Below are 57,671 nucleotides of genomic sequence, written 5' to 3' on the forward strand. Positions count from 1 at the left end.
GGTGGCGAGAGCAGACGCGGAGCAGGCGAAGGCAGAGACGTAAGCTTCCGTGGTGGCCAAGCTGAAGGCGGACGCTCACGTGGTGAAGGTGGAGCACGCAGCAGCGAAGCGCGTGCTGGCCGTAGCGGCGTACGAAGCGAAGGCGGATTCAGCCGGAGCAACAGTGGTAGCTCACGCGGCGGCAACAGCGGTAGTTCACGCGGTGGCAACAGCTCGCGTGGTGGATCTTCTAGCCGTAGCGGCGGCAGAGGCGATTCAAGGCGCAAATAAGCGGTGACGGGCGGGATAGCCTCTACATCGGTAATACAAAGAGCAGGGACCGGAATATCGGTTCCTGCTCTTTTTGTCATACCAGCTATATGTGTTTCTAGTACAGTTATGTTTGACCGCCGTTTTTATGAAAATGAAGTAGCCCATGATATAATTTAGGAGAACATTCTATATATAGAAAGGTCTTGAAGGCTGATGATAAAGTTAAGCATTTTGGATCAATCGACCATCTCGGAAGGGAGTACACCTGCTGAGGCTCTAGCCCAGACGGCAAAGATGGCGCAGGAAGCTGAGAAGTTAGGTTATCATCGCTTCTGGGTATCAGAGCATCACTTTGCTTCTTCGCTCGCAGGTTCTAGTCCCGAGGTTCTGATTTCTCATCTAGCTGCGAGGACCTCTACCCTTCGTGTAGGGTCCGGAGGAGTTATGTTGCCTCATTACAGTTCATATAAAGTGGCGGAGAATTTCCGCGTTCTAGAAGGTTTGTATCCAGGTCGTATCGACCTTGGACTTGGACGTGCGCCAGGCGGCATGCCATTAGCGACCAGAGCGCTTCAAGAAGGCAAAATGCGTACGGGAGATCGCTATGCAGAGCAAATCGATGACCTTATTGCGTACCTTACGGATAGCCTAAGCCCAGAGCATCCTTTCGCAGGACTTGAAGCTACGCCTCTCATCGATACCATTCCTGAAATGTGGATGCTAGGCTCAAGCGGTGGAAGTGCAGGTATTGCTGCGCAGCGTGGAACAGGGTTCGCTTTTGCCCAGTTTATTAATGGCTCGGGTGGCAGTGACGTGATGCGTTGGTATCAACAGAACTTCAAGCCTTCTGCCATTCATCCCACACCGCAGTCACTTGTAGCTGTGTTTGCTGTTTGTGCCGAAACCGAGGAGGAAGCGAGCCGACTTGCATCTAGTATGGATCTATCTCTAGTACTGCTGGAGAAGGGTGGTAAATCTCTGGGAACACCTTCTGTAGAGAAGGCGCTGGCTTATCCATACAGTCCCTATGACCATATTCGGATTCAAGAGAATCGCAAACGAGTGATCGTTGGATCACCCGAACAGATTAAACAGTATATTGAGCGGCTGTGTAATGAATACAATACGGAAGAAATCATGGTATCCAGCATTATTCATAATTTTGATGATAAGGTTAAATCATTCCGCCTCATTGCTGAAGCTATGGGTGTGAAGCCTATATAAAATCATTTGTATACGATCCATTATGCTGAAACTTGCACTCTTCAATCTTTGGCGTATGATAAAGAGAGAACATAAAAGCACAGTCCAGTCGGTAGTCCGGGCACATGTGACCCTATTTCATCATGAAGCATGTCAGTAACCTTGCCTTGGCAGAGCGCAAGCGGGAACTTGGCGAAGGACAAACATCGCGGTAGATAGCATATGAACGTAGAATATATTTGAAAAAGTGGAGGTAATTAGGATGACAGTTTATCAATTTTCAGCTGAAAACACAGCAGGTAAAGAGGTTTCACTTGATCAATTCGAAGGTAAAGTACTCGTGATTGCCAACACAGCCAGCAAATGTGGACTTACACCGCAGTATGGGGATTTGCAAAAGTTGTATGAACAATACCATGACCAAGGCTTAGAAATCATCGGTTTTCCATGTAATCAGTTTGGCGCGCAAGAGCAGGAAGCAGTGAAGAAGCAGAATCATTTTGCCAGATTAATTATGGCGTATCCTTCCCTGTCTTTGCAAAAATAGAAGTAAACGGTGCTGAGGAACATCCATTGTTTACGTATTTGAAAGAACAGCAGCCGGGCAATACAGAGGACAGCGCTATTCAATGGAACTTTACGAAGTTCTTGGTGAATCGCAGCGGTGAGGTAGTCGGACGCTTTGAGCCTAAAGAAACTCCTGAAGTTATGACGAGTGCAATCGAAGAATTGCTGTAGTCATTTGAAATTTAATATTCAGAAAGTCTGCCCTTGTGGGCAGACTCTTTTTACAGATATATAATGCAGATTGAGTAAAGATCTAAATAGAAGACATCGTAAAAGCAGCTCATTCTTAGAAGAGGAATGAGCTGCTTTTTTGATTGGAATGTAATCGGTTATTCTGTATGCTCCTGAGTCCGTGCATGAAGGCCAGTAAGAGCATCCTTGACCTCATGTTCGCCTTCAACCAGATCAAAGGACTTGCGGTCCGTTTGAGGAATACTCAAAGCATGCACTGCAGCTAAGGCAACATCATCACGAGATACGAGGCCTGACTGTCCATAGGCGATGGAAGCTTTTACTTTGCCGGTTCCGGGTGCATTGGTCAGCCCACCTGGACGAATAATCGTATAATTCATCCCGCTTTCTTCTAGCACCTGCTCGGCTTTGCGTTTTGCAATTAAATAGGGTTTAAGAAAATCAGGCATTTCATTAGGGTTCTGCGTTCCCATTGAGCTAATCAGCACAAACCGTGAGATATGATCTAGTACACTCTGCTCAATTAATCGTACGGTTCCCACATGATCAACATGTTCGGGAACACCGGATATTCCAGCTCCTACTGCGCAAATGACTACATCTGCACCTTTAAGGCCATCAGAGAAGGAAGTCGTCAGATCACCGATATAGCACGTAGCTCCTGCCTGTTCAAGGTCGTGTTGATGCTCAGGCTCACGTACGAGTCCGCGCACATCATATCCTGCTTCGACTAAGCGAGCAACAATACGTCGACCTGTCTGTCCGTTTGCACCTGCTACAAAAACCGTTGTCATTCTCAAGGCACCTCCAGATAATGATTTTCGTTTGAGGTAAGCATAGAGGATGCCTTGGTAAAAGGCAAGAAACGGGATGTATGCATCGATGTATCGCTATGGTTTAACTCCTTCAAAGAAAAATATATCTAATTTAAAATGTGAAAAATTTCACTGTTTGCAGACTTTTGTGAGATACCTCACATGTAAGGGTAAAAAGAGTGAGATACAATAGATGTAAATCAACAGAATATTTGGATTTGAAGGGGATTGAAACCATGGCTTACTATAAACCTCAACAAATTGCTGAACTGACTGTAGAAACTGGAACCAAGAAAACACATCATCCACTGATGGCGGTACTCGTTCTCGGATTTCTAGCGGGTGCATTTATTGCGCTTGGCTTTTTGCTAGATATTCGTGTCATAGCAGGTGCACCGAAAGCATGGGGTTCTTTTGCTAATTTTATTGGGGCAGCACTCTTTCCAGCAGGTCTTATTCTTGTATTATTGGCTGGTGGAGAACTGCTGACAGGCAATATGATGGCTGTATCTATTGCAAGAATGGCGAAGAGAATAACGACGATTGACGTAGTGAAGAATTTGACATTAGTCACGATAGCCAACTTCGCTGGCGCTCTGTTCGTTGCCTATTTCTTCGGACATGTGGTTGGACTTACGGAAAGTGGCGTCTACTTAACCAAGCTGGTAGATATGGCAGGGCATAAGCTGGATGACAGCTTCCTCCAAGCTTTCATTTCAGGGATTGGCTGTAACTGGTTAGTGGCGCTCGCGGTATGGCTCTCGTATGGTTCTGATAGTATGAGTGGTAAAATTCTTGGGATTTGGTTCCCGACGATGTCTTTTGTAGCGATTGGATTCCAGCACGTAGTTGCTAATATGTTCTTGATTCCAGCGGCAATTTTTGCAGGCCATTTTACATGGGGAGATTATATAATGAATTTCATTCCCGTTTTCCTTGGTAACCTCGTGGGTGGTACGGTCTTTGTGGCTGCTGCATACTATTTGGCTTATCTGAAGAATGGTAACCTGACACCTGTACCTACCCAAGTAGCGACGAATTCAGCGAATAAGAATCGTAAACAGGCTTAGTATGGATGAGTAGATGTGAGCTATTTAATTTATTATAGATAAAAGAAACCGGAAGCTCTGTTTATAGAGCTTCCGGTTTTTTGTATATACAAAAAACTAAATTCGCCATGCTAAAGCTCGGGGGAACGAAACTTTAGCATGGCGAATTATTTGGGAGTGGTCCATAGTGTGGCAAAAAGGCGGAATATGTATTCACGTCTTATGCTCTTGTTTTAAAGTTACCCGCACATTTCAGAAATGAATCAATTTTCGCCAAATTTTTTTTGCGCATTTGTGGTTGTCGATTTAAGATATGAATAGAAGTATTTACGGATCAGAAGCAAGAGGGGATTGAAGTGGATATGGTCGAACAAGAGAACGGTATTTTCCCAGCGGTGTGTCCGCTAGATTGCCCAGATACATGTGGCTTATTGCTGCATAAAAAGGATGGCAAGATTGTAAAGGTAGAGGGTAATCCAGAACATCCAATTACTCAAGGAGCCATTTGTAATAAGGTTCGTAATATGGCAGAACGGATTTACCATCCTGAACGTGTGTTGTATCCGCTGAAACGGAGTGGCCCCAAAGGAAGCGGAGAGTTTGTTCGTATTACTTGGGATGAGGCCATTCAGGAAATAACGGAGCGTTATTCTGATCTGATCGAGCAATATGGACCGGAATCTATCTTACCTTATAGTTTCTATGGCAATATGGGTGTGCTAAGTGTGGATGGAATGGACCGCCGTTTCTTTAATGCACTTGGTTCAAGTCAGCTAAAGCAGACGATATGTAACAGCGCAGGGAGTGTAGGTTGGAAGCATACGATGGGCTTTGGGGGTGGAACCACGCCAGAGGGAATAGTCAATGCAGATCTGATTATCGTCTGGGGCGGTAATATCATCAGTACGAATATGCATCAAGTGATGCTGATCGAGAAAGCACGCAAATCTGGTGCCAAGGTGGTCGTCATCGACGTTCATCGTAACCGGACTGCGCAATGGGCAGATTGGTTTATCCCCTTGTATCCAGGGACAGACTCTGCGCTGGCCCTAGGCATCATGCACATTCTGTTCCGTGAACGTTTGGTCAATGAATCGTTTATGGAACAATATACACTTGGGCATGAGGAATTGCGAGAACATGTGAAATCATACAATCCGGAGCGAGTATCCCGTATTACAGGTATTCCCGTTGAGGATATTGAGCAGCTTGCAATGATGTATGGTCAAGCTAAGACCTCTTACATTCAGATTGGAAATGGACTCCAGCATCATGATAACGGGGGTATGAATGTGCGAAGTATAGCATGTTTACCTGCATTGACTGGTGCTTGGCTTCAAGATGGGGGAGGCGCTACTAAATCTAATAGTGGTTACCAATCCATGAATAGTGACAAGTTAGAGCGACCTGATCTACGACTAAATTCGGATACACGTACGATTAATATGAACCAAATTGGCGAAGCGCTTGCGATGCAGGAGCAGCCGATCAAGGCGTTATTCGTCTATTGCAGCAACCCCGTTGTTGTTGCACCCGATTCAAAGCGGGTACAAGCTGGATTTGCACGTGAGGATTTGTATACGGTTGTACATGATCTATTCTTGACCGATACAGCGCGCTACGCCGATTTGGTATTGCCAGCGGCATCCTCTTTTGAAAGCACGGATTTATTCGGATCTTATTGGCATCAATATATTCAGCTACAAGAGCCCGTTATTTCACCCTTAGGGGAGAGCAAAAGTAATGTGCAGCTATTCTCGTTACTTGGTAGAGCCATGGGTATGGATGAGGAAGCATTTAGCCAGAGCGAAGAGTCCATGATAGAGGAGGCGCTGAATTATCCGTCTAATCCGTATTTGAACGGTGTTACACTTGAGGCGCTTCAAACTCAGCGGTTCGTGAAGCTAGACATGACGCCGCAGCAATTCTATTTGGAACAGTTGTCAACGCCCTCAGGCAAAATTGAGCTATATTCCAATGCTCTGGAACAAGCGGGGCTGCCGCCAATGCCGGAGTATGTTCCGCTCAAAGAAGGATATGATGGCGAGCGCAGACCTACAAGGGAGGATAACTATCCCCTGATGTTCATCTCTCCACCGAATCATAACTTCCTTAACTCCACGTTTTCAAATGTGGCGAAGCTTCAAAAGATGGAACAGCAGGAGCCCGTGCTCCAAATTCATCCACAAGATGCGGAAGCCCTTGGTATCTCAGATGGTGAGCATGTGGAAGCCTTTAACGACCGAGGTAGTTATGAGTTGAAGGCTTCTGTAACGGATAAAATGCTTCCTGGTACGGTGATTAGCCAGGGACTCTGGTGGGATAAGGATGGACGCACGCGCCGGGCTAATGTGCTTACCCCAGATCGGCTGGCGGATATGGGAGAAGGGGCAACCTTCTTCTCGGCGACTGTACAGGTACGACGTAAGTAGAACATGATTCTTACAATTTATGTTATGATGTGAACACAGATTCAGGGTCAAACCTGCTTTAATTGGCAGCTATGAATGCCTCATTTAGCCTTGGAGCGTGCTCCGGGGGCTAAATGCGTGTTTAATTTCGGGATGCTTCCCTAATTCAACTAGATTCTTAATTACAAATCAGGAGAAACATTCTATGAAATTTTTACAGAAATATCCCAAAGAAGTACAAGTATTCTTGGCAGCGAGTTTGATTAATTCGGCAGGCGGCTCCTTGATGTGGCCGCTAATTACAATGTATGTATTTGATGAGCTGGGTCGCAATATGGCGGATGCGGGACTTGTCGTTATGGTACAGGCCATGGGTGGTATTGTTGGTCAGCTGCTGGGCGGCGCTCTTTATCACCGAATCGGCGTGAAGAAGCTCATCGTAGGAGCTCTTGGGCTGAACGCTTTAGGATTATTCACGCTTCCTTTTATTAGTGATCATTGGTACATCTTTATGGCCATGATGGGCTTCATCGGCTTCTGTAATGCCTTATCTATGCCTGCCATTCAGGCGTTTATTGGTTATCGATTTGCAGATCGGCGCGGGGAGCTGTTTAATGTCGTTTATGTAGCAAATAATATCGGTGTAGCCGTCGGAACAGGATTAAGTGGATTTCTCGCGGACCTATCATACCATCTAACCTTTATGATGAACGGATTGACTTCGGCTTTATTCGCACTTTTTTTCTTGCGTTATTTGAATGGCTTAGACAAGCAGCAGGGAGAAGTTCATCTGCATAAGAAAACCAAGAGTGAGCCTGCTGGCAGTATCTGGTCGTTACTGGGCAATACACGTATTTATTTATTTCTCGGTTTAGGCGCACTATTCCTGTGGCTAGGTAATTCCATCTGGAATTCAGGCGTCGCTCCCTTCATCATTTCGGAGGGGTTACCGAAACGATCATACGGTTTCTTGTGGACATTAAACGGTATACTCATATTTGTTGCTCAGCCGTTTACAAATTGGATTAAACGTTGGATTGCCCAAAGTGATTCGGCTCAGATGACGGCAAGTGCTATCTTTTATTTGAGCGCCTATGTCGTTATCATTGGCATTCAAAGTTACCCAGGAATGGTGCTTGCAATGGTACTTGCTACTTTTGGGGAAATGCTCATTTCCCCAGCGATACCTTCGTTTATATCCGAGCATGCTTTCAGGGCAGCGCCATTTTATATCGGATTAACGGGCGGTATGGGGGCATTGGGACGAATGGTAGGTCCTTACGCGATGGGGATCCTGTATGATTCCGGGGGACTTTCGCCAGTGACTTGGCTTGCAATCGGAACGGCAATCATTTCAGTCGCGTTCTTCGTGGTTCATGCTCTAAAGAATCGCAAAGCGTTAGAAACACTGCCTGATTAAATCATATCAAGCTATTTATTCAGCTCCTATGATAAAGAGGTGTAAAAGAATGAGTTATAATCAACAAACCCTGACGATACGACCGTCTGAAATGAAGGATGCACAGTTTCTGATGGACCTGGATGCAATCGTTTGGAATGATCTTACGGCTCCAGAGCCGCTGCACTGGACGTCTCGTGAAGATTTTTTGCAGCATTGCCTGCCGGGATCTCAGTTAGTAGCTGTCGTAGATGGTGAGTTATGCGGTTATGTTGGCTTCCGCTCTCCTACAAGTATGCTCAGTAATGGACATGTATATGAGATTAGCATTGCTGTGCATCCTGACTTTCAGCATGCTGGAATTGGAATGAGACTGATGGAAGCAGCCAAGTCTTGGGCTCTGGAGCGGGGCAGACTGAAGCTGAGACTACGTGTCTTGTCCTCTAACCCAGGTGCGGTGAGCTTCTATCGCAAATGTGGTTTTGTGGAAGAGGGACGTCTACAGAATGAATTTTATATTGGCGATCAATATGTTGATGATATCCTAATGGGTTATCTAATGATGTAGGATTTGAAACACATCGGCTCTGCTAAAAAAGTGAAATCATTCTAAAATATTAACAAAAGGAACTTTCGATAGCGAAAGTTCCTTTTTGGTGTATCAACATACAAAGCTATTATTGAATGGTAACCGGGATTTCAATGGTATAATCCTTACTTTCGCCAGATGTATCTATGATATATTTTGCTTGAACACCAATGAGGTATTCCCCTTTAGGCAAAACGGCAATCCGATTATTGCGTAAAAAATCATCCGTTGGGGGTTGATTCGTATGCTGTTTCTGCCATTGCCGTAAGTTGTATGTTTGAATTAAGGCCACAGGTAACGTGCTGGAGTATTCATCTTCTGCTTCGTAGATCTCCTTCTTCATAATCAGGGGTGAGTCTAACTCGCTCTGAAATTCAGTCTTTGTATCCTTGATGTAAAAGCTGATAGGTGCTATACCATGAGATATAGTGATTTCAGAGCCACCAGTGTATTCCAGCCGGGCGCTGATATTTAGAGGCTGTCCATAAGCATAGGAAGGACTGGAGGAGTGTATTGATAACTTGAAGCTCCCCTCATGTTTGGATGCGTGAAGCTTTGTTTTCTGCGGAATACTCTCGGTGTGGTCAATATATAAGGTATTAAATTCTGCATCATAGGCAGTGGCAGCAGATAATTGATGGGATAGGAACCGCAGTGGAACGTAAGTCGTGTTGTGATATGTAAAGAGTGGTTCTTTATTGAAATCAGCGTCTTTTCCATTAATCTGAATCAGGGGATTAAATAAGGTCACATTCACTTGATTGGAGGAATTAGCCTCCTGAGTAGTGGGTACGATCATAAGCGAGAGCAACATAACTACGGTAACAATTTTAACTGAATTATTCGTGACTCGTCACCTCAACATTCTTAGATTGGTATATATATACATTAATAATGACGTTTTAGTTTTAGATTTGTTACGGATTTTTAAAAGGAAGGTTATATCGATGTCTTACCATCTGCTATGATGATGGCAGGCAATATACCTTGGGAGGGATTGGTCTTGAGTACAAATACATATCGTTTGTTATCCATCAATGTTGGTAAACCCGTGACGGTGGAGTATCTAGGTAAGCCTCTGACAACGGGCATTCATAAAAAGCCAGTACAAGAGTCTATACAGGTCGGATTCACGCAAATGGACGGAGATGCACAGGCAGATTTAAGGTTCCATGGCGGACCCGATAAAGCGATATGTGTATATCCTTATGAACACTATGCTTATTGGGAGCAGGAGCTTGGCTTGAAGCTGGACTATGCAGCTTTTGGTGAAAATCTAACGGTTACAGGTTTTCTTGAGCCAGAGGTCTACATCGGTGATGAGTTTGAAATCGGAGATGTAGTGGTACAGGTAAGTCAGCCTCGATTCCCTTGTTATAAAATATCGAGTAAGCATGGTGTGAAAAACTTCCCAATGCTTATTCTGAATAATGGATTTAGCGGCTTCTATCTGCGTGTGCTGCAAGAAGGCAGCATGGATATGGCATCACCTATCGTCAGACGTAAGTCTGATCCACAACAGGTAAGCGTGAGAGCTGTGCTGGAGCAGCTAGCGCTAGGAAGTAAGCAAGCTGATCATGACCAACTAAGACGGATGTTGGCTGTGGATGCTTTGGCAGACAGCGTCCGGGAAAAGTTTGAGGGCTGGCTCTCGGAGAGTGCCAGCGTATAGCAAAAGGGCCGCCTGATGAGGGCGGCCCTTTGTGATGTATGTATTGATATCGATGATAGCATCGCTGATCAGCGCATGAGCTTCCATTCGCTCTGTACCATACCATAGATGGCATGATTAACATAACCCTGTGGAAGCAGTTCTGCTTCACGAACAATCCCTTCAAGGACAAACCCAAGTCGTTCAGGAATGGCTCGGCTGCGAACATTGCCTGTAGCGCAGCGAATCTCTACACGGTTGAGATCCATCTCCATGAAAGCGTAATCCACGAGTGCCCGGCAGGCACTACTCATAATGCCTTTGCCATCAAAGCCTTTACCCAGCCAATATCCGATGCTGACGCAGCGGTTACGCCAGTCTATTTCGTGAAGACTTATGATACCAGCCATCTCTTCCTGCACCCAAATTCCAGCTGTGATACAGCCATTCTCGGCACCCGTTTTTATAGCGTTCGTTATGAAGCGTGTCGTATGGTCTATTTCCTTCATGGAGTCAACCCAAGGCAACCATTCACGCAGAATGTCTCTGGAACGATCCGTCAAATGGAATAGAGGACGTGCATGATGAAGCGCTATGGGTCTAAGCTGAATTTGATCGTCAAGTGCGTAACTGAACATGATAGAATGTCACCTCTATTATCTTGATAGTTTAACTTTTTGTTCCAAAGCATAGATGTCATCTTCCAAGGAACCCATTTGGCGGTTTACGAGGTGGCGGCAATCGTCTAGTGCTTGATTATACACGTATGGAGCGAGCTGTGTCATGAAGAAATGCATAACACCATCTGCGGCAAGTTCGCCGAAATCCTCTCCATGCTCTTCTTTAAAATAATGTTGAATCAGTTGGATCACCTGACCCTGCTGCTCTTTAGGTAATTTCATCGTCTTCATAAGTTAGCCCTTCCCTTCCTGTGATGCCGTTTCTTTCCATGCTACCTTATTTTGTCAAGGTACGTCAAAATGAAGTGTTTTTTGTCTCTGCATTGAATTTAAACACCATATATTACCTTTAACCAAAGGCCCATAGTAGGCGGAATCATTGAACTATGTAGCCATTAAAGGTATATTAATATGAAACACGTGGATACCAATGTATGTAGGCACCCATGATTACAGAAGATATTTTATGGACGAAAGGTTGATTACTGTGGAGAAACCAAGCACTCCCTCCAATTTTATTAAAAATGTGATTATCGATGACCTGGAATCCGGAAAAGTCCAGCGTATTGTCACTCGCTTTCCTCCGGAGCCGAACGGGTATTTACATATCGGACATGCCAAAGCCATTTGGATTAATTTCACACTAGCTGATGAGTTTGGTGGACGTACTAACCTTCGCTTTGATGATACGAATCCGCTCAAGGAAGATATGGAATATGTGAATTCCATTGAAGAAGATGTGAAATGGCTCGGGTACGAGTGGGAAGAGAAGCGTTTTGCATCAGATTATTTCGATGAAATGTACAAGCGTGCAGAACTCCTTATTCAAAAGGGGAAAGCTTATGTTGATGATCAAACACCTGATCAAATTCGCGAAACTCGTGGTACGCTAACTGAGCCTGGACAAAACAGTCCATATCGTGAACGTAGTATTGAAGAGAATTTGGAGCTGTTCCGTAACATGCGGGCTGGGGAATATCCAAACGGAGCGAAGGTGCTTCGTGCCAAAATTGATATGGCATCACCAAACATTAATTTACGTGATCCAATCCTATACCGTATTGCTAGGGCTACACATCATAATACGGGCGACAAATGGTGCATCTATCCAATGTACGCTTTTGCGCATCCGCTTGAAGATGCGATCGAAGGAGTAACGCACTCCCTTTGTTCGCTTGAATTCGAAGATCAACGTCCATTCTATGACTGGGTTGTATCGGAGTGTGAGATGGAAAGTACTCCACATCAATATGAATTTGGTCGTTTGAATCTAGCCCAGACGCTAACAAGTAAGCGTAAGCTGAAGCAGCTCGTAGATGAGAATGTCGTTGATGGCTGGGATGATCCGCGGATGCCGACTATTTCGGGACTTCGTCGTCGTGGATATACCCCTGAAGCTCTTCGTAGTTTCATCTATGAGGTAGGGATTTCCAAGGCCCAAGGGTTGGTTGATCTGCAAATGTTGGAGCATTTCATCCGTGAGGATTTGAAGTTGAAGGCACCTCGCACCATGGCGGTTCTACGCCCACTTAAAGTGGTCATTACTAACTATCCTGAGGGAGAAGTTGAATGGCTGGAAGCGGAGAATAACTCCGAGAATGAGGAAATGGGTAGTCGTCAAATTCCATTCTCCCGTGAGATTTATATTGAGCAAGATGATTTCATGGAGAATCCACCGAATAAATATTTCCGGTTGTTCCCGGGTAATGAAGTGCGCTTGAAGCATGCCTATTTCATCAAATGTAATGAATTTATTAAAGATGAAGATGGCAATGTAACGGAAATTCATTGTACGTATGATCCCAAAACCAAGAGCGGCACAGGTTTCACTGAGCGTAAGGTGAAGGGGACCATTCACTGGATCGAAGCTACACAAGCTGTTCCTGCGGAATTCCGACTCTACGAGCCGCTGATTAATGCAGAGGAGCCTGAGGAAGAGGGAGCAGAGCAAGCTGAAGATGCTGTGGAGAAAACATTCATGGATCAGCTGAATCCGAACTCTCTGGAAATTCTGAACGGATATGTGGAAGCTGGCATGAAGACGGCTGAACCCCAGGATAAATTTCAATTTTTCCGTCATGGTTATTTTAACGTGGATACGAAGTATTCTAAGCCAGGGCATCCTGTCTTTAACTTGATTGTTTCCATGAAAAGCTCTTTCCGAATGCCAAAAGCTTAATGATTAAAAAAACAGCCAACAGATAGGATCTGTTGGCTGTTTTTAATTTTACCTATAGAAGCCGTACCTCGATTTATTTCATGGAATCGGTATCTTCTTCAATGTGTTTATCAATGGAAGGTTGTTTATATCCCTGTACTCGTATCCAGTACCACATGAGTCCAAAGCCTGCTGCTCCCATAAGCGACAGCGTCACGCCTATTCGATACATCGCTTCTCCTCCGAAGTTCTGAAACAACCAGCCTCCAGCAAGGCTTCCCACAACACCCGAGATGCCGCTCCATGTTAGTGTATACACGGCTTGGCCTGAAGATATGTAAGGGGCAGGCATTAGCATCCGCACGACCTGAGTACCCACATAGAAATATCCCCCAAAGGTGATACATTGCAATATCTGAATCAAAGCAACCTCTATGGGGTGAGTGGCTGCTGCCATCAGCGTCCAGCGGAGACTAAAGAGCACACTGACTAGAGCAAGACAACCGATCAGCGTAGAGAGCTTTCGTTTGATAAATTTATCAAACAGAATGAATACGGCGATTTCTAAGAAAGAGGAGAGAAAGACGGCTAGACCGACGATAGTCTTGGAACCGCCAAGCTCCGTAATATAGAGCGACATAAACGTATTATTCATGACATTAGGTACAGATACGATCATGCCAAGAACAATAAAGGCAACAAAGTATAGATTGGTTACAAGCCTACCGAACCCCCGAAGACGAACGGGTGGACTTTCAGCAGATCGTTTGAGCGTGGGCATAAGGAGAACCGCAGCAATAGCCAGAAACAGAATACCTGTGAAAAGGAATGATAGTCTGGAAATCCCTATTTTATCAATAATAAGGCCCGCTGCAATGGCTGTAACAGCCCATCCAATAGATCCCCACAGACGAAATGAGCTAAATTGGTGTTTGGTATCCGTAATATATCCCAAGATCAAACTGTTGCTTTGCGAGAACATCGGACTTTGGAAGAAAAAGAACAAAATCATCGTTAAATACACCGTATTATAAGTACTCGCATGAAATACAAATTGGATTAACAGTAGCGTACCTGCCATCATCATCAGCAAAATGCGTTTTGTATTGTGCAGACGGTCGCTCCAAAAGGCCCAGAACGGATTGGCAAACAACGAAATGAAGGGTCCGAGTGCCATTAGGCTACCGATCTCGAGTTTGTTCATTCCTGCATCCTGGAGGTATAATTGAAAAAAGCTGGTGAAGATCACCATAGTTCCGTAGATTAAGAAGTTAAACGCTTTAAGCGACGTTAAGGATGGCTTAGGTTTTAAATTATTCTGCACGTTGGACATTCCTTTCCGACCGAATGCAAATCGGGCAGTGGGCGTTCGAAATCTGCCAATCTCACTTTATCATTTGTTGAAAAGGGATACAAACCAACTTTTTATAATTTTACCACAATAAAGATTAATAAACTTTAATTGTAAATTAATAAAGTAGATACTTACGATTTGTATGCAGTAATAAAGGAGGATCGAATGATGTTTGAGATCACAGGTGGTATTTTAGCTGGAGGACGTTCTAGCAGGATGGGCTCTAACAAGGCCTTACTAGAAATAGAAGGCATTACGGTTATTGAAAGAATAACGAAACAGCTCTCCCCAGTTGTATCAGAAATGATGATTTCAGCCAATGAGAAGCAGGATTACCTTTTCCTTGGCAAGGTTATTGTACAGGATTCGTATCCAGGAAAAGGACCGCTAGCTGGTGTTCACTCGCTCCTTGCTGCTGCAAATACACCGTGGTGCATCGTTTGTGCCTGCGATATGCCATTTGTGACCACCGATATCTTCCGGGTGTTGGTAGATGCAGCTTCTTTAGTTAGTGGAGGGCTGCAGACGGACAGAGTGCAGGCTATACTGCCGATTACAGGAGGAAGAATACAACCTTTGCTCGCGGCCTATCATCGTAGTGCGTTCCCTTCTTTAGAGCAGATGCTTCAGGCAGATAAACTTCGAATGACGGATTGGCTAGATCATCTGCGTGTCCGTTATTTGACAGAAGAAGAGCTAACGCAACAATCGAGAGTAGATGCAAATCAAGCCCTGTTTAATATGAATAATCCTGAAGAATATAAGCATGCGAAGCAGGACTCGGGAGCATCTTGAAACGTTGTGTTTACAATAGTAGCAACAATTAAATATGTAAAAAAGGTATTTTCCGTTAATTAATGTGAATTATATCACATGATTATGAAATGACTTCATGTAAGGTTAGTTTATACAAATTTTAAAGTAATGATTACAGGATTACTCGAACGAGCTGAGTTTATTATATACAAGGGAGGGTTCATCTATGATGACGATGACCGCACAATCAGTACATGAATCTGCGGAGGGTGTACGCTGGCTTCAAGGAAGAGGGTGGATGTATCAACTATTAATTGATTTTTTGGAGAATCCACCAAGCTTATCTCAAATGATGCAGTGGCAATTGCATATTGTTCGTAGGGAAGAGGTTGTACTGACCGAGAGCGTAGGACAGCTAAAGGCTTATATAGGAGGGCTGAAACCCGTCCAACTTTTGAACCTTTGTAGTGAGGAGACAGCGGAGTATCATCGGCTATTTGACAGTATGGATGCTGTTCTCCCTTGTGTTTGCGAAAGCGTATATCGTGAGGAAGACCACGGAAGTATGCTGAGCTGTATTCAGCAGATTAGGAAGGCTTACGCTGATTGCGGAATCGTATTCAATAAGCTGGATCATGAAAAGGATGATCATATCACTTTAGAACTTGAATTCATGGCTGTCATGGGCGAACGTGCTCAGGATTCTAGTAGGTTTGCAGACCATAGACTAGTATGGGTGGATCACCAAATTGATTTCCTCGAAAATCACCTTATGAAATGGACGCCACAGCTGGCAAATGAAATGCAGCAACTTGCTCAGACACCGCTCTATACAGGGCTTGCCCGTATTCTGAAAGAGTTCATACCTTATGATCTGAACATGCTTCGCGAATGGAGAAAAGAATTGGCGTAGCTTTGCATAAGTGCAGCAGGAATAGCATGCATATTGTCCACATAAAAAGGACGTGTCACTTTCCCGAAGGAAAGGACACGTCCTTTTATAATAGCAATGTTGAACCATTAGGCTAGGCTAAATGATTAATCTTCTAGCTTAGGTTTACGGAATTTCATCAGGAATTCGTATACAACCGGTACGATAACGAGTGTCAGCAGCGTGGAGCTGATTAGACCGCCGATAACAGTAATACCGAGTCCTCTAGAAATGATCCCCGCACTACCTTCCAGTCCTGAAACGAGCGGCAAGAGTGCACCAATCGTCGCAAGAGCTGTCATCAGGATTGGACGTAGACGAGTAGCTCCAGCTTCAAGTAGCGCCTCACGCGTAGATAAGCCTTCGCGTTCTTTGTGAATGACGCGGTCGATCAGTACAATGGCATTCGTGACGACGATACCAATCAACATGAGCGCACCCATTAGAGAGGATACGTTCAATGTCTCTCCACCAATGAGTAGGCCGACGAGTGCACCAATGACTGTGAATGGCAGAGAGAACAGAATCGCAAACGGTGCGAGACCGCCACCAAAGGTAACGACGAGCACGAAGTATACGATAGCAATTGCGGCTGCCATAGCCAAAGCAAGCTGTGTAAAGGTATCGTTGATTTGTTCTGTGGTTCCACCGAAGGTAACTTCAACACCATCCGGTTTCTCCATATCCTTAATTTGTTTTTCAAGGTCAGTTGTAGCCTCACCTACGTTTGTAGAGATGATGCTACCTGTGATATTAACGACCATTTTACCGTCTGTACGTGTAATTGAGTCAGGGGAATTACCTTTTTCAACTTTGGCAACATCTTTAATTGGAACGCTTATGCCAAGTGGAGAGGTTATCGTTTCATTCTCGATCTCATCAATACTCTTGTAATCGGCGTTGTCTGTAACGATATATACTTTGTAATCTTTGTTGTCCACCGTGACATCGGTAAGTACCGGACGCTCACGGACTGGACTAAGTGTCATTGCGATTTGGCCAGCTGTAAGCCCAAGTTTGCTGAGTTTCTGCTGATCTGCAACAATCGTATATTGATCATATGATTTAGATAGGCTGGTCTTGGCTTTTTCAAAATGTGTAGTGTCCGCTTGAACCAACTTCAGAATTTTATCCGATACCGGTTTGATATCTTCTAGACTATTACCGAAGACACTGACGCTAAGTGAGCTTCCGCCCATGCCGCCTGTCATGTCCATCGTAGCCCATTCTCCTTGCTTGACTTGCTTCTTCAAGCCTTCAACCAAGTCCTTCTTCACATTCTCGAAATCCTTCGTATCTTTGTTGTATTCAATGTAGAAGAGGCCAGACTTGCTAGAACCTCCACCAAGTGGATTACCGCTACCACCAATGGAATACTGCATCTTGTCGATGTTATTCAAACTAAGAATATATTTCTCCGCTTCCAGTGCATGTTTCTCAACGGTTTCCATCGAGTCACCAGGATTTGGAGCGTATGTTACCATGACATACTTATCTTCTTGATCTGGCATGAAGCTAGTACCGATGAAAGGCGTTAAGAACAAGCTTCCTACTAGCAGTATCACGGCTGAACCGAAGGTAACCAGCTTATGTGACAAGGCCCAGTTCAAGATACGTTGATAGCCAAGGGCCATACGTCCTGGACGTTCGTGATCGTCTTGCTCGCGTTTCTTCTTCTTGATTCCTTTTTTGAATAAGGAATGTGCAAGCATCGGAACGAGCGTAATGGCAATAAGAAGTGAAGCGAGTAGTGCGAATACCATAGTTAGTGCGAACGGAAGGAACAGTTCGCCGACCATGCCGCTGACGAAAGCAAGCGGTAGGAATACTGCGATCGTAACGATGGTAGATGACATAATCGGTACGAACATTTCACGTGTCGCTTCACGAATCAGTTCGCGTCCGCGGAGCGGCTCAGTGCTGCTCGTGAGGCGCCGGTATATATTCTCAATGACGACAATGGAGTCATCGACTACACGCCCGATGGCGACGGTCATTGCACCTAGCGTCATGACGTTTAATGTTATATCCAGTCTCCATAGAATAAGCACCGCAATGAGTAGTGAGAGCGGGATGGATAGGATAGAGATCAAGGTTGAACGGATATTCCGTAGGAAGATCAGAATGATTATGACGGCGAATAAAGCACCAAACACTGCTTTTGTGAGCATGGTAGAAACGGAATCTTCAATTGGCTTACCTTGATCCAGAAGGATCGTAAGATTCATGCCTTTGAATTCGCTCTCCATTTGTTTGGCTTTATCCTTAACCGCATTCACGACATCTACCGTATTCGCATCGTTATCTTTAACAATTTGAATACCAATGGAAGCTTTGCCATTTGTACGGGAGACAGATTCCGCTTTACCAATCACTTGAATATTAGCGATATCGCTTAGCTTCACAGTTGGAATACCAACGGCACTAGCACCAGCACCCTGCGGAGAAGTACCTGCGGACGCAGTATCAGCACCAGCACCCTGCGGAGAAGTACCTGCGGACGCAGTACCAGCACCAGCACCCTGCGGAGAAGCACCTGAGCCTGCATTCATTCCTGCGTTAGGGGCAGCAGTGCCAGCACTGCTAGGAATTACAGGGATTGTTAGGTTCTTCAAGTCGTCGAGTGTTGAGATATTACCATCAATAACGACTGCTTTTTGCGACTGTTCCAACGTGAACAGGCCTAGCGGCACATGGACGGATGAGCCTTGAACGATACCTTTCACAGTATCTTCAGTAAGACCAAGCTCAGCCATCTTGGCTGCATTAAATTTAAGTGTTACTTCTTTAACATATTGCCCAGAAATAGAGACCGTGCTACGCCAGGGATTTTCTCTAAATCAGGCTTTACTTGGTTCTCAACATTTTTAGTCAATTGCTCAAGATCATCATTTTCTTCGGATGCACTAATCGATACAACCGGGAAAGAACTTAAGCTAAATTTAGATATGGTTGGCTTCTGAGCACCTTCGGGAAGCGTAACTTGATTAAGGGCTTCACGGACAGCAGCAGTTGCCTGATCCAAGTCGGTTCCATAGTCAAACTCCATAGCAATATTTGAGGCGTTCTCCATGGATGTAGAGTTTACGGTTTTTACACCATCTACATTGCGTAGACGTTGTTCTAGTGGAATCGTTACGTCTTGTACGACGCCTTCTGGAGCAGCGCCTGGATATACAGCCGTTACGCTCAGGAATGGAATGTTGATATTTGGCATCGTCTCTTGCTTCATAACTAGACCGCTGTAAATACCGGCGGCCGCGACAATGATAGTTAGAATCCAAATCGCAAACTTATTGTTCAGGGAGAAATTAATAATCGATTTCATTTGGCAGGTTTCTACTCCTCTCAATATATCTCTACAACAATCAAACGAATATAACGAATAACGGTCAGACCCGAGACACCAGATACAATTTGTTGATGTTTCGCAGTTCCTGATTCATTTCAGCAAGTTCAGTAATCTGTTCAAGATTATTCATCATGCCAGTCAGGATGCTTGACGCGGCTGCATATCGAGAAATTCTTTCTCCATAATTTGTAATGACTCCAGAGCGAGTTCGCGGTCTTGCTCTTCAAGTTCAATGAGCTTAAGCTTGTCTCGCATTTGCTTCATCACCGTTAAGGGATGGCGTGGTCCATCTGTATTCACCATATATTTCTCTATCCAGTGTGACCAGATATCTTGCGAAATAAGCGGTGCAGATTGTTTGGCGACCGTACTGCTGACGACTTCATCAATTAAAAAGATGAGATGTTCAGCCATCCGCCCAATATTCGGCTGCAAGCCTGGAATAAACATCATGCGGATATAGGAGCCTAGCATGCCTCCTACAAATAGAATAATATCCATAGTGTAGGGTTCAACTGAAGGTCCGTATAAGTTTTCTAGTTTGACCTTGAACCAGTTGAGGGCATGGATATGCTTTTCTCGCATGCAGTCCTGAGGGTCGTGTTGTTTAGGTCCACCATGATGATCTCGTAATTGCATCTGTAGAAATTCACGCAGCTCTACCAATCGGCTCAGCAGCGCTTCAATCTGTTTACGGAGTTGTTCTTTGGGAGTGAGAAGATGCTCCTGCTCCACCTGCATCACACTATCCCGGATCATGCCCTCACAGTACAAGTAGATGCTCTGTTCCAGCTCTTCCTTGGATTTAAAGTGCAAATACAGACTCCCTTTGGACATCCCGCAATACTCGGCAATTTCTTGCATTGAGGTTGCTGAGATTCCTTGGGTGGCAAAAAGTTGCAGAGCCGTCTTCAGTATTTGCTTCTTTCTGTCCGCCAGCTTCTCAGACAAATGAACGTTCACTCCTTTCTGAACACTTCGGTTCTCAATTTGACCGCGTAGTCAGAATGATTATATTACAAAGCCAATGCGGATTCAAATATGTCTTTTTTGTTAAAAAATAAAGATGTCCACCCTGACTCCGAATAGGGGAGGGTGACATCTTCTTGAGATTAGGATATGAGTTTAAGTCCGATCGCTGAACCTAGTATCATAGCGATGAATAGCAATCGCTTCGCTTCCTTGGGCTCTCCGAATACAAACATACCGAGTAGCGTACTACCGACCGTGCCGATGCCCGTCCATACAGCATAGGCTGTCCCCATCGATAGTGATTGCATGGCATAGGAGAGTAACGCGAAGCTTCCCGCAAAAGAAACGATCATCAACGCGTAATATATCCAGCCTTTTTTACGAGACGCACCATTAATTCCGACAACGCCAGTGACTTCACATAATCCTGCGATAATAATAGCTAACCATGCCATTAGTTCTTCGCCTCCGTTTCGTCCGTACTGCTTCCTTCAGCGGTCACCATTTTCAGCCCAATGACACCGGATAACAGTAACAGAATAAGGATCGTTTTGGACCAGCGGAAGGGTTCTCCGAACAGCAGCATTTCCGCAATCACAGTGCCCGCCGTACCCAGACCTGTGAAGACGGCATATACCGTTCCAATGGGCAGTTTCTTGGTCGCTTCAATTAGCAATATAAAACTTGTAATAATGGCAACTAGCGTAATCAGCCATTCCCAAATATGATCAGCATGCTTCAGCCCACTTACCCATACGACCTCAACAACGCCTCCAATAATGACAAATAACCAATGCTTATTCATAATGCGGAATCTCCCTTGCTGTTTATTGTGTAGTGATCTCCACATGCTGAATACCAGCCCAGTAAATAGGCCATGAGGCGTCAAGTCGTTTCTGCGAACGACCATGTTCCCCGTATACCATCTCGATCAGAATGCCATCGACCAGCGTCATAAAGGCAACGGCAGCTTCACGGGGGCGTGGTAAAGGAATAATCTTTGCGGTTGCAGCCTCCTCAAGCAGACGAGTCATCCGTCGCTCCATTTGTTCAAGGAAAGGATAGATGAGTTCCATCACTTCGTTATACAGAGAAGAAGGTGGGAAATAGGACATTCGAAGTAAAAAAGAGGTCTCTGCGTTCTGTGTATACTCTTCTTGCATGTATTGAAGAAGTCCCTTAAGACATATTTGTAAATCCAAATGTCGGTGACGAGCCACATAGCGTACAATCCGCCGCTGTTCTTCTTTCAGCGCATGTTTAAGGGCTTTGATAAACAAATCATCTTTACCTTTATAATGTGCGTAAATGGATGGTTTCTTAATGCCTGCCTCATCCGCAATATGTTGCAGCGAGGCTCCTTCATATCCATTTTGTGCAAAATGACGTAACGCTATATCGAGCAGTGTTTGTTTTGCATTCATGGTTAAGCCTCCTCATTTTCAGAACAAATTCACAATTACTACCTAACGTTCGTTAGTTATTATATTTTCAAAAATAAGGCTGTTTGTCAAGTAAAAGGGGAAACATGCAAGAGGTTAGGTAGTTTATCATTCACTCTAATTTTACAAAGGGTAGTTAGTTTCATCATGTTCATGTAAACTGTACATAATGGCCGCAGACCTGCGAATGAAGAAAAAAGCTGCGGTGATTTTTCAATGTAATGTTAAAGCGAGGGAATATATGAGAAGAGGATTGCAAGTTATACTAATTGGCGCGATACTAATCGCATTCTATTATTTCGGATTTGGGGTATTTGGTAAGACAGCGGGAACGATCGTCAGTATATTTTCCACGCTTACGGTCATTTCACTCGGATTTATTATCTTTATGGAAAATCGGAATCCGTCAACGACGATTTCATGGATTTTACTGCTCGCGCTGATGCCGGTGGTTGGACTCATTTTTTATTTTCTTTTTGGACAAAACTATTTCAAAAAGCGTAAATTCGATAAAAAGGCAGAGCAGGATTTCAAAACCTTCGATCGATACGCTATGCGAAGTATTCGTATGCATCAGGATTTATCCCATTTTAGCCCCAGTCAGCAGCAGTTGCTGCATTTGTCTCAAAGACTTGCGCGTACCCCAATTTCCTTCGCATCACATTCGAAGGTTCTCACGAATGGCAAAGAAACCTTTTCGACGCTGCTACAAGAGCTTGAAAAGGCCAAACACCACATACACATGGAGTACTACATTTATAGAGCCGATGACATCGGAACCCGTATTCAGCAAATTCTAATTGAGAAGGCCCGGGAAGGGCTTAAAGTTCGATTCATGTACGATGCTTGGGGCAGTATGCAGCTTCCGAAATCTTTTTTACAATCGATGATTGATGCTGGGATTCAGGTAACTGCCTATGGCAGCTCTAAAACGTTATTCTTCTCAAGTCGGGTTAATTACCGTAATCACCGTAAAATTGTCGTTATTGATGGAACCATCGGGTTCATTGGTGGATTAAACGTGGGCGATGAGTATCTGAGTCGCAGCGCTGCTTATGGCTTCTGGCGGGATACGCATATGGTTGTGAAAGGCGAAGCCGTTCGGACGCTACAAATTATATTCTTAAGAGACTGGCACTATATGACGAATGAGAAGATCCTTGAAGCGGAATATTTCTCCCCAGTGCAGGAAGAGCAAGGCACGGGCGGGGTACAGATTATTCCGAGCGGACCGGATAACGACCGGCGTGTGCTTAAGAATATCTTCTTCTCCATGATTACATCAGCTCAGAAATCGGTATGGCTTGCCACACCATATTTCATTCCAGATGAGGATATTCTGACCTCACTGCGTGTAGCTGCCATGTCAGGTTTAGATGTACGTATACTCTTTCCAGCAAAACCTGATAAGTGGCTTCCGTTTCTGGCTTCCCATTCCTACTTCCCGACTTTGCTGGAAGCCGGAGTGAAAATTTATGAATATGAGAAGGGCTTCTTGCATTCCAAGCTGCTTATTGTCGATGGCGAGATTGCTACAATCGGCACAGCTAATATGGATATGCGCAGCTTCCACCTTAATTTTGAAGTGAATGCGCTGCTGATTCATACCGAAAGTGTTCAGCGTATGGTATCCGATTTCGAACGTGACTTGAAGTATACGAAGCTGGTCAGCAAAGATCACTTAAATGACAAAAGGATATACGAACGATTCCTGGAATCCTTGGCTCGTTTGCTTTCACCTTTGCTCTAGCACAATGAAATTTGTTCTATATATTGTCCAAATTGATCTACCTCCAATTTGACTTTTGGGGGTAGAACTTTTATATTTGTGATAATGATTATCATTTATGATGGGCGGCTAATATAGATATTTTTCAAGTTATGGATGGATACTGATTGATAGGAGGAACCGAGAGATGACCCTTTTGCAAACGAATTCGCTGACGCTAAGTTACGGGGATACGGATATTATTAAAGATCTAACCCTTGACGTCCCTGCGGGTAAAATAACGGTGCTCATCGGTAGCAATGGTTGTGGTAAGTCAACGTTGCTACGTTCAATGGCACGCCTTCTTAAGCCTAAGAGTGGTAGTGTACTGCTCGACGGTAAAGAAATTCACCGCACGTCAACGAAAGAAGTTGCGCGAAATATGGCCATCTTACCACAGGGGCCAACAGCTCCTGAAGGACTTACGGTTCTTCAGTTGGTGAAGCAAGGACGTTATCCTCATCAATCCTGGCTTAAACAGTGGAGTGCGGAGGATGAGCGCCTTGTAAATGAGGCTCTATCGATGACAGGGCTTACGGATCTGATAGATCGCACGGTCGATTCATTATCGGGTGGACAGCGCCAGCGAGCATGGATCGCTATGACGCTCGCACAGAATACCGATTTGATTTTGCTTGATGAACCTACAACGTATCTAGATCTCAGTCATCAAATTGAAGTACTAGATTTACTTTACGATCTGAATCGTGAACAGGGTCGTACCATTGTAATGGTTCTCCATGACCTGAATTTGGCCTGCAGGTATGCGGATCATATGATTGCGGTGAAGAATCAAGGTGTTCATTCTGCCGGAGCCCCGGAAGATGTGCTAACACCAGATATGGTTAGAGAAGTATTCTGTATGGAATGCATGATTGCAGAGGACCCAATTTTTGGCACGCCAATGTGCGTCCCACATGGTAAGGGACGGATTTGCGGAGAACGCTGTCAGCTCAACAAAGTTTGCGATTATTAACGAACATATATAGCTTAATCTACCCATACAAAAGGCGCTCTGCATTAGCAGAGCGCCTTTTAATGTGGCGAATTGTTAGGATTAACCCACTAGGATGATGGTTAGAACGTTGTGAAACCAAGTAGCTTTTGAATACGGAACACAACATCCTTGAGCCAGGTACTCTTTTCCTGATAGGCAGTGAGATCAAGGGTGAACTGACCCCCTTTATTGTTCCAAAGGCGTTCGAAGTAGGTGTCCATTTCTTTGTTAAGTGGTTGACCGGCAGGAGATGATACCCACAAGTCGTTCTCAAGATTATAATCGTCAAGATTTCGCGAAGTGAAGTTGGTGGAACCACCCATGATGATGGAGTCACCTGTTTTTTTGGCAATATACATGAGCTTCGTATGGTACTGCTCCTGTGTTGTGTTATACCAGCGGACGGCAATGCGGCCATCGGAGCGACTCGTGAGCTCAGCAGCAACGGGACGATTGGGAATGCCAATCTTCTCCTGACCGAAAGCATTCTGATTCGGGTCAAGAATGAGGCGAATATTTACGCCACGATCTGCGGCATCTAGAAGAGCGCTCATCACTTTTTCATCAGCAATGTAGAACATGCCCATCCAAACGGTATCGCCATCTTGAGCTGCTTCAATCTCTTTCAATGCATATTTATATACCTTACCTTCGGTTAAGTAGCGGACCCCAATTGGACCCTCCTCCTTCGAAGCTTGGTTTGAGGAAGCACTAACCGGAGCCGTGTACTGGGGCAGTCGTGCACCGCCTGAGATATCTGAGGCTGCTTGTTCAGTAGCGAGAATGTCTTTAATGATCGGACCTTGGACCTCAAGTGCGGCGTTAGAATGATAAGCACTTGCATCATGCACATTGCCTGTGGAGATCAAAGCCGTATTCTCACTTGCTACGACTTTGCGATGGTTTGCTTTAACATTGATAAGCTTCTCGTAAGATCGAAGTGTCATTTTTGGGCCGTCACTGGCCATGAGATTGGGAAGCCAGCCCTTGCCGGATTGACCAAACCACTGGAAAAAGGTGCGCCAAACCGATGAATAGATCGGATTTGAATCACGTAATGGATCTACATCCGTGACAACGACCTGAATGCCAGCAGCTTTCATTTGCTCTAATAATGGATTTGATGAAGAACCATAATTGGTATTAACTTCATCCGTAATAAAAGTCATTTGCATGTTCGGAAATTGTTTCTTATGTTGAACCAGTTTATCCGTCATACCTTGACTAAGCTTTGGATAGGTTTGGTCCTTATGGGTATAGTCATTAAAAAGAAAGATGTCCATAACTAAGAATTGACGCGATTCATCAATAATTTGATTGATGCGATCATAAATTTGCTGCTCTGATACCACTTTGCCATTATCATTACGGTATGTAAGATCATGCCAGAATTTCACCTGTTTCACCTGATATAACGGACTCTCGTAGGAAATACCGGGAGGAAGAGGCTTATGTGTCTGATAAACAATAACCCCTGCAAGCCAAAGTAGAAGTAAGCTAAGTGCTGTCCATATGAGGCGCTTTCGGCGGAAATGCTTATATTTACCTTGACGCTTGGCATGGGTATGCTCGCCGTCAGATGGAATCTGGGGTTGTTTATCATCGGTTGAATGGGTATCTTTCACCTGTTCCATAGAGTTCCTCCTATGTAATCGTATTCGATACATCTTATGTATTCTATCCACCTATTAACGTCATACTCTTTGTTTTGACGCAAAGGTAATGTTCACATCTGTTTAAAAAAATACTGCATGGCGCTCAGAAAAAAGTGCCATACAGCAAATAAACGTTCAGTATTGCTATAATTACAGCCACAGTTCGGGATAAAATCCGTACCCATTTAGGCGCTACAAAGGGACCCATTTTGAGCTTGCTAGATGTAAATTTAACGAGTGGGAACACCGCGAAGGATAGCTGTAGAGATAGAATGACCTGACTGAAAATTAGGAGCTTCCCGGTATAGCCTTCGCCATAGACACCAATGACAATAATGGCTGGAATGATGGCAATGAGCCGAGTGATTAAGCGGCGAATCCAAGGCTTTAGCCGAATATTCAAGAAGCCTTCCATCACAATCTGCCCGGCAAGAGTGCCTGTGAGCGTGGAGTTCTGACCCGAAGCAAGCAGAGCTACGGCAAACAGGATGCTGGCGATTCCTGTACCAAGGAGCGGCGTCAGCAGCTTATGTGCATCTTGAATTTCAGCTACTTCCGTATGACCTGTAGAATTGAAGGCGGAAGCTGCCAAGATGAGAATGGCGGCGTTGACGAATAATGCAACCATAAGCGCAATGGTGGAGTCAAGCGTGGCGAAGCGGATAGCGGATTTCTTCTCTTTAACCGTTTCTCCATATTTGCGAGTCTGGACGATAGATGAGTGGAGATATAGATTATGTGGCATAACCGTTGCACCGAGCATTGCAAGTGCGATGTACAGCATTTCGGGGTTCTGCATGACACTCCAAGTAGGTATAAAACCTCCCATGACCTGACCAAGATCCGGCTTGGATAGGAATAATTCGACGCCGAAACAAAGAATAATGACCGCAATAAAAGAAATAACCAATACTTCGATTTGGCGGAAGCCTTTATTTTGCAGAAGAAGAACCAACATAACATCGAGGGACGTAACGAGAACACCCGCGATAAGCGGCATGCCGAACAATAGCTGTAGGGCAATGGCTGAGCCTATCACCTCTGCGAGGTCACATGCGGCAATAGCCAGCTCACACAGAACCCATAATCCCATGCTAACAGGTTTGCTGTAGTGATCTCGACAGGCTTGAGCCAAGTCACGTCCGGTGGCAATACCGAGTCGAGCTGAAAGGGATTGCAATAAGATAGCCATTACGTTTGAAATCATAATCACGAACAGTAAAGTATAACCGAACATCGATCCTCCAGCTAAATCAGAAGCCCAGTTCCCTGGGTCCATGTAGCCAACGGCGATGAGGTATCCCGGTCCGGCAAAAGCAAGCATTTTACGAAAGAAGTTACCTTTTAGCGGCACCTTTAAAGACTTATGAACTTCCGGTAGACTGGGAATGTTGCTTGGATTTCGCCAGCCTGGGTTAGAGGCATCAAGTCGAGCCTCTTCATTGGCATTCATGGGCAAGCACTCTCTTTCTATAAGGAAAATGTGTTTGCTACGGTCAACATAATGGGCGCTGGATAAGCTTCACCCTGTATATCCCATCATATCTATGGACAAACCCAAAGTTGCATGTACTACAAATAATTTCCTTAGGGAAATAAAGGACAACCAGCTCAAGAACGTTAGAGTGACAACATCTCATGCATTATGTATAATCAATGTGTTGAATTTGTATAATGTTAGACTAGACTTTAAATACCATTGGAATCATGGAAAAAGTGAGTGTGAATAGCGTGTACTCCATTAAACAAGTTGCCGATATGCTCGACATTCCAACGGTTACTCTGCGTGCTTGGGAGAATCGTTACAACGCCATTAACCCGATACGGACAGACGCCGGCTACCGAATGTATAGTATGGAGAATATTGAAGATTTGCGCTGGTTGAAGAAACAAGTTGAACATCATCATATGAATATATCTCAGGCTGTATTGATGCTGAAGGCGCGTGAGAAGGAAAAACAAGAGTTAATAACGGCTCCTAAGCAACAGGCTGGTGGAAATATAGAAGAAGCTTTTTCGAAGATGACAGATCAAATTTATCAGACGTTGTATCATTTTCAAGGTGAGCGTGCGAATGCATTAATTGATTTCGGTTTCTCGCTCTATGGATATGATTCGATGTTCTATCATGTATTGGTACCTGTTCTTGTAAGGGTAGGTGATGCATGGGAATCTGGACGAGCCACCGTGGCTCAAGAGCATTTCATGACCTCACTCATTTCACAGCGCTTCTTTCAGTTCTTTCATCTGTTCCCGATCTTCCCGCAGCTTCCGAAAGTAGTTGCCTTCTGTCCAGAAGGGGAACATCATCAAGTAGGCTTGATGTTATTTTCTTTATTTATGCGCAAAAATGGAGCTGAGGTTCTCTACCTTGGAGCCAGTACACCAGTAGAAGGCGTCATTCAAGTCATTGGCGAACAGCATGTACAAATTGTGTGCATATCGATTACAAGCGCATCAAAGGTTATACAAACGGACGCAATCGTGAGTCAAATTGCCAAGGAGCACGAACAAGTGCATTTTGTTCTTGGCGGTAAGGGATATGAAATGGCTGAGAATCCAGCTTATCCGCAGTGGATTATGAAGGAACCGACTGAGAAATGGCAGGAATGGTTAGAGAAACATCCATTATTCCGGCAACATGGATAAGCAATAATAAGTTACCAACAGCTCGCTAAACGATGTTTAGTGGGCTTTTTTATATGTAAAAAAATAGCGAACAGCGAATAATGTTCAGCATTTAGGAACAAACTGTTAAGCATTACCAATCATTAAGTTTACAAACGCGAATAATATTTGTATTATATTTGTATTACATTTGTATAGTATTTGTATAATGTTTGCGGATCGGTAATTACGGCCGTACTGATGCTGGAATGAGCATTCGGAAAGGTGAGTTGATATGGGACAGACAAAGGAACGCACAAGTGTTGCCGTGATCGGAGCAGGTCCTGGAGGACTTGCCGCCGCGATGTTGTTATCAGCTAAAGGTTATGAAGTTAATGTGTTTGAGAAACAGCCTGTCGTGGGTGGAAGATCTGGACAATTGCAGCTTGGTGATTACCGTTTCGACCGCGGAGCTACCTTCCTGATGATGCCGCAAATCTTAGAAGAACTGTTTGCTGCTGCAGGTCGATCATTGTACGAGGAAGTTGAAATGAAAGAATTGACACCGCTTTATGCGTTGAATTTTGGTGATGTTACCTTCACCCCATCAAGAGATGTGGAAGCTACCAGCGCTCAGATCGCGAAACTATTTCCAGGTAATGAAGAAGGATACCGCCGGTTTATGGCGGACGAAGAAGATAAATTTGAGCGTGTAATGCCGCTCTTGCGACGTCCTTTCCAAACACCGGGCGATTATATGAAAAAAGATGTCCTGCGTGCCCTTCCGCGTCTGCATGCAGCAGATACGGTGTATAACAGGTTGTCACGTTATTTTACAGATGAGAGACTCCGATTGTCATTTACATTTCAAGCTAAATATTTAGGGATGTCGCCATGGGAATGCCCAGGCACCTTTACTATTTTATCTTTTATAGAACATAAATATGGTCTCTATCATCCAACGGGCGGGGTGAATCAAGTCTTTACTGCGATGGCAAGAGTCATAGAACAACTTGGTGGCAATATACATACCTCATGTGGTGTGAAGCAGATTCTGACCAAGAATCGAAAAGCTACGGGCGTGCTGCTTGAGAATGGGGAGCAAATTGAGGCTGATCATATCTTTATTAATGCCGATTTTGGCACAGCGATGACCCAGTTATTCGAGCCGGGGTTGCTTCGTAAATATACACCGCAAAAGCTTGAGAAGAAGCGCTATTCACTTTCAACCGCCATGCTTTATTTAGGAGTGGACGGGCCTATTGATTTGCCGCATCATTCGGTATATTTTGCAGATGAATACCGCCGTAATGTGGATGAAATTACGAAACACAAAATTTGTTCGGCTGATCCGTCACTGTATGTGCATAATCCGTCGGTTATTGATCCGACACTTGCGCCGGCTGGAAAGTCATCGTTATATACACTGATGCCTGTACCCAACCTGACGGGGTCAACGGACTGGGTTAAGCAGCGGGAATCGATGCAAGAATTGATGATGAATCGGCTACAAAAGATCCCGGCATTATCTAATCTATCTTCCCGTATTGAAGAAGCAATGTTCTTCACCCCGTTAGACTGGCAGAATGAGCTGGATGTATATAAAGGAGCTACCTTTAATCTTGCTCATAATTTGGGGCAAATGATGGCGATGCGCCTCATAATCGCTTCGAGGAAGTGGATCATGTCTGGCTTGTAGGCGGAGGAACACATCCGGGCAGCGGTTTACCAACGATCTTCGAGTCAGCTCAGATAAGTGTGAAGCTGCTAGAGGAAGAGGAGTCTCGCCAGCGCAGTAAGAAACAGCACGTTAGCAGACCCTCTCGTTCGGGGCGAACCGTATGAGTAAGGTAGCGGTGATTGGTGGAGGCATTGGTGGGCTAACGGCAGCGCTGCTTCTCAGTAAACAAAGAGTAGAGGTTACATTATACGAACGTAGCACGAAGCTTGGTGGTCGTATCGCTTTTGAAGAGGAAGGTCCATACCGCATTGATCAGGGACCCACGATTGTGCTGCTGCCTGAAATGCTACACAGTATTCTAGAAGAAGCAGGAATTGCGCGTGAACGCATAGAGTTACTACGCTGCGATCCACTCTACCGTATTCATTATCGCAGTGGTAAGGTGCTGACCAAGCGAGCAGGCAGACAGGAGCAGTCTGCTGAGATTGAGAACGTATTTCCCGGTGAGAAGGGGATTTGACAGGTTCATGAAAGATATGGACCGGCTGTTTCCACCTGGGCAGGCTGGTTTTCTAGAGAAGCATTTCCAGCGTAAACAGGATTTTTGGAAGCCCAATCTGGTGTCACTTATGGCAAAGATGAGAGCGTACAAAAGTTTGCGCGGAGCGGTAGGGCACTATTTTACAAGTGATGAATTAAAGGATGCATACTCGCTGCAAAGCTTGTACATAGGTGGCGCTCCCTTCAAAACCCCCGGCATTTACAGCTTATTACCTTATGCAGAGCATGAGTATGGAGTGTGGATGCTGAAAGGTGGATACGGAAGGCTGCCTGAGATCCTTCGAGAAGAACTTGAAGACAGAGGCGTTAAGGTACATCTGAACACGGAGGTTACCTCCATCGAAATTGTACAAGGACGTGTAAAGGGATTGAAGGCAAATGGAAAACGGGAAGATTTTGATGCCGTTATCTATAATGGGGAGTTTCCGGGCTTGCCTGCTTTGCTGGAAGGGGTAACGATCCCATCACGTAAACCTTATGCACCATCATCTGGATGTGTATTGATATATGCAGGTGTAAAGAAACGTTGGACGGATGGCATGACTCATCAATTTTTCCTACCGGATAGCTTACACACTAGCTTGAAGGAGGTATTTGATAAACGGACGATTCCAGCCGATCCAGCGTTCTATATATTTAATCCTGTGTCGCTGGATGAGGCTGCTGCTCCGCCGGGAGAAAGCGTATTATATTTCCTTATTCCTGTACCGGATGCTAAAGGTGTGGATTGGGAAAGAGAAGCGCCTGCGCTCGCGGATTTAGTCTTAAAGGAAGCGGAAAAACGGGGATTCCCAGGGCTTCTAGAACATCTACGCTGGCAAAAAATTCGCACTCCGATGGATGCGGAGCGAGATGGTTTATATGGTGGAGGCAGCTTTGGCATCGCCCCTATTTTGTCACAGTCCGGTGTGTTTCGGCCTCAACCCAAGCCCTATGCAGCCATTTCGGGATTGTACGCAGCGGGAGCTTCGGTTCATCCCGGAGGCGGTGTACCTATCGTGATGCAAGGAGCCAAACTGGCTGTTGATCAGCTGATTAAGGAGATGAGCATATGAATGAAGACATATTAAAGCAATGTGAGGACATGATTGCGAAAGGTTCATCTTCTTTTTATCAGGCCTTTCAAGGTCTGCCAAGCCCCCGCCGTGAGGCGGTCTATGTCATTTATGCATTCTGCCGGATGATCGATGATAGTGTGGATGAACCGGATGAGTCTCCTTATTCAATTTATGAGCTGAGGCATTACTTCTCTAATCTGGATGATGCTAAGGGGCATTTTATATGGCCTGCGCTACGGTGGTTGTTCGCGAGCTTCCCGCAGCTCGATCCAGGCCCATTCCTTCGCCAGATGGAAGGACAGTTAACAGATCTCGTGCAAACGAGCTACAATACAATGGCTGAGTTGGAGCATTACTGCTACCTTGTAGCGGGGACTGTAGGAGAGATGCTTTTACCGGTGCTTCGCAATGAGAGTAATGCTGATGTGGTTGCATCCGGAATTGCCTTGGGTAAAGGCATGCAAATTGTAAATATCATTCGTGATGTCGGCGAGGACAGCAGACGAGGACGGCGCTACATTCCACTGGAACTTATGGTTCGTCATGGTTATACGGAGCATGCTTTGCTGCATGGGGAAGTGAATACGAGTTTTATCAGTATGATCCATGAGCTGAAACAGACTGCGATGATTTGGTTTGAAAAGGGTCTGGAAAATGTGCATAGCTATCCACCTTCAAGTGGCCTTGCGGTTGAGCTTGCGGCGGCATTTTATGGTTCTATACTGGAAGCAGTGGAGGAGAATCACTACGATGTATTCTCTCGTCGTGCAATCGTAAATGACGAGCGCAAACGCAGCATGTATCGAAATATTGCGACCAAATACGCAAGGGTGGGAGTGACGGAGGGGGTATTGTAATTCATGATGATTGTACATTTAATATTCTGGATTTGGTATTCGATTGGGGCTGTACTCCTGCTGTTCTTCGGTGTGCCAGAATCGCTTAATTTCTCTAATGGCCTATTTCTAGTATTTTATGGCTATATGCGCTGTTACTTAGTCGAAAGGCTTATCTATCTTCGGATGATATTTCAAGCCTCACAACCAACAGAAGACGGAATGATCGCATGCTTTGGGTCGCAGCCGCAGGTATTTGGCTTGGTGGTATGGGAGTAGAATGGATCGGAGTACATAGCGGCTGGCCTTTTGGCGTGTATCATTATTCCGATATTCTTGGTTTTGGTGTATATGAAGTGCCCGTTACGATGGGGTTTGCTTGGATCGCCGTCGTTTGCAACGCGGTACTTATCGGAAAGAACTCAAGCGATTGGCAAGGGCGTCTCATTAGGGCACTGAAGGTCGGATTCTGGACGGTGGTTCTTGATCTATGCTTAGATCCGGTTGCCTTTGATCGTAATTTCTGGGCATGGGAAGGTGAGGGCGGATTTTACGGTGTACCGCTCGATAACTATATCAGTTGGTTTATTATTGGTGCTTTGTTATCACTATTGCTTCCGAATTTACAGAACAATCGGAGGATCTCTAGACAGGGAACATTTCTGTATCAAATGATTTTACTGTTGTTTGGATCGATGGGATTTCAGGGAGGGCTGACGGGCAGTGGTATTGCCGCAGCTGTAGGGATTTTGCTTGCCGAAGGGAGTTACCGTTATGCTTACCGCCACCAAATCAAGGTCGTTTAACGCCATGTTTTCTTTATATAATAAATACTATTTGGTCGGTAGGCGTTTCAGGTCATTTAGCATTTCAGGTAAGGTAGATCCAGATCACTTACATAACCGGCCGATCCTGTACATGATGAACCACAGTTCATGGTGGGACGGTCTATTACTGTATATGGCAACACAGAAGCTTTCAAGTTATGAGCATTATGTCATGATGGAAGAACGTCAGCTTCAGAAATACGCTTTTTTTCGTAAGGTAGGAGCGTACTCTATTAATCGGGATAGTTCTGGGGATATACGTCAATCGCTTAGATATACCGCAGAACTTCTTGAAGCCGGACATCGGGCATGGATTTTTCCACAAGGAGAGATCAAGCACTTAGAATCTAGGCCAATCACGTTTAAACCTGGCATCGGCTTACTGCTTCGGCAATGTCCGAAAGCTGCAGTTGTTCCCGTAAGCCTCTATCACAGCCTCTATCAACATTCAAAACCTGATGTGACGATGTGCTTTGGATCGCCTATTACATTACCGTGGAGTGAAATGTCTACGCGCAGCATCACTTCGTCACTTCAGCAGTTGCTTAGTGACCAAGTCGATGCACACCGAGGCGAAATCATTGCATCGGAATCAGGTATTCCAGAAGGGTATCAAGGTCTGATGAAATGGGGCCGATCCACGAATGAATGGCTGGATGGGTTTAAACGTAAACGTAGTGAAATCCATTAGTGTTAGATAAAGTGTGGCCTAACGGCAAATCACAGCATTATTGCCTACAGATGCGGCACAGGTGAAACCAAGCCTCACCATACAAAGGGTGGTTCTTATGTTCATGACTCTGAAAATTATTATTGTGATACTTATCTGCCAACTAGGCTTTGCGATATGGAATGCAGCTATGCTACCTAAACTGGGTAACTATAAATATAAGCATAGGATTTCTGAGGACATCAAGCAGAGCGATCCTCATTCACTTCCAGAGGGAAGACCTTCAGTATCTGTGCTCATCCCAGCACGGAATGAAGCGTTGAACATCGAGGAATGTTTAACATCCGTGTTGAATAGTTACTCGGATGTTTTTTTTGAGGTGCTCGTGCTTGATGACCGATCTACGGATGAGACCGCTGACATTGTGAGGCGGGTACAAGCTAGTGATTCCCGCGTGAAATTACTTGAAGGAAAAGAGTTGCCACAAGGTTGGATAGGTAAATCGCATGCATGCTATCAACTGGCCCAAGAAGCCCAAGGCGTATGGTGGTTGTTCTTTGATGCGGATACACGTCTTGCTCCCGATGCACTGAGTGCGGCGATAAAGATGGCGAATAATCAGAAATCAGGACTTATTACGGGTTTCCCAAAGCAGGAGACGGGCACTTGGTTAGAGCGACTGGTTGTACCGATGATGATGTTCACGATTATTTGTCATCTACCTATCTTCATGGTGCAGAGGTCGAATGATCCAAGGTTTGTCGCAGCGCATGGAGCCTTCATGTTTATTCATCGTGATAGCTACATGGCGAGCGGGGGCCATGAGGGAATTAAAGCTGGACTTGTGGATGACATGGCACTGGCACGTGCTGTTAAGATCAGTGGACATCCAGTTACACTTGCTGATGTACATTATCATGTTTCCATGCGGATGTACCGAAATGCATCAGAGGTATGGAATGGCTACCGTAAAAATATCTACGAGGGCGTAGGCCGCAGTGGGTTCTTGCTAGGCGGTGTACTATTGCTGTACACCTTTTTGTATTTACTCCCCCCTATTTGCGCTGTTATTCTTTGCATATTGGGACATGGGGAGTTAGCGTTATGGGCAGGAGCGGCGACACTGCTCGGCATAGCCGTTAAGGCGGTATCGGATAAGAGCAGCGGGCAGCCAGGATGGATTTGTTTGCTACTTCCCGGTAGTATAGCTAGCCTCGTAGCGATTGCAATCAGTTCATGGAAGTCTGGTGTTTCCGGCAAAGGATATATATGGAAGGGCAGGCGGTATGGATGAAGCAACAGGCGATCGTCATCGGTGCAGGAATAGGTGGATTATCCTCTGCCATAACTCTTGCTTCTAAAGGCTGGAAGGTAACGGTTCTGGAGCGCCAGTCTACAGTAGGGGGCAAATTACAGCGAATTCAAAGTGAAGGCTATACATTTGATCGGGGACCAAGCACGATCACGATGATTCATGTCTTCAAGGAATTATTCGCGAAGGCTGGGGCTAATTTGGAGGATTATGTTGAACTGTACGAGCTTGAGCCAAGGACACGTAATGTCTTCGCAGACGGTTCTGTAGTCGATTTAACGCGGGATATTGAAAAAATGTGTGATCAAATAGCTACGTATAGTCCAACCGATGCATTAAAATATCCGCAGTTTATTCAAGAATCTGCTGAGTTATATCGTCTAGCTGAGAAAGAATTTCTGAATAGGCTACTGTTAAGCTGGAAAGATAAGGCGAGCGTTGGGATGCTGAGTAGCCTATTGCGTGTTAGACCTATGACGACTCTACAAAGTCTATTACGCCGCTATTTTCTGCATCCAAACACACTGGCTATGTTGGGTAGATATGCCACCTATGTCGGTTCCTCTCCCTTTCAGGCACCTTCAATATTTGCATGATGGGTCATGTGGAGGCACATGAAGGAATCTATGGGGTACGAGGTGGAACCTATTCGATTGTTGAAGGTATGGCTAAGCTTGCGAAGGAACGGGGAGTAGAGATTGTAACCGATACAGAAGTGAAGCGGATTGCGGTTAAACATGGACGAGTATCCGGTGTCGAGACAAGCGAACATTTTTATGAGTCATCGACTGTCATTGCGAATGGCGATGTTCTGAGTATTAACAAAATGCTCCTTCAAGAGGATGAGCGTCCATCGATGACTGATCGAAAAATAAATAACTATGAGCCTTCGTTATCTGGATTTGTGATATTGGCGGGGGTTCCCCGGTTATACAATCATTTGCTGCATCATACAGTATTTTACCCTGAGCATTATGCGGAGGAATTTCGTGATATTTTTGAATATAAACTAGCTCCGAAAGACCCTGCTCTATATATTTGTCATTCTGGTTATTCAGAGCCGGGTATGGCACCGCAGGGAGGAAGTAATCTATTTATATTGGCGAATGCGCCTTATCTCAGTCCGCTCGTGAATTGGGAAGGGGATAAGCAGAATTATGGTCAACACATCATCAATGCGCTAGAACATGTGGGAGTAAACGGTGTAGCGAATGCGGAAGTGCTAATGCATTATACGCCTCAGGATATTGCAAACGATACCCTTGCCCATAAAGGATCAATCTATGGCATTTCCTCGAACACGGTTCGGCAGACATTCATGCGGCCAGGTAATCGCAGCAGTGATATTGAAGGACTATGGTACGTAGGCGGGACAACACATCCTGGTGGAGGAACGCCGATTGTGACGTTGTCGGGGAGACTGGTAGGCGAATATATTGCTGAACATCGTGTATAATGAAAGGCTTGAAGATGCGATCTAATCCTTGAACTATAGATAAAGGGGAATGAACATGAACGAAAAGGAAACGGAAGCGGGCTCTCTCCTGCCAGAAGTGCCCACAGGGGAACGTAAAATCGAACATGTGCGCTTGTGTCTAGATGAAGAGGTGGGTAGTGGTATCACATCAGGCTTCGAACAATATCGATTTCGGCACAATGCGCTTCCGGAAACGGATTTCAATGCTATATCCCTGCAAACGGAATTTCTTGGTACAAGCGTACGCACACCGCTACTCATTAGCTCTATGACTGGCGGTAGTGCGGCAACGGGTGCGATTAATGCGCGGCTAGCTACTGCGGCTGAGCGGCGTGGTTGGGCCATCGGCGTAGGATCGATACGGGCCGCTGTGGAGAAGGAAGAACTTGCATCCACCTTTCATGTTCGGAATCAAGCTCCAAGTGTGCCTGTGATTGCTAATTTAGGTGCAGTGCAGCTTAACTATGGCTTCGCTACGGAATCCTGCAAACGGGCTGTCGATATTGCGGGTGCGGACATGTTAGTTCTGCATCTGAATGGGTTACAAGAAGTATTTCAGCCCGAGGGGAATACGAATTTTAGTGGATTGTTAACTCGCATTGAAACGGTATGTCGTGAACTAGATGTGCCCGTTGGCGTAAAAGAAGTCGGCTGGGGCATTGACGGGGAGACTGCAGAGCGGCTATACGGAGTAGGTGTAGCCTTTATTGACGTGGCTGGCGCAGGCGGAACGTCCTGGAGCCAAGTCGAGAAGTTCCGCAGCAAGGATGCGGTACGCCGCGCAGCGGCAGAAGCGTTCGCGGGGTGGGGGATTCCCACCGCGCAGTGCATTACTGAAGTGCGGGAGGTATCCCCGCACGGAGGGCTGATCGGCAGTGGCGGGCTCCAAGGCGGCGTGGACGCCGCCAAAGCGCTCGCGCTCGGGGCCGATCTTGTGGGCTTTGGCCGCAGCCTGCTGGGCGCGGCTGTGGCGTCCGAAGCAGAGCTGGACGCGAGCCTTGCGCGCGTCGAGCTGGAGCTGCGCACCGCGATGTTTGGCATCGGTGCGGCAGACGTGGCTGCGCTGCGAAGCACGCGCAGGCTTGTGCGAATATAAACGCTCTACTGGGCTGGAGCCAATTAAAAAGCAAACGATCACTCATAAAACCTAATTTCCGATCAGGAAAATGGGTTTTTATTGTTTTTATAACACTAATTTCAAGTAAAACGTAGCTTTTTTCAAATAATTATTTATGGATTTTTACAAAAAAAGCTTTGCCTTCCTGATCTGACACCCTTATATTAAGAGTATAAATAATGATAAATGTTCGTGTTTTATGCATTTAAATCTATTATATTATGGGAAGGTGACTCTGCATGAAGAAATCAATTTTTCAAATAACCACAAGAACTGTGGTGACCATAGGCATCGGTGCAGCCCTATATGGAGCCACCAGCTTTATTGGAATTCCCGTGGGACCCGATACCTCGTTACGTCCGTCTATTGCTCTATTAGCGATCTTCGGTGCTTTATTCGGCCCGCTTGTAGCCTTATGGCTGGATTGATCGGTCACGTTTTGAATGACTTATTGACTAGTGGGACGGTATGGTGGGGATGGGCTTTAGGCTCAGGCATTACAGCGGCATTTATGGGACTCATTTATGTATCCAAAGGATTTGATCCACTTAACGGTCTCTATACTCGGAAGCATATTGGATTGTTTGTTGTATACGGTATTGTTGGACTAGCATTGTCTCTATTATTCTCGGGTTGGTTTGATATCGCATTCATGGGTGAGCCACTAACTAAAGAAATCACACAGGTTACAGCTGCATTTATCTCTAATGTTATTGTGTTCCTTGTGCTGGGTGTTCCAGCAGTCATTGGCTATGCCAAAAGAAATGCCAAAGTCAGCAACCTGAGCGTCAACAAGTAAGTATTGCGTTAACGAATAGGAGTTAGAAGTTATGAAGCCAATCATCTCGTTTCAACATTACGGATTTAAATATAAGAACCAGTCGGAACCGACTCTGAAGGATATCACCCTAGATGTTTATCCAGGGGAGAAGATTTGGATAGCCGGACCGAGTGGTTCAGGCAAGTCAACGTTAGCCCATTGTATCAATGGGCTAATTCCGTTTACCTATGGAGGAGAAACCAGCGGCAGCTTGATCGTTGGTGGTGAAGAGCCGGTAAACTTAAGTATTTTTGAACTCAGCCGCACGGTGGGAACAATCCTTCAGGATCAGGATTCCCAATTCGTCGGGCTTTCTGTGGGGGAAGATGTCGCTTTTGTTATGGAGAATAAAGCGCTGCCACGTGAGCAAATGAAGGTTGATGTTGTGACTGCACTCAATATGGTGGACATGCTTGATTATATTGAGCACAGTCCATATGAATTATCCGGTGGGCAGAAGCAGCATGTATCACTTGCTGGCGTGCTGTCCACAGATGCTGAAGTACTGCTATTCGATGAACCGCTCGCAAATTTAGATCCAGCTAGTGGACGACTCGCGATGCAGCTGATTGATGATATCCATCGTGATCGTGGTAAGACCATAATCATCATTGAACATCGGGTCGAAGATGTATTGCAGCAGCCTGTAGATCGTATTGTGCTGATGAATGAAGGAAGCATTGCGGTAGTGGGTACACCTGACGAAATATTATCCTCTGGTGTGCTGCGTCAATATGGTCTAAGGCCACCGCTGTATGCAGACGCGCTAGAGTATGCGGGGATTGCATTGGACGCTATTAAAGGACTAAGCATTCCGCAAAAGCTGGATGTGGCTGGGCTGAAGGACACGCTTAATGCGTGGAGTGAACGATCAGGTGTGAAGCCAGAGGGCGCGAGAAGAGAGCCCCTATTAAGTGCGCAGCAACTTACATTTGGATATAATCTAGAGCATCCTGTGGTTCGGGATGCATCGTTAAACATAGGTGCAGGTGAAATCGTCGCACTGCTTGGCAATAACGGCGCAGGTAAATCAACGTTATCGCAGCTCATTACCGGAATACTTAAGCCACAGTCCGGTAAGCTTACTTTTGCAGGTGAAGATATTAGTTCTTGGTCGATTCGCCGCCGAGGTGAGCAGATTGGCTATGTGATGCAAAATCCAAATCGGATGATTACACAGCATATGATTAGCGAAGAAGTGGGGCTTGGCCTCAAGGTTCGTGGAATCGCTGCTTCAGAAATTCAAGAGCGAGTTGAACAAGTGCTGAAGGTATGTGGACTATATGCTTTCCGCAATTGGCCTGTCTCGGCCTTGAGTTATGGTCAGAAGAAGCGACTGAGTATTGCTGCCATTCTTGTGCTAGAGCCAAAGCTAATTATCCTAGATGAGCCAACAGCTGGACAAGATTACCAGCATTACAAAGAATTTATGGATTTCATTCATACGCTGTCGGAGCAGGGTGTGGGCTTCCTGCTCATTACACATGACATGTACTTGGCGTTAGAATATGCAGACCGTGCGATTGTCTTACATGATGGCCGGATCATTGCTGAGGATACGGTAGCCGCTGTACTTAGTAATCAGGAAGTTACGTCTGCCGCCCGTCTGAAAGAAACGTCATTATCGTTGTTCGCCAAAGCTAACGATCTAACATCACCTGCTCAATTTGTGCAGGCGTTTATCAACGAAGAGAAAAAGGGGAAAGCCCATGAATAAAACAGGGAGCTTGTACGTTCCTGGAAATTCACTGTTTCATCGTCTAGATGGGGCAGTGAAATTGGTGTTGTTCTTATGCTGGACCGTGATGACCTATCTGTTTTTGGATTTGCGTGTGTTTGCTATTATGCTCATCGTGGGCATTGTGCTGCTCATAAGCGCAGGTCTCCCTTTCAAGCGGATCGCATTTTTGTTCTGGCTCATGATTACATTTACATTGTTGAATGCTGTTTTTATATTGCTGATTTCACCGAGGTTTGGGACAACGCTGACAGGGACAGATACGCCGCTTATTCCACTGGGATATGGCAAGATTAATGCAGAAACGTTGTTCTATGTCCTGACGCTCTCGGCAAAATATTTATCGCTCCTGCCCATAACGATTCTATGTATCTTCACCACACAGCCAAGTGCTTTTGCCGGAAGTCTGAACCGAATTGGTATTCCATATAAAATTTCCTATTCCGTTAGCATTGCGCTGCGCTACATTCCAGACTTAACGACAGAGTTTAAGACTACCTTGAACTCCATGCAAGCTCGGGGTATGGGTGTTACGAAGGAAGATGGTTCGATTTCGCAGCGACTACGTAATTTGGCAGCAGTTGTGGTGCCTGTGTTGCAGTCAGCTCTTCATCGTATTGATTCAGTCACCAATGCAATGGAACTACGAGGTTTCGGATCGAAGCGGAAGCGTACTTGGTACAGCGGTCAAGAGATGACGCCAATGGATTGGATTGTGGCTCTCATCTTCGTTATAGCTGCGACCATCGCCATTGTATTGAAAATAAATGTGTTAAAAGGTTTTTGGTATCCTTTTTAAGCCAAATCGGTAGGGGCTGAATTGTAGCTTATCTTGCTGGTCTAATTGTTCTAATATATAATGGGTAAGATCAAACGGCATGCGTGCCTAATTTAAATAACATTACCTAAAATGGGAGTTGTCATATACATGGCTTTGAAAGCTGGAATTGTCGGTTTGCCGAACGTTGGTAAATCCACGTTGTTTAATGCAATTACACAAGCGGGAGCTGAATCCGCTAACTATCCGTTCTGTACGATTGATCCGAACGTTGGCGTAGTTGAAGTTCCTGACGAGCGTCTCGATAAATTGACTGAGCTTGTTGTTCCTAAGAAAACGGTCCCTACTGCTTTTGAATTTGTTGATATTGCAGGTCTAGTACGTGGTGCAAGTAAGGGTGAAGGACTCGGTAACAAGTTCCTAGCTCATATCCGCGAAGTGGATGCGATTGTTCACGTCGTACGTTGCTTCGTAGATGAGAATGTAACCCATGTGGATGGTAAAGTAGATCCAATCAGTGACATTCAGACGATTAATCTTGAGCTAATTCTGGCGGATCTAGAGAGCGTAGAGAAGCGTATTGATCGTTCCCGTAAGAACCTAAAGGGCGGCAATAAACAATCGGCCATGGAAGTAGAAGTACTTGAGCGTGTTAAAGAAGCACTCTACAACGATATGCCTGCCCGCAGTATTGAGTTAACAGAAGATGAGAAAGCAATTATACGTGAGTTACACTTGTTGACGCTGAAGCCTGTGCTGTATGCAGCTAACGTTAGTGAGGAAGAAGTAGCAGATGCGGACAACAATCCTTTTGTACAAAAAGTGAAGGAATTCGCCTTAGCTGAGAATGCTGAAGTTGTTCCGATCAGTGCAAAAGTAGAAGCAGAGATTGCTGAACTTGAAGGCGAAGACAAAGCAATGTTCCTAGAAGAGCTTGGTCTAGAAGAGTCTGGCTTGAATCGCTTAATTAAAGCGGCTTACCGTCTACTTGGACTGTACACTTATTTTACAGCAGGTGTCCAAGAGGTGCGTGCGTGGACCATCCGTAATGGTACGAAGGCTCCTCAAGCTGCTGGTGTCATCCATACCGATTTCGAACGTGGATTTATTCGCGCCGAGGTTGTGTCTTATCATGATCTGACTGCTGCGGGTTCGATGAACGTAGCGAAGGAACGTGGACAAGTACGTTTGGAAGGTAAAGAGTATGTCGTTGCTGATGGCGACGTTATGCATTTCCGTTTTAACGTATAAGCATGCAAAATAGATAAATATGGCGAATCATTCGCTTTACAAAAAAACTGCCGGGAATATTCCCGGCAGTTTTTTTAGTGTACAACCTCAATATTATCATTCGTAGTGTCCAAATTGATTTTATAGTTTTCGTTTCCGAGGATGGCTGTAGAATCATCGTTATCATCTGTTTTTACCCATGATATATCGCCCTTAATAGATGCATTGCTCGTGTTCGCAGTCAGTTTAGCATTGGTATCCTTAGGAATTTTCAAATGAATGCTTGAGTTGGTCGTCTTGCAGTCCCAATCACCACCAATGGATGACTCCCCTTTGATGGAGCCGTTTGTGGTATGGGCAATAACTCCATTAGTAATCTGATTCAAGGTCATGGAAGCATTGGTAGTCGTAAGCTTAGCCGCGCCAGTGATGTTATTAACGACAATGGAGCCATTGGTCGACTTGGCAGATACATTGCCTGTAATATCTGTAAGATGTACTGAAGAATTCGAAGTAATGAACTCGGTTTCCCCAGCTATGTTATGAATGGTGAATGAGCCGTTACTTGATTTAGCATAGATGCTACCCGTAATATCAGTAAGCTTTACAGAAGCGTTGGACGTTCGAGCTGTAAAGTCTGAATCCAGTTGCTCCGCATTGATTGAGCCATCGCTAGTATCTACTTCAACCTTTAAATGACTAGGAACCTTTACATTTAAGTATGGTTCTTTAAGTGATAGAGCTATACCAATGTGTATTTGCGGGCCATTTCCTTCTAATTGCAGATTCAGAACATCCCCGGTTTGCTGAGTTTTCCATTGGGTCTTGAACTTTTCATCGGCTGCTGTCTGAGAAGAGGCATTGATGCTTAGATCTCCTTCATAGGACAAGGTTGACTCAGAGATTCCCGTTACATGAACTTTTCCTTCTGGTAAATGAATACGGACCACCTTAACACTATGATTAATGGGGATATTTCCTTGAGCATGACTTAGGTACCCCGGAGAGAATATGCTACTCCATCCGGGAAAAAGCGTTTGGGCTGAACTTGCTAGCAGGAGCAGAATCAGAATGACTATGGATAGGCCACCCATCCGGATTCGTTCTCCTGAATGCAGAACATTAGCTGTAATGAGTTCGATGCCTAGCATGATTAATAGTCCTGGCCATACATATTTCAATACTTCAAAAGTTAGGATATGACTCATCTGTAGTGCGATAATAACACCTACAGAGATCAATCCGAGCGAAATCGTCCATCTTCCGATTCTGCGGGTTGGTGTATGTGACTTTAGAGGAGTGTTCATATTTGACTACCTTCCTTGGTGCCCGGTTTCTTTTTGAGTAACCATAGGCCATAACCAATGAGTCCAAATGCAAGCAGTACGCTGCCAATGTCCTTTTGCATCATCCATGTCCATACACCTGGGAATATGTTCACGAAGAGCACCATCATACCTACGATGAGGCATCCTCCACCTAACCAAAATGGATTTAATCCGCTATCGCGTGAATATCCGTTCATAGCTATCCAGTCCCGTTCGGTCCAAGGGTAGCCAAAACTCTCTTGTCCCATCATCATCCGCTCATGTTCAGCAGCAGCAGCTCGAATCCAATTCACCCTTTGTAACGCATCAAACAGCTGATAGAACCAAAGAATGGATAGTGCAAATGGAAAAATCATAGGCATAGACTCGATCAGTACAATGCAGGTGCACGCTCCAATCATGATTTGTAGACCTTGGCGGTTAAATCCAAGATACAAATGGCCCAGACCCGGAATCATCGATAATATAAAGGTCAGCCATTTTCTCTTTTTATTCATCATGCTTATTCTCCTTTAATCAAAATGTGTTGTACTGAGTTCGATAAATGATGTGTTACTTCGGTCAGACCACTTCCTAGATGTTCAAATACTCCAAATTGAAACAATAGGAATGTAAGACAGGCCGCAATGGTGTAATGAACAAACATAGATCGCTGGGGACTAGCGTTGGTGGATTTATCTCTTGAACGTATTTTAGAAACAGGCATCTGCCTGATTTCCTGCATAACAGATGTAACCAAATCTGGAGCATCTTCAGAAAGGCTGCTGCTATCTTGCCACATACGGGACATGGCCATAACTTCATGAAGCCACTCCTGACATGACGGACAGGACTGAATATGTCTATCCATGATGAGGGAGGTTTCGGGCGACAGTTCATGGGCAACATAAGCAGCCATTTGATACTGAATAATATCGCAATTCATCGAAAATCCTCTCCTTTTTTACGCATCATTAGCTTTGCGCGATATAGTTGTGACTCAACTGTTTTGGTGGATATTCCTTGCCGACTCGCAATTTCCTGATAGGAACATTGATCAAAATAATAGAGTTTTATCGCCGATCTATAAGGCTCGGCCAGTTCGTTCACCATCTGATGGATGCGGCTGTTTGTTTCTTGAGACAATACAATATGTTCCGGGGTTTCTGCAGTCACCCAGTCATCCTCAGATACCTCGCTTGTACTCCGGCGGGATTGCTCTCGTTGATTGGCACGTTTATAGTCTAGACATTTGCGGACAGCAATTTGATAGAGCCAGGTGGAGAAAGAAGAGTCTTCGCGGAAGGCTGGCAGAGCTGAGTAAGCTTTAGTGAATATTTCCTGTGACAGGTCTTTGGCCGAGACTTCATCTGACGTAATTTTTAGGCATACATGATAAACCATGTTCTGATACCGCAGTACCAGAAATTTATAGGCTTCTTGGTGGCCGGACTTCACCGCCCTGATCCACTGTAACTCTTCCAGTCTTCTCCCCTCCTCCTGCTTCTTTTAAGTTAGACGCTACACCCTGCCATATCCCTGCAAGTCCGAATATAATATTTTGAAAAATACTTTTTCGCGTCTTCTGGCAGGCTGTTTTATCTCCAGCTAGCGGCCTCAGACCGAGTCAGATTTATAAAAGCTTGCAGCGCAGGTGACATCCATTTATCTGGATGGTACACCATCTGTGTAGCTACGCGGCAAGGAGAGTCATCCCAAGGAAGGCGAATAAGTTTCCCTGATTCAATTTCAGATCTGACGGAGACTAAGGGTAGGAGTGAAATGCCAAGACCGGCGATGACGCAATTCTTAATCGTTTCAATACTCCAAAACTCCAGGTCGCTGCTCTTGTAAATGCGCTGTGAGGCAAGATGATGCTCTAGCAATGCTCTATAGCTACATCCGGGTTCAGTGTGTAATAGAGATACATCTTTCAAGTCAAGAGTATCTACGCGTTCAAGTGCGGCAAGGGGATGTGAAGGTGGGGCAATGAGAGCCATCTGCTCCAGGGCCAGCGTTTCACAGTGTAGCTGGGTCTCGTCTAGCTCAGGCTCCAAAACAAAAGCAAGATCCAGATCGCCCATACTAATGAGGTTACGAAACATGCGGCATGCCCCGGGGCGTAGAATCAGCTTGACCTGCGGGTAGCGCTGGGTAAATGCATGAATGATGGCCGGTAAGCGGAAGGCGGCTAGCGATTCAGGAGCACCAATCGTTAAGGTTCCTGAGGGAATGGTGAGAGAGGATGTTAGATCGGTTACAGCTGTATCATGAAGTTCAAGTAATTTAATGGCATAGGGTAAAAGCTTCTGTCCCGCTTCGGTCAGTACCGTTTGTTTGCCGAGCCTATCGAATAAGCGTGTATGGAGTTCCTCTTCGAGAGCTTGAATTTGTGTAGTAACACTTGACTGGGCGTAGGAGAGTTGCTCGGCTGCTTTAGTGAAACCCCGAGTGTCGGCTACAACTTTAAAAGTATGTAAATGTTTTAGATCCATGTATAAAGCACTCCTTAGAAACAAGTTAAGTAGTGGGATTCGACCTTACCTATCCCAACCCATCGGAATTACCGATGGTATTTATCGATATAATCTATTTTACTGATAATAATACATTCTGATAAGATCATTGCAAGAAACTGATATTTTCTTGGAAATATACAAAGAATGAGATGATAAGATGTCGTTAATGGATCATAATTCAGAATCCGTTCAACAGAGCTCCGCACAAGCAGAACATCAGGGTACAAAACTATCACGAACGATAAAACTACCACAGGCGGTTGCATTATATATTGGAGCGGTGCTAGGTTCAGGTGTTTTAATCGTTCCTGGTGTTGTAGCAAATATATCCGGCCCGGCATCGCTTCTCGCTTGGGGACTTATGACTTTATTGGTACTCCCTATGGCGCTTGTTATGGGACTACTTTCGGCGCGTTTTCCGAATGCAGGTGGTGTATCCTCCTTTGTCACAAGGGCATACGGAAGCAAAGCGGGGACATTAGTAGGCTGGTTCTTCCTCATGTCAGTGCCCATTGGCGCTCCTGTTGCTGCGTTGACTGGAGCAGGGTATATGACAGCGGTGCTTGGACTTGGAGAGCAGGCCCGTATATGGATTGCCGTTTCCATGCTTGTCGTTGCACTTGGGGTTAACGTTGTAGGGATGAAGCTGGCCGGTGGCGTGCAGATCGTGGTTGTGGCAGCTATTCTACTCGTACTTGTGTTTGCCATTGTTGGTGCGGTTCCTAATGTGGAGTCCATCAACTTCACTCCGTTTATGCCGCATGGATGGGTCAGTGTGGGACAGAGCGCGGCGATCCTATTCTGGTGTTTTATTGGTTGGGAGGCGGTATCACATTTATCTGAAGAATTTGTTGAACCCCAGCGTGCAGCCGTTAAGGGTGTTACGATTGCGGCTATTATTGTAGGTATCCTTTATTTTCTGACTGCACTAGCAACCGTAGGTACACGTAGCTATGGTTTAGGAAGTTCAGATGCCTCATTAGTCATTGTAATCGAGAAGCTGCTTGGTCCCATAGGTGCACTAGTAGCAGGCATAACAGCCATGTTTATTTGTACGGCAACCGTGATTGCCTATGCAGGTGCCTCTTCTAGACTGGCATACGCACTGGCTAGACAAGGGGAAGCGCCTAGGTGGATGGGAAAAGTTTCGGATAAGTTTGGAACACCTACAGGAGGATTGGCTTTCCTGGCGGGTTGCTTTACGCTGGTGCTGGTGTTCTACGCAAGTGGTGCAGTATCGCTTACGAACCTGATTACCTTTCCCAACGCGACGTTTATTTTGACTTATTTAGGAGGCTGTGCGGCGGGAATTAAGCTATTGAGAGAGCATCCATGGGGACGGCGATTCAGTTGGCTTTCTTTTATATTGACGGCAGCGATCTTTCCTTTTGTAGGATGGGCTATTATTTATCCGCTTATGATCATAGGGGTGTATGTCATCGTTTCGCTGTGGCGTAGACGCAATCACATTTAGAATTAATTATTTGAATCTTCACCGTTTCTATGTATAGTAAATATTTATAATGTATGATATAATAAAAAGTCGTCTGTCCTCTATTCTGCGGAATAAGGGTTGCGGCCGATATTAAGTGAGTATACCTATTTAATGTAATTTGAAACGGGAGAGGTGAACCCCTTTGTTGGACCGATTACAATCCTTAGCAGGCCGTTATGAGAAACTAAGCGAGCTGCTCTGTGATCCAGACGTTACAAGTGATAACAAGCGACTTCGGGATTATTCCAAAGAACAATCTGACTTGCAGCCTGCTTATGAGGCTTTTACTGAATATAAAACGGTAGTGGAAGAGCTTGAAGCTGCGAAAGCAATGCAAGCAGAGAAGCTAGATGATGAAATGCGCGACATGGTCAAAATGGAAATCGATGAGCTGACAACGCGTCAAGCTGAACTTGATGACCGTATCCATGTACTTTTGATGCCGAAGGACCCGAACGATGAGAAGAACGTAATCGTGGAAATTCGCGGCGCGGCAGGTGGAGATGAAGCTGCGTTGTTCGCATCAGATTTATACCGTATGTACACCCGCTATGCTGATAATCAAGGCTGGCGCGTTGAGCTGATGGACGTTAATACGAACGACCTTGGTGGTTTTAAAGAGGTTATCTTCATGATTAACGGTCGTGGTGCTTATAGCAAAATGAAATACGAAAGCGGTGCACACCGTGTGCAGCGTATTCCAACAACCGAATCGGGAGGACGGATTCATACCTCCACGTCTACGGTAGCTGTTTTGCCAGAAGTGGAAGCTCTGGAAATTGAGATTCATGACAAAGATATCCGGGTAGATACATTCTGTTCCAGTGGTGCGGGCGGTCAGTCCGTTAATACGACGAAATCAGCTGTACGGGTAACGCATGTACCTACGGGGATTGTGGCAACTTGTCAGGATGGTAAATCTCAGAACTCGAATAAAGATAAGGCTCTTCAAGTACTGCGTGCTCGGATCTCGGATATGATGCGTCAGGAAGAAGATGCGAAACAAGCAGGCGAGCGCAAGAGTAAAGTCGGTACGGGTGACCGTAGTGAACGGATTCGTACGTACAACTTTCCACAGAGCCGCGTGACGGATCACCGCATTGGTTTGACCCTGCATAAGCTGGATCAAGTGATGAATGGTGAGATCGAGGAAATCATTTCGGCTCTGAACATTGCGGAGCAAGCTGAATTGATGGATAAAGGGGAATAATGCTTTGAAGCACAAAATGTTTGTGATGACACCAAAGCATAGCATAAGGGAAGCCTTCGCGGAGGCTTCTTCTTTTTTAACAGCGAGAGAGGTCACTGAACCGAAACGCAGTGCACAACTGCTGCTTGAGCATGTGCTGCACATTTCTGGTGCTGCCTATTATATGGCGCTGCCTGAACCTTTTCCGGCTGAGCGCAGACATGCTTGGGAGGAGATCATCAACCGCCGAGCTGCGGGAGAACCCGTGCAGTATATCACGGGGGAGCAAGAGTTTTATGGTATCCTCTTTGCGGTGACCCCAGATGTACTCATTCCTCGGCCGGAGACAGAGCTGCTTGTCGAGGGTATCATTGAGCAGGCCGCACGCCTATGGCCTGACGGCGACATGCCGCTCACTTGCGCCGACATCGGCACGGGGAGCGGCGCTATTGCCGTAACACTGGCGCTGCAGTCGCCGCAGTGGCAGGTCTTCGCCAGCGACATCTCCGCGGCGGCGCTTCAGGTTGCTGCGCGTAACGCTGAAGGCAGTGACGCGCAGGTTGCCTTTCGCGAAGGCAACCTGCTGGAGCCGTTCGCGGGCACTCCACTCGACATCATCGTGTCGAATCCGCCTTACATTCCTGCAGCTGACATTGACGGGCTGCAGCCTGAGGTGCGCGATCATGAGCCGCACACGGCCCTGGATGGCGGTACGGACGGGCTTGCCCCGTACCGCATCATGATGCAGCAGCTATCGCTGCTGCCTGCACCGCCCCGGCTCATTGGATTTGAGCTGGGGATGGGACAAGCGGGTGACGTAGCAGAATTGCTTCGTCAGGCAGGACACTGGGATGAGATTATCATCATCCCAGACCTTGCAGGTATTGATCGCCACGTGTTAGGCGTGTGTAATCATATCCTTTAGGGACTACGAAGAAGAGTGGCATGTGTTGCTTCCGCCTACATTACCAAACGAAAGGCGCAGTTATCTGCAGCCTTTCGTTTCCTTTTATGCCCATTTCATCTACAATGGAAATAATTGTGGAATATGGAAGGGCGGGCACCATGCGAAACAAATTGAAATGTATAGACTGGACTATCGTATTGATTTTACTTGCGCTGATGGTGATTAGCGTCTTATCTATACATAGTGTGACTTTTGATAAAGTGGATATGGCAGGTTTTTCTAGGAAGACCATTTATAATTACATTATAGGATTTGCTGCGTTTCTTATGTTTTCTTTGATTAATTATAAATTGCTGATTAAATACGCTTGGATTATTTATGCGTTTGGTATTATACTGCTGCTCTTTGCCCTGCTCGCAGGAAAAGAATATTATGGAGCCAAGGGTTGGATTTCAGTGGCTGGCATCAGTCTTCAGCCTGCGGAACTATTCAAGCTGTTTCTGGTCCTATTTATAGCTAGGCTGTTGTACAATAAGGAGAACCGAAAGCTGAGATTTTGGAAAGACATTGTGCCCATTGTATTCATGACGCTCATTCCGTGGCTTATTGTCATGAAGCAGAACGACTTGGGGAATGCTCTCAGTTATTTAACGATCTTGGCAGGACTCCTATGGATTGGTAACATTAAATATAGTCATGCCTTAATTGCTCTTGCAATTGTGGTAACAGCGGTCTTCGCAGGTATCCAATCTTATATTACCTACCATGATCAAGCGATGGCTTTATTTAAAAGCATTGGGAAAGATCATTGGATTGCTCGCTTTGACCCTTGGATTGTACCTGATTTGGCTACTGGCGATGCAAGCTATCAGACTAAAAATGCTAAGATTGCTATTGGTACTGGAGGCATTGAAGGTAAAGGGTACATGAAAGGCACGATGGTTCAAGGTGGACGTATCCCTCTGGCATTTGCAGATTCCATTTTTGTTCAAATTGCTGAGGAATATGGGTTTGTAGGCTCTTCCATACTCATGCTGCTCTATTTTATTTTGATACATCGTATGGTTCTAATCGCAATTGACTGCCGAGATCGCGCAGGTCCGCTAATTATCGCAGGGGTAATCACGATGTTTATTTATCAGATTTTTGTAAACATTGGTGCTTTTATCGGACTCATGCCGCTGACGGGGATTACGCTTCCTTTTATCAGCTATGGGGGAACCTCTGTATTAATCAACATGATCAGTGTAGGAATCGTGATGAGTATTCGTATTCATGGTCAAGAAGTAGAGGATGAACTGTCGCAGCTTAAACCAAGAGAACTTTGGTATGAAACGATTATTGGCCGAATTGGCTCATCAATCAGAAGCAAAATTAGGCATAACTAAGTTTGCTTAAGCATTCGGATCAGAGTTTTTAAAGGATCTATTTTCAAGGTGAGTAACCCTTCAATTTATGGATGGATTTATCAGGAATTGAATATCATGCGTCTCTTCCTATACAATAGACAAAGTGGACATCAGAGGTATGGGGGCAATAGACCCTTACAGGAGGATAGGATAGAGAATGCTTCAAAAATTTAAAAAAGTCGATTATGTCGTGGTATTTATTCTGTTAATGTTCATGGGGATTAGTATTGCGGCCATATACAGTGTTACGAATGACGTGCCGAAGTTCTCGGGTTCATCTAACAAAATGATTGTTTTTTACATCATATCCTTTGTAGCCTTTTTTGGAGTTATTCTATTTGATTACAAGCTGCTGATTAAATATGCCTTATATTTATACTTGTTTGGTATAGCGTTGCTCGGTATCGTCAATTTCATCGGCGGCGAAGTGAATGGTGCGCAAGGATGGATTAAGATCACTTCCTCGTTAACTTTTCAGCCGGCAGAGCTATTCAAGCTGATTTTAATTATATTTCTGTCCTACGTGCTGAATCGTAAAAAGAAAGCTAAACTCAGCTTTTGGCGTGACGTGGTACCCATCGGGCTGTTGACTTTTGTGCCCTTCGTCCTCGTTATGCTTCTGAATGACTTAGGTAATGCATTGAGTTATGTGCTCATTTTACTTGGGCTACTCTGGATTGGTAACGTTAAATTTTTGCATGCGCTAATTGGGTTTGTGGTTCTTAGTGCCGTTGCTATCGGAGGTATTTTCTCCTATATTCATTTTCATGATAATATTACAAAATTTCTAACGGATATCCACCGTCAACACTGGACTGAGCGGATTGATCCTTGGCTTGTACCCGATGAAGCGACACCTAAGGCGGTCTATCATACAAAGAATGCTAAGCTTGCTATCGCTTCGGGTGGCATGGTTGGTGAGGGCTATATGAAAGGGAGCTCGGTGCAGTCTGGACGAGTGCCGTATTCGTATTCCGACTCTATATTTGTAGAGATCGCAGAGGAATTTGGCTTTGTCGGATCTTCCATATTGCTATTGCTGTATTTTATATTAATCCATCGTATGATTCTGATTTGTTTGGAATGCCGCGACCGTGCAGGACCTTTCTTAATTGTGGGTATTGTGGCGATGTTACTCTATCAAATTTTTGAGAATATCGGGGCCTTTATCGGCATTATGCCGCTGACGGGGATCACCCTTCCCTTTATCAGTTACGGGGGAACGTCGCTGCTTATTAATATGATTAGTGTTGGTATTGTAATGAGTGTACGTGTACATGGTCATGAGGTTGAAGATGATGTTGTGGCTAAGTCTAAGAAATAGGGATATAAAGTTGAGAAATACATGATTGGAAGCCGCTCATTCGGTTTGAATGAACGGCTTTTTTGTGTTCAACATGGAATTAAACCTTGTATAGGGAATGATCAAATAAAGTTTTTAATTTTAATAGATTACGAGGTTTATTCTCTACCAGATCCGGACAGAATGATAGATATCATAGATGTTTGGTAGAGAGGGGTTTACATCATGCGCAATTATAATATAGGGAATCTCCGCAGTGACAAACTGCGTTCAATGGTTAAGGATACAGTCATTATCATGTGTATATTATTCATGCTGGTTGTGTCGTGGGATGCACAGAAGACAGATGCTGCAGTAGCAGAGGGATCTATTCCACAAGAGTCCATCCGGCTACGTATTCTAGCTAACTCAGACAGTACAACGGATCAACTTGTAAAACGTGAGATTCGGGACGCAGTTGTGGCGGAGATGAACAGCTGGGTAAAAGAACTAGAAGATCCACAAAGTCTCGATCAAGCGCGCGCGACGATTCGTGAACATATGTCTGAGCTGAACATGTTAGTAAGTCGTGAACTGAGCGAACGTGATTTTCATTATGGCTATGATATCGATCTTGGCATCGTTCCTTTTCCAACTAAATTGTATGGAGGAACGGTATATCCAGCGGGAAATTATGAGGCACTTCGGATTACCCTTGGTGAAGGTAGTGGACAGAACTGGTGGTGTGTTCTATTTCCGCCATTGTGCTTCATTGATGCGGGGAGCGGGGATGCTGCGGCTCAGCCTGTAACAACGAAGGATAAGAATACAGTCAAGAACGATATGGTTATCAAGGTCAAAGCTGATGCGAAGTCGAGTGAATTACAGCAGACAGCAGATGGTGGGAAGAGTATCCAAGCTGCTACTCAGAAGGTGGCTGAGACCAAACAGGCTGAACCGCAGGTTCGATTCTTTTTGTGGGATTTACTCATTTCGATTATGGATTGGTTAAAGTCATTATTCTAGAAGGTTAATCTGAATTCGTGTAGGGGCAGGATTTTATGATAAACTATAGGCAAAGAGGATGGACGGGTGCTTGAATCAACGCGCTGAGAATACAGAAGGAGCTGTATTCTCAGGTGGGATTGGGCGCTTTTTTTCATGTAAACAATACATTTAGCAGAAAGACTGGGATAGATCATGGATGATAAGCTTAATGTTAACGAAACGGGAAATGACAAAATGACTACCGTTTGTTGGGATATGAAGTCGGAAATAATAGCAGAACATACAGATAATGATCCATTACAATTGGCTTTGGAGGAGGCTGCAGCATTGCTGCAAAGAGGCGATATTGTAGCCTTTCCTACGGAAACAGTGTATGGATTGGGAGCAAATGCACGGATGACGGAAGCGGTAGAAGCCGTGTTTCGGGCAAAAGGCAGACCATCGGACAACCCGCTAATTGTTCACATCGCAGATGTGAAGCAGCTGGATGAAATGGTTGTGTCCGTAGATAATACGTCACGCCGTCTCATGGAAGCCTTCTGGCCTGGACCCTTAACGTTGGTGCTGCCAGTTAAACCAGATGTGCTGTCGCCGCGGGTGACAGCAGGACTGGATACCGTGGCAATACGAATGCCTGATCATCCGATTGCACTTCGTCTAATCGCTAGAGCTAATTGCCCGGTAGCAGCTCCAAGCGCGAATCGTTCAGGAAGGCCGAGCCCTACTCTCGCTAGTCATGTACTAGAGGATTTGGAAGGGCATATAGCTGGTATTGTGGATGGCGGCGCAACCGGGGTGGGCGTAGAATCTACCGTAGTTCAGGTACAACCGAATGGATCTGTTCTGGTGCTCCGACCTGGAGGTATTACACTAGAACAACTGAGAAATGTAGCGGGTGTGGATATAGTAACAGACCCGGGTATTACGGCTGCTCCACATGGAGAGAATCAAGCTCCACGATCACCGGGCATGAAATATACGCATTATGCACCCAAAGGAAAGTTAACTCTCGTACAGGGAGATTCTCCTTCGGGGGTAGCAGATTTGATTACGAGTCACTTAAAGGAAGCGACCAGTAGGGGAGAAAAGACGGGACTACTTGTATTCGACGAGCATGTGAATCTCTATTGTGGTTCCGTGGTAAGCAGCCTTCAGTCTATGGGAAGTCTATCTCATTTAGAGACAGCAGCTCACAGGTTGTACGCTATTCTTCGCCAAATGGATGATGAAGACGTGACGTTTATTTTATCGGAGACCTGTCCTGAAGAGGGCTTGGGCGCAGCTGTTATGAATCGTCTTCAGAAAGCTGCAGGTATGGCGGTAATTCAATTGAACTCTTAAAAGGGATTCATTGTTCAAGACATGATTAGCCACTTGTCCGCATATGGTTGTACAAGAACCTAATGGACATGGAGGAATATTCATGCTTGAGACTTCTGCTGGCTATGGGCAGCTTATTACTATTTTAATTATGGCTGTAGCATTAGGGATGGATGCGTTCTCCTTGGGAATTGGCATTGGAATGAAGGGTATTCGGCTGCTGCATGTGTTGAAAATTAGCTTGTTAATTGGTTTTTTTCACATTGTAATGCCGTTACTAGGAATGTTTACCGGACAATATGTCAGCTCATTGTTGGGACAGGTTACGACTTATGTAGCATGCGGGCTATTAGTTCTGTTAGGTGGGCACATGATACTGAACTCTTTCCGTGGAGGGGAGAATCGGATGATTGACCACCGAACTTTTCTTGGCATGCTGCTATTTTCACTTAGTGTGAGTGTAGACTCTTTTTCTGTAGGTGTTACCCTTGGCATGTTTCAAAGTGATCTTATATTAACCGTGTTAGCTTTTGGTCTATGCGGTGCCGGTATGTCGATTTTAGGTCTTCTTCTTGGTCGGCGAGTGAGCCGCAATTTAGGAGACTATGGAGAAGCGCTAGGTGGAGCCATTTTAATTGCATTTGGTCTCTTGTTTATCTTTTGATACAATATGCGCACAAGGAACTTCTAGGAGGTGCGTTAAACGTGAAGCATATTTTATTTGTATGTACGGGGAACACGTGCCGCAGTCCTATGGCTGAAGCGCTGCTTCGCAAATTGGCGACGGAACGTGGTATTTCGCTTGAAGTCCGCTCTGCGGGTGTTGCTGCTATGGAAGGGACTTCGATTTCGCATCATGCTGAGGCCGTGTTACGAGACCATGAAATTTATGACTCATTAACTTCATCATCGCTGAGATCCGAAACGGTAGAATGGTCAGATCTGATATTGACATTAACGGGTTCGCATAAGCAGCATGTCATTCATAACTTTCCGCATGCTGCAGATAAGACCTTTACCCTGAAAGAGTTCACTGAAGACGACGAAAGGTACTTAAGGATTTGCAGGAACTAGACAGCCTATACGCATCTTGGGAATTAAAAAGAGCGCTTGGTCAACCGCTAGAGAATGCAGAGCGCGAACGAATTATTGAAATTCAGCAACGAATACCTAGCTTTGATATTTCGGATCCATTTGGAGGATCGAAGGACGATTATGATATCACTGCAGGGGAAATTCGCACGGCTCTCGATAGGCTGCTAGACAAACTATAAGAATTTAGCGATGAAAGACTAATTTTCGCATTGATTTTCGATACCGATTGTTTTATGATTATGATGAAAAACATCGGTTTCAGTGTAACTGGCGACAATCGTGGATCAAACCACAATGGAGCACTGGAATATACGGCCGGTCGCCTGGGCAAAAGAGCAATTCTGCAGTTTACTGCGGGATGCTCTTTTTTCGTCTTGTGGCTCTCGAATAGGTATAATGATCGAAGAAGTCATAAAAGTGCGAAATTTAGGGAGGTTTTTCGAAAGATGAACATTGCAGTTGGAACAGATCATGGTGGCGTACGTTTGAAACAAGACATCATTGCTGTCATTCAGGAGTTGGGTCATGAGGTAATCGATGTGGGATGTGGTTGTACAGATTCCGTTGATTATCCTGATTATGCCCTTCCGGTATGTGAGCAGGTTACGGCAGGTACGGCAGACCGGGGCATCCTGATCTGTGGAACGGGTATTGGCATGAGTATTGCCGCTAATAAAGTGCCTGGTATCCGCTGCGCCCTAGTGCATGATGTATTCTCGGCCAAAGCAACACGGGAACATAACGATTCCAACGTCCTAGCCATGGGCGAACGTGTAATTGGTCCAGGACTTGCACAGGAGATTGTGAAAGCTTGGCTGAATACGGATTTTAGTGAGGGCGAACGCCACATTGGCCGCGTCAATAAGATCAAAGCGATCGAAGAACGATATCTGCGTGATTAAGGAGGTTCATTTATGAAGCTTAAGTACGAAGGTAAAGCATCTGATTTGTCCTTAAAAGAACAGGTGAAGATCGTTCTGAGTGAAGTGGTTGAGATTGCGCGGTTAGGTCCGGGCAAGGTGCTGGTCATCGGGACCAGCACAAGTGAAGTAGCGGGCCAGCACATCGGGACATCCGGTGCGCTTGATGTAGCTAACGAGCTGCTACAAGGTATCGAAGAAATCCGCAGCGAGGTTGGTTTCGCTGTCGCCTTTCAGTGCTGCGAACATTTGAACCGCGCACTGGTCATGGAGCGTACCTTGCTGGAGCAATTGCGACTTACAGAAGTTGCGGCA

General features: G+C 45.2%; 53 protein-coding genes, 5 pseudogenes and 1 riboswitch (1 of these 59 running past the window's edge). Of the genes and pseudogenes, 41 read left to right on the forward strand and 17 right to left on the reverse strand.

What is annotated here, in order from left to right:
- From JCM16418_RS25075 to JCM16418_RS19345, 3 genes and pseudogenes are all read left to right on the forward strand, one after another.
- A pseudogene (locus JCM16418_RS25075) lies at positions 1 to 270 on the forward strand (hypothetical protein); the annotation flags it as partial.
- A gap of 195 nt (positions 271 to 465) precedes the next feature.
- Positions 466 to 1,476, forward strand: coding sequence for an LLM class flavin-dependent oxidoreductase (locus JCM16418_RS19340; RefSeq protein ID WP_036652333.1), 1,011 nt, complete (start codon positions 466 to 468; stop codon positions 1,474 to 1,476).
- A 241-nt stretch (positions 1,477 to 1,717) separates the two neighbouring features.
- Positions 1,718 to 2,193, forward strand: a pseudogene (locus tag JCM16418_RS19345) (glutathione peroxidase).
- A gap of 158 nt (positions 2,194 to 2,351) precedes the next feature.
- Here the strand turns inward: JCM16418_RS19345 and JCM16418_RS19350 are convergent.
- Positions 2,352 to 3,008 (reverse strand): SDR family oxidoreductase, encoded by a 657-nt coding sequence (locus tag JCM16418_RS19350; RefSeq protein ID WP_036652335.1) that lies wholly within the window; start codon positions 3,006 to 3,008, stop codon positions 2,352 to 2,354.
- A 257-nt stretch (positions 3,009 to 3,265) separates the two neighbouring features.
- Here JCM16418_RS19350 and JCM16418_RS19355 point away from each other — a divergent pair, with 257 nt between their 5' ends.
- From JCM16418_RS19355 to JCM16418_RS19370, 4 genes are all read left to right on the forward strand, one after another.
- Positions 3,266 to 4,099, forward strand: a complete 834-nt coding sequence (locus JCM16418_RS19355) for a formate/nitrite transporter family protein (protein ID WP_036652337.1) — start codon at positions 3,266 to 3,268, stop codon at positions 4,097 to 4,099.
- Positions 4,100 to 4,440: 341 nt separating this feature from the next.
- Positions 4,441 to 6,510, forward strand: a complete 2,070-nt coding sequence (locus JCM16418_RS19360) for a molybdopterin-containing oxidoreductase family protein (protein WP_036652414.1) — start codon at positions 4,441 to 4,443, stop codon at positions 6,508 to 6,510.
- Positions 6,511 to 6,694: 184 nt separating this feature from the next.
- Positions 6,695 to 7,909, forward strand: a complete 1,215-nt coding sequence (locus JCM16418_RS19365; protein WP_036652339.1) for an MFS transporter — start codon at positions 6,695 to 6,697, stop codon at positions 7,907 to 7,909.
- Between the two features lie 49 nt (positions 7,910 to 7,958).
- Complete coding sequence (locus JCM16418_RS19370; protein ID WP_036652341.1) at positions 7,959 to 8,456, forward strand: GNAT family N-acetyltransferase; 498 nt, start codon at positions 7,959 to 7,961, stop codon at positions 8,454 to 8,456.
- A 109-nt stretch (positions 8,457 to 8,565) separates the two neighbouring features.
- Here the strand turns inward: JCM16418_RS19370 and JCM16418_RS19375 are convergent, their stop codons facing one another.
- Positions 8,566 to 9,276: a stalk domain-containing protein gene (locus JCM16418_RS19375; RefSeq protein ID WP_158442448.1), complete on the reverse strand. Its 711-nt coding sequence runs from the start codon at positions 9,274 to 9,276 to the stop codon at positions 8,566 to 8,568.
- Between the two features lie 204 nt (positions 9,277 to 9,480).
- Here JCM16418_RS19375 and JCM16418_RS19380 point away from each other — a divergent pair, with 204 nt between their 5' ends.
- Positions 9,481 to 10,149 carry an MOSC domain-containing protein gene (locus tag JCM16418_RS19380; protein WP_242403916.1) on the forward strand — a complete coding sequence of 223 codons (669 nt, stop codon included), beginning with the start codon at positions 9,481 to 9,483 and terminating at the stop codon, positions 10,147 to 10,149.
- Between the two features lie 68 nt (positions 10,150 to 10,217).
- On the opposite strand, the gene JCM16418_RS19385 is transcribed toward JCM16418_RS19380, so the two are convergent.
- Both JCM16418_RS19385 and JCM16418_RS19390 read right to left on the reverse strand, forming a co-directional pair.
- Positions 10,218 to 10,766, reverse strand: a complete 549-nt coding sequence (locus JCM16418_RS19385) for a GNAT family N-acetyltransferase (protein WP_036652344.1) — start codon at positions 10,764 to 10,766, stop codon at positions 10,218 to 10,220.
- 18 nt (positions 10,767 to 10,784) lie between these two features.
- Positions 10,785 to 11,039, reverse strand: a complete 255-nt coding sequence (locus JCM16418_RS19390; RefSeq protein WP_036652346.1) for a DUF2164 domain-containing protein — start codon at positions 11,037 to 11,039, stop codon at positions 10,785 to 10,787.
- A gap of 256 nt (positions 11,040 to 11,295) precedes the next feature.
- Between JCM16418_RS19390 and JCM16418_RS19395 the strand changes: the two genes are divergently transcribed.
- A complete protein-coding gene (locus JCM16418_RS19395) occupies positions 11,296 to 12,987 on the forward strand; it encodes a glutamine--tRNA ligase/YqeY domain fusion protein (protein ID WP_036652418.1) in 1,692 nt (563 codons plus the stop codon).
- Positions 12,988 to 13,060: 73 nt separating this feature from the next.
- On the opposite strand, the gene JCM16418_RS19400 is transcribed toward JCM16418_RS19395, so the two are convergent.
- On the reverse strand, positions 13,061 to 14,299 hold the full coding sequence (locus JCM16418_RS19400; protein WP_052020572.1) for an MFS transporter: 1,239 nt from the start codon (positions 14,297 to 14,299) through the stop codon (positions 13,061 to 13,063).
- Positions 14,300 to 14,485: 186 nt separating this feature from the next.
- On the opposite strand from JCM16418_RS19400, the gene mobA reads away from it, so the two are divergent.
- Together mobA and JCM16418_RS19410 are read left to right on the forward strand one after the other, a co-directional pair.
- Positions 14,486 to 15,115, forward strand: a complete 630-nt coding sequence (gene mobA, locus JCM16418_RS19405; RefSeq protein WP_081765514.1) for a molybdenum cofactor guanylyltransferase — start codon at positions 14,486 to 14,488, stop codon at positions 15,113 to 15,115.
- 187 nt (positions 15,116 to 15,302) lie between these two features.
- Entirely contained in the window at positions 15,303 to 15,989 is a 687-nt protein-coding gene (locus tag JCM16418_RS19410; RefSeq protein WP_052020574.1) for a TorD/DmsD family molecular chaperone, read from the forward strand.
- A gap of 125 nt (positions 15,990 to 16,114) precedes the next feature.
- Here the strand turns inward: JCM16418_RS19410 and JCM16418_RS19415 are convergent.
- The 5 genes and pseudogenes from JCM16418_RS19415 to JCM16418_RS19435 all read right to left on the reverse strand — a co-directional run bounded on the left by JCM16418_RS19415 (position 16,115) and on the right by JCM16418_RS19435 (position 21,755).
- A pseudogene (locus JCM16418_RS19415) lies at positions 16,115 to 19,335 on the reverse strand (efflux RND transporter permease subunit).
- 162 nt (positions 19,336 to 19,497) lie between these two features.
- Positions 19,498 to 20,310 carry a TetR/AcrR family transcriptional regulator gene (locus tag JCM16418_RS19420; protein WP_052020582.1) on the reverse strand — a complete coding sequence of 271 codons (813 nt, stop codon included), beginning with the start codon at positions 20,308 to 20,310 and terminating at the stop codon, positions 19,498 to 19,500.
- Between the two features lie 161 nt (positions 20,311 to 20,471).
- Positions 20,472 to 20,786, reverse strand: a complete 315-nt coding sequence (locus JCM16418_RS19425; protein WP_036652351.1) for a DMT family transporter — start codon at positions 20,784 to 20,786, stop codon at positions 20,472 to 20,474.
- Entirely contained in the window at positions 20,786 to 21,136 is a 351-nt protein-coding gene (locus JCM16418_RS19430) for a DMT family transporter (RefSeq protein WP_036652353.1), read from the reverse strand. The genes JCM16418_RS19425 and JCM16418_RS19430 overlap by 1 nt, the downstream gene beginning before the upstream one ends.
- 22 nt (positions 21,137 to 21,158) lie before the next feature.
- Positions 21,159 to 21,755, reverse strand: a complete 597-nt coding sequence (locus tag JCM16418_RS19435) for a TetR/AcrR family transcriptional regulator (RefSeq protein WP_036652355.1) — start codon at positions 21,753 to 21,755, stop codon at positions 21,159 to 21,161.
- A 259-nt stretch (positions 21,756 to 22,014) separates the two neighbouring features.
- On the opposite strand from JCM16418_RS19435, the gene cls reads away from it, so the two are divergent.
- Together cls and JCM16418_RS19445 are read left to right on the forward strand one after the other, a co-directional pair.
- Positions 22,015 to 23,523 carry a cardiolipin synthase gene (cls, locus tag JCM16418_RS19440; RefSeq protein ID WP_036652422.1) on the forward strand — a complete coding sequence of 503 codons (1,509 nt, stop codon included), beginning with the start codon at positions 22,015 to 22,017 and terminating at the stop codon, positions 23,521 to 23,523.
- A gap of 166 nt (positions 23,524 to 23,689) precedes the next feature.
- The gene (locus JCM16418_RS19445) at positions 23,690 to 24,517 is read left to right on the forward strand and encodes an ABC transporter ATP-binding protein (protein ID WP_036652357.1); all 828 of its coding nucleotides are present in this window, start codon (positions 23,690 to 23,692) and stop codon (positions 24,515 to 24,517) included.
- Between the two features lie 101 nt (positions 24,518 to 24,618).
- On the opposite strand, the gene JCM16418_RS19450 is transcribed toward JCM16418_RS19445, so the two are convergent.
- Both JCM16418_RS19450 and JCM16418_RS19455 read right to left on the reverse strand, forming a co-directional pair.
- A complete protein-coding gene (locus tag JCM16418_RS19450) occupies positions 24,619 to 26,172 on the reverse strand; it encodes a phospholipase D family protein (protein WP_081765516.1) in 1,554 nt (517 codons plus the stop codon).
- 124 nt (positions 26,173 to 26,296) lie between these two features.
- Complete coding sequence (locus JCM16418_RS19455; RefSeq protein WP_036652359.1) at positions 26,297 to 27,646, reverse strand: Nramp family divalent metal transporter; 1,350 nt, start codon at positions 27,644 to 27,646, stop codon at positions 26,297 to 26,299.
- A gap of 254 nt (positions 27,647 to 27,900) precedes the next feature.
- Between JCM16418_RS19455 and JCM16418_RS19460 the strand changes: the two genes are divergently transcribed.
- The 17 genes and pseudogenes from JCM16418_RS19460 (at position 27,901) to ychF (ending at position 42,926) form a co-directional block, all read left to right on the forward strand.
- Positions 27,901 to 28,842, forward strand: coding sequence for a MerR family transcriptional regulator (locus tag JCM16418_RS19460; protein ID WP_242403917.1), 942 nt, complete (start codon positions 27,901 to 27,903; stop codon positions 28,840 to 28,842).
- 253 nt (positions 28,843 to 29,095) lie between these two features.
- Positions 29,096 to 30,499: a phytoene desaturase family protein gene (locus tag JCM16418_RS19465; RefSeq protein WP_306304812.1), complete on the forward strand. Its 1,404-nt coding sequence runs from the start codon at positions 29,096 to 29,098 to the stop codon at positions 30,497 to 30,499.
- Complete coding sequence (locus tag JCM16418_RS26760; RefSeq protein ID WP_306304813.1) at positions 30,478 to 30,645, forward strand: hypothetical protein; 168 nt, start codon at positions 30,478 to 30,480, stop codon at positions 30,643 to 30,645. The genes JCM16418_RS19465 and JCM16418_RS26760 overlap by 22 nt, the downstream gene beginning before the upstream one ends.
- A complete protein-coding gene (locus JCM16418_RS26095; RefSeq protein ID WP_242403918.1) occupies positions 30,642 to 31,001 on the forward strand; it encodes an FAD-dependent oxidoreductase in 360 nt (119 codons plus the stop codon). Before JCM16418_RS26760 ends, JCM16418_RS26095 begins: the two co-directional genes overlap by 4 nt.
- 7 nt (positions 31,002 to 31,008) lie before the next feature.
- Entirely contained in the window at positions 31,009 to 32,097 is a 1,089-nt protein-coding gene (locus JCM16418_RS19470; protein WP_242403919.1) for a phytoene desaturase family protein, read from the forward strand.
- On the forward strand, positions 32,094 to 32,957 hold the full coding sequence (locus JCM16418_RS19475) for a phytoene/squalene synthase family protein (RefSeq protein ID WP_036652360.1): 864 nt from the start codon (positions 32,094 to 32,096) through the stop codon (positions 32,955 to 32,957). Before JCM16418_RS19470 ends, JCM16418_RS19475 begins: the two co-directional genes overlap by 4 nt.
- Positions 32,958 to 32,960: 3 nt before the next feature.
- Positions 32,961 to 33,215: a hypothetical protein gene (locus tag JCM16418_RS26100; protein WP_242403920.1), complete on the forward strand. Its 255-nt coding sequence runs from the start codon at positions 32,961 to 32,963 to the stop codon at positions 33,213 to 33,215.
- Complete coding sequence (locus tag JCM16418_RS19480) at positions 33,167 to 33,742, forward strand: carotenoid biosynthesis protein (RefSeq protein ID WP_242403921.1); 576 nt, start codon at positions 33,167 to 33,169, stop codon at positions 33,740 to 33,742. Before JCM16418_RS26100 ends, JCM16418_RS19480 begins: the two co-directional genes overlap by 49 nt.
- Positions 33,711 to 34,454 (forward strand): lysophospholipid acyltransferase family protein, encoded by a 744-nt coding sequence (locus JCM16418_RS19485; protein ID WP_036652362.1) that lies wholly within the window; start codon positions 33,711 to 33,713, stop codon positions 34,452 to 34,454. Before JCM16418_RS19480 ends, JCM16418_RS19485 begins: the two co-directional genes overlap by 32 nt.
- Positions 34,455 to 34,557: 103 nt before the next feature.
- Positions 34,558 to 35,727 carry a glycosyltransferase family 2 protein gene (locus tag JCM16418_RS19490; protein ID WP_242403922.1) on the forward strand — a complete coding sequence of 390 codons (1,170 nt, stop codon included), beginning with the start codon at positions 34,558 to 34,560 and terminating at the stop codon, positions 35,725 to 35,727.
- On the forward strand, positions 35,724 to 36,341 hold the full coding sequence (locus tag JCM16418_RS26765) for a phytoene desaturase family protein (RefSeq protein WP_306304814.1): 618 nt from the start codon (positions 35,724 to 35,726) through the stop codon (positions 36,339 to 36,341). Before JCM16418_RS19490 ends, JCM16418_RS26765 begins: the two co-directional genes overlap by 4 nt.
- Positions 36,338 to 37,201 (forward strand): phytoene desaturase family protein, encoded by an 864-nt coding sequence (locus JCM16418_RS26770; RefSeq protein ID WP_306304815.1) that lies wholly within the window; start codon positions 36,338 to 36,340, stop codon positions 37,199 to 37,201. The genes JCM16418_RS26765 and JCM16418_RS26770 overlap by 4 nt, the downstream gene beginning before the upstream one ends.
- Before the next feature lie 55 nt (positions 37,202 to 37,256).
- Positions 37,257 to 38,318 carry a type 2 isopentenyl-diphosphate Delta-isomerase gene (gene fni / locus JCM16418_RS19500; protein ID WP_148298872.1) on the forward strand — a complete coding sequence of 354 codons (1,062 nt, stop codon included), beginning with the start codon at positions 37,257 to 37,259 and terminating at the stop codon, positions 38,316 to 38,318.
- A 260-nt stretch (positions 38,319 to 38,578) separates the two neighbouring features.
- Positions 38,579 to 39,138, forward strand: a pseudogene (locus JCM16418_RS19505) (ECF-type riboflavin transporter substrate-binding protein).
- Between the two features lie 31 nt (positions 39,139 to 39,169).
- Positions 39,170 to 40,876 carry an ABC transporter ATP-binding protein gene (locus tag JCM16418_RS19510; protein ID WP_036652367.1) on the forward strand — a complete coding sequence of 569 codons (1,707 nt, stop codon included), beginning with the start codon at positions 39,170 to 39,172 and terminating at the stop codon, positions 40,874 to 40,876.
- The gene (locus tag JCM16418_RS19515) at positions 40,869 to 41,696 is read left to right on the forward strand and encodes an energy-coupling factor transporter transmembrane component T family protein (RefSeq protein ID WP_036652369.1); all 828 of its coding nucleotides are present in this window, start codon (positions 40,869 to 40,871) and stop codon (positions 41,694 to 41,696) included. Before JCM16418_RS19510 ends, JCM16418_RS19515 begins: the two co-directional genes overlap by 8 nt.
- A gap of 129 nt (positions 41,697 to 41,825) precedes the next feature.
- Positions 41,826 to 42,926, forward strand: coding sequence for a redox-regulated ATPase YchF (ychF, locus tag JCM16418_RS19520; RefSeq protein ID WP_036652370.1), 1,101 nt, complete (start codon positions 41,826 to 41,828; stop codon positions 42,924 to 42,926).
- Between the two features lie 74 nt (positions 42,927 to 43,000).
- Here the strand turns inward: ychF and JCM16418_RS19525 are convergent, their stop codons facing one another.
- The 5 genes from JCM16418_RS19525 to JCM16418_RS19545 form a co-directional block, all read right to left on the reverse strand.
- Positions 43,001 to 44,212, reverse strand: coding sequence for a hypothetical protein (locus tag JCM16418_RS19525; protein ID WP_036652372.1), 1,212 nt, complete (start codon positions 44,210 to 44,212; stop codon positions 43,001 to 43,003).
- Positions 44,209 to 44,733, reverse strand: a complete 525-nt coding sequence (locus tag JCM16418_RS19530) for a hypothetical protein (protein WP_036652374.1) — start codon at positions 44,731 to 44,733, stop codon at positions 44,209 to 44,211. Before JCM16418_RS19530 ends, JCM16418_RS19525 begins: the two co-directional genes overlap by 4 nt.
- A gap of 2 nt (positions 44,734 to 44,735) precedes the next feature.
- Positions 44,736 to 45,158, reverse strand: coding sequence for an anti-sigma factor family protein (locus JCM16418_RS19535; RefSeq protein WP_036652376.1), 423 nt, complete (start codon positions 45,156 to 45,158; stop codon positions 44,736 to 44,738).
- Positions 45,155 to 45,697, reverse strand: a complete 543-nt coding sequence (locus JCM16418_RS19540; RefSeq protein ID WP_081765517.1) for an RNA polymerase sigma factor — start codon at positions 45,695 to 45,697, stop codon at positions 45,155 to 45,157. Before JCM16418_RS19540 ends, JCM16418_RS19535 begins: the two co-directional genes overlap by 4 nt.
- 113 nt (positions 45,698 to 45,810) lie before the next feature.
- Entirely contained in the window at positions 45,811 to 46,707 is an 897-nt protein-coding gene (locus JCM16418_RS19545) for a LysR family transcriptional regulator (protein ID WP_036652379.1), read from the reverse strand.
- A 190-nt stretch (positions 46,708 to 46,897) separates the two neighbouring features.
- On the opposite strand from JCM16418_RS19545, the gene JCM16418_RS19550 reads away from it, so the two are divergent.
- The 11 genes and pseudogenes from JCM16418_RS19550 to JCM16418_RS19600 all read left to right on the forward strand — a co-directional run.
- Positions 46,898 to 48,205, forward strand: coding sequence for an APC family permease (locus JCM16418_RS19550; protein ID WP_052020590.1), 1,308 nt, complete (start codon positions 46,898 to 46,900; stop codon positions 48,203 to 48,205).
- A 163-nt stretch (positions 48,206 to 48,368) separates the two neighbouring features.
- Positions 48,369 to 49,436, forward strand: coding sequence for a peptide chain release factor 1 (gene prfA, locus JCM16418_RS19555; protein ID WP_036652382.1), 1,068 nt, complete (start codon positions 48,369 to 48,371; stop codon positions 49,434 to 49,436).
- Between the two features lie 16 nt (positions 49,437 to 49,452).
- Positions 49,453 to 50,340, forward strand: a complete 888-nt coding sequence (gene prmC, locus JCM16418_RS19560; RefSeq protein WP_172679253.1) for a peptide chain release factor N(5)-glutamine methyltransferase — start codon at positions 49,453 to 49,455, stop codon at positions 50,338 to 50,340.
- Between the two features lie 140 nt (positions 50,341 to 50,480).
- The gene (locus JCM16418_RS19565) at positions 50,481 to 51,710 is read left to right on the forward strand and encodes an FtsW/RodA/SpoVE family cell cycle protein (RefSeq protein WP_036652385.1); all 1,230 of its coding nucleotides are present in this window, start codon (positions 50,481 to 50,483) and stop codon (positions 51,708 to 51,710) included.
- A gap of 178 nt (positions 51,711 to 51,888) precedes the next feature.
- Positions 51,889 to 53,055, forward strand: a complete 1,167-nt coding sequence (locus JCM16418_RS19570; RefSeq protein WP_036652387.1) for an FtsW/RodA/SpoVE family cell cycle protein — start codon at positions 51,889 to 51,891, stop codon at positions 53,053 to 53,055.
- A 204-nt stretch (positions 53,056 to 53,259) separates the two neighbouring features.
- Positions 53,260 to 54,039 carry a stage II sporulation protein R gene (gene spoIIR / locus JCM16418_RS19575; RefSeq protein WP_052020584.1) on the forward strand — a complete coding sequence of 260 codons (780 nt, stop codon included), beginning with the start codon at positions 53,260 to 53,262 and terminating at the stop codon, positions 54,037 to 54,039.
- 237 nt (positions 54,040 to 54,276) lie between these two features.
- Positions 54,277 to 55,362: an L-threonylcarbamoyladenylate synthase gene (locus tag JCM16418_RS19580; protein WP_242403924.1), complete on the forward strand. Its 1,086-nt coding sequence runs from the start codon at positions 54,277 to 54,279 to the stop codon at positions 55,360 to 55,362.
- Positions 55,363 to 55,444: 82 nt separating this feature from the next.
- Entirely contained in the window at positions 55,445 to 56,005 is a 561-nt protein-coding gene (locus tag JCM16418_RS19585) for a manganese efflux pump MntP (RefSeq protein ID WP_036652388.1), read from the forward strand.
- Between the two features lie 41 nt (positions 56,006 to 56,046).
- Positions 56,047 to 56,615, forward strand: a pseudogene (locus tag JCM16418_RS26460) (low molecular weight protein arginine phosphatase).
- A gap of 74 nt (positions 56,616 to 56,689) precedes the next feature.
- Positions 56,690 to 56,772: riboswitch (ZMP/ZTP riboswitch) on the forward strand.
- A 110-nt stretch (positions 56,773 to 56,882) separates the two neighbouring features.
- A complete protein-coding gene (gene rpiB, locus JCM16418_RS19595; RefSeq protein WP_036652390.1) occupies positions 56,883 to 57,338 on the forward strand; it encodes a ribose 5-phosphate isomerase B in 456 nt (151 codons plus the stop codon).
- 12 nt (positions 57,339 to 57,350) lie between these two features.
- Positions 57,351 to 57,671, forward strand: partial view of a TIGR01440 family protein gene (locus JCM16418_RS19600; RefSeq protein ID WP_052020586.1) — the 5' portion only. It continues 315 nt past the right edge of the window; 321 of the gene's 636 nt are visible here — the first part of the coding sequence; the start codon lies at positions 57,351 to 57,353; its stop codon lies beyond the right edge, outside the window.

It is taken from the genome of Paenibacillus pini JCM 16418 (assembly GCF_000576305.1).
In the GTDB taxonomy this organism is placed as follows: Bacteria; Bacillota; Bacilli; order Paenibacillales; family Paenibacillaceae; genus Paenibacillus_AQ; species Paenibacillus_AQ pini.

Coding starts and splice junctions, on each gene's coding strand:
- JCM16418_RS19410 (WP_052020574.1), top strand. CDS start 15,303: ATGATGACGATGACCGCACAATCAGTACATGAATCTGCGGAGGGTGTA.
- mobA (WP_081765514.1), top strand. CDS start 14,486: ATGATGTTTGAGATCACAGGTGGTATTTTAGCTGGAGGACGTTCTAGC.
- JCM16418_RS19460 (WP_242403917.1), top strand. CDS start 27,901: ATGGAAAAAGTGAGTGTGAATAGCGTGTACTCCATTAAACAAGTTGCC.
- JCM16418_RS19585 (WP_036652388.1), top strand. CDS start 55,445: ATGCTTGAGACTTCTGCTGGCTATGGGCAGCTTATTACTATTTTAATT.
- JCM16418_RS19355 (WP_036652337.1), top strand. CDS start 3,266: ATGGCTTACTATAAACCTCAACAAATTGCTGAACTGACTGTAGAAACT.
- JCM16418_RS19340 (WP_036652333.1), top strand. CDS start 466: ATGATAAAGTTAAGCATTTTGGATCAATCGACCATCTCGGAAGGGAGT.
- JCM16418_RS19430 (WP_036652353.1), bottom strand. CDS start 21,136: ATGAATAAGCATTGGTTATTTGTCATTATTGGAGGCGTTGTTGAGGTC.
- JCM16418_RS19480 (WP_242403921.1), top strand. CDS start 33,167: ATGCTTTGGGTCGCAGCCGCAGGTATTTGGCTTGGTGGTATGGGAGTA.
- JCM16418_RS19525 (WP_036652372.1), bottom strand. CDS start 44,212: ATGAACACTCCTCTAAAGTCACATACACCAACCCGCAGAATCGGAAGA.
- JCM16418_RS19465 (WP_306304812.1), top strand. CDS start 29,096: ATGGGACAGACAAAGGAACGCACAAGTGTTGCCGTGATCGGAGCAGGT.
- JCM16418_RS19390 (WP_036652346.1), bottom strand. CDS start 11,039: ATGAAGACGATGAAATTACCTAAAGAGCAGCAGGGTCAGGTGATCCAA.
- JCM16418_RS26770 (WP_306304815.1), top strand. CDS start 36,338: ATGATGGGTCATGTGGAGGCACATGAAGGAATCTATGGGGTACGAGGT.
- JCM16418_RS19485 (WP_036652362.1), top strand. CDS start 33,711: ATGCTTACCGCCACCAAATCAAGGTCGTTTAACGCCATGTTTTCTTTA.
- JCM16418_RS26100 (WP_242403920.1), top strand. CDS start 32,961: ATGATGATTGTACATTTAATATTCTGGATTTGGTATTCGATTGGGGCT.
- cls (WP_036652422.1), top strand. CDS start 22,015: ATGAGAAGAGGATTGCAAGTTATACTAATTGGCGCGATACTAATCGCA.
- JCM16418_RS19455 (WP_036652359.1), bottom strand. CDS start 27,646: ATGAATGCCAATGAAGAGGCTCGACTTGATGCCTCTAACCCAGGCTGG.
- JCM16418_RS19580 (WP_242403924.1), top strand. CDS start 54,277: ATGAAGTCGGAAATAATAGCAGAACATACAGATAATGATCCATTACAA.
- JCM16418_RS19510 (WP_036652367.1), top strand. CDS start 39,170: ATGAAGCCAATCATCTCGTTTCAACATTACGGATTTAAATATAAGAAC.
- JCM16418_RS19490 (WP_242403922.1), top strand. CDS start 34,558: ATGACTCTGAAAATTATTATTGTGATACTTATCTGCCAACTAGGCTTT.
- prmC (WP_172679253.1), top strand. CDS start 49,453: ATGTTTGTGATGACACCAAAGCATAGCATAAGGGAAGCCTTCGCGGAG.
- JCM16418_RS19435 (WP_036652355.1), bottom strand. CDS start 21,755: ATGAATGCAAAACAAACACTGCTCGATATAGCGTTACGTCATTTTGCA.
- spoIIR (WP_052020584.1), top strand. CDS start 53,260: ATGCGCAATTATAATATAGGGAATCTCCGCAGTGACAAACTGCGTTCA.
- rpiB (WP_036652390.1), top strand. CDS start 56,883: ATGAACATTGCAGTTGGAACAGATCATGGTGGCGTACGTTTGAAACAA.
- JCM16418_RS19445 (WP_036652357.1), top strand. CDS start 23,690: ATGACCCTTTTGCAAACGAATTCGCTGACGCTAAGTTACGGGGATACG.
- ychF (WP_036652370.1), top strand. CDS start 41,826: ATGGCTTTGAAAGCTGGAATTGTCGGTTTGCCGAACGTTGGTAAATCC.
- fni (WP_148298872.1), top strand. CDS start 37,257: ATGAACGAAAAGGAAACGGAAGCGGGCTCTCTCCTGCCAGAAGTGCCC.
- JCM16418_RS19545 (WP_036652379.1), bottom strand. CDS start 46,707: ATGGATCTAAAACATTTACATACTTTTAAAGTTGTAGCCGACACTCGG.
- JCM16418_RS19530 (WP_036652374.1), bottom strand. CDS start 44,733: ATGATGAATAAAAAGAGAAAATGGCTGACCTTTATATTATCGATGATT.
- JCM16418_RS19400 (WP_052020572.1), bottom strand. CDS start 14,299: ATGTCCAACGTGCAGAATAATTTAAAACCTAAGCCATCCTTAACGTCG.
- JCM16418_RS19365 (WP_036652339.1), top strand. CDS start 6,695: ATGAAATTTTTACAGAAATATCCCAAAGAAGTACAAGTATTCTTGGCA.
- JCM16418_RS19425 (WP_036652351.1), bottom strand. CDS start 20,786: ATGGCATGGTTAGCTATTATTATCGCAGGATTATGTGAAGTCACTGGC.
- JCM16418_RS19475 (WP_036652360.1), top strand. CDS start 32,094: ATGAATGAAGACATATTAAAGCAATGTGAGGACATGATTGCGAAAGGT.
- JCM16418_RS19375 (WP_158442448.1), bottom strand. CDS start 9,276: ATGATCGTACCCACTACTCAGGAGGCTAATTCCTCCAATCAAGTGAAT.
- JCM16418_RS19360 (WP_036652414.1), top strand. CDS start 4,441: ATGGTCGAACAAGAGAACGGTATTTTCCCAGCGGTGTGTCCGCTAGAT.
- JCM16418_RS19385 (WP_036652344.1), bottom strand. CDS start 10,766: ATGTTCAGTTACGCACTTGACGATCAAATTCAGCTTAGACCCATAGCG.
- JCM16418_RS26765 (WP_306304814.1), top strand. CDS start 35,724: ATGAAGCAACAGGCGATCGTCATCGGTGCAGGAATAGGTGGATTATCC.
- JCM16418_RS19350 (WP_036652335.1), bottom strand. CDS start 3,008: ATGACAACGGTTTTTGTAGCAGGTGCAAACGGACAGACAGGTCGACGT.
- JCM16418_RS26095 (WP_242403918.1), top strand. CDS start 30,642: ATGAGTAAGGTAGCGGTGATTGGTGGAGGCATTGGTGGGCTAACGGCA.
- JCM16418_RS19470 (WP_242403919.1), top strand. CDS start 31,009: ATGAAAGATATGGACCGGCTGTTTCCACCTGGGCAGGCTGGTTTTCTA.
- JCM16418_RS19515 (WP_036652369.1), top strand. CDS start 40,869: ATGAATAAAACAGGGAGCTTGTACGTTCCTGGAAATTCACTGTTTCAT.
- JCM16418_RS19535 (WP_036652376.1), bottom strand. CDS start 45,158: ATGAATTGCGATATTATTCAGTATCAAATGGCTGCTTATGTTGCCCAT.
- JCM16418_RS19570 (WP_036652387.1), top strand. CDS start 51,889: ATGCTTCAAAAATTTAAAAAAGTCGATTATGTCGTGGTATTTATTCTG.
- JCM16418_RS19450 (WP_081765516.1), bottom strand. CDS start 26,172: ATGGAACAGGTGAAAGATACCCATTCAACCGATGATAAACAACCCCAG.
- JCM16418_RS19370 (WP_036652341.1), top strand. CDS start 7,959: ATGAGTTATAATCAACAAACCCTGACGATACGACCGTCTGAAATGAAG.
- JCM16418_RS19565 (WP_036652385.1), top strand. CDS start 50,481: ATGCGAAACAAATTGAAATGTATAGACTGGACTATCGTATTGATTTTA.
- JCM16418_RS19550 (WP_052020590.1), top strand. CDS start 46,898: ATGGATCATAATTCAGAATCCGTTCAACAGAGCTCCGCACAAGCAGAA.